Origin of the sequence: Pseudomonas sp. RIT411 (assembly GCF_003057735.2) — a bacterium.
Lineage (GTDB): Bacteria > Pseudomonadota > Gammaproteobacteria > Pseudomonadales > Pseudomonadaceae > Chryseomonas > Chryseomonas oryzihabitans.
Genome location: NZ_QBIZ02000001.1, coordinates 336,723 through 393,223, shown reverse-complemented (window position 1 = coordinate 393,223; position 56,501 = coordinate 336,723). Strand labels below are relative to the sequence as shown.

Genomic DNA, 56,501 nt, shown 5'->3' with positions numbered 1-56,501 from the left:
TCGACAATGGCGGCTATGGGCGCCTCGCCGCCCGGGCCTCGCACCGGGAGGCGGATTATCTATATGGGTTTTCCTCCTACAACACCCGGCAGCAGTCATATTTTTTACAGGCATCGAATCGAGACTTTGAGCAGGATGCCTATTCTTTGGATGCTAGCTACAGCCAGCCTTTCGAAGTGCTTGGACAAGTAAGCGAGTTTGTGATTGGTACGGACTTTAAGCATTACAACTCAAGTTATCGCAACGGTAATATGAGTTTAGGGGCTATGAATCTTTCCACTTACAGACCAACGCTATATGCCAAGCCCTCGAAAAGCTACACCACTAAGGTAGACAGTGACGATAAGGAGCTAGGTCTCTATTCAAAGGCCACTTTCCGCCCCATCGAGCGCCTGGCGCTGATCGGCGGTGCCCGCGTTTCCTGGTACAGGGGCGAGGCCTATACCACCACCCTGGCCAGTGGCGCCGAGGCGGGGGAGAGCCAGAAGCACAGCGGCTTCGTCACCCCCTATCTGGGTACCGTCTATGATCTCGACGACTACCATTCCCTCTATGCGAGCTATTCCAAGGTCTACAAGCCGCAGAGCGAGCTGGATGCCCAGGGCAAGGCCATCGATCCGCGCGAGGGTGACCAGTACGAGGTCGGTATCAAGGGCAGCTATTTCAACGGCGACATGAATGCGCGGCTGTCGATCTTCCAGCTGACCGATGAGAACCGCGCATCCACGCCCTTCGATGCCAATGGTCTTGCGATCACCACCTATTCCGAAGCGTCCGGCAAGACGCGGGTGAAAGGCGCCGAGATCGAGGTCAGCGGCAAGCTCACCGAGCAGTGGGAAATGCTCGCCGGCTACACCTACATGGATACCCAGAACCTCAGCGGCGATGGCAACACCCTTTTCGAAGCCATGCCCAAGCACATGGCCTCGCTGTGGACCAAGTACACCCTGGCGGGCGGTCCGCTGACCGGCCTGAGCATCGGTGGCGGGGTGACCGCCATGAGCGATTTCTCCCAGACCAACCAGACCTCCGGCGTCACCGTCTCCGCGCCGGGCTATGCCACGGTGGATGCCAAGTTCTCCTATCCGGTCACCAAGCAGCTGACCGCGACCCTGGACGTGAACAACCTCCTCGACAAGGAATACTGGTCGCGCGTAGGTTCGGTTTCCACCTTCAACTTCCAGGGCCCCTCGCGCAGCGTGATGGTCGGGGCGCGCTACGACTTCTGAGTCCCAGGCCGACCCGGGCAGGGCCCAGGTCGGCCAGCGCGATGCAGGCCATGACGATCCTTGCGACGATGTACCTTGATGCGATGAAAGATTCACTTTTCCAGCGGGACGACGTGGGCAGCGAGCCCTGGTGGCAGGCCGTGGCCTGTCGTGGCACGCCGCTGATCGAGCCCACTGCAGACGGACGCCATCGCCTGACCTTTGTCTGGCGCGATCCCGAAGGGCTGGCCGGGCGCTCCGGCACCCAGCGGGTCTGGCTCAACATCACCGGGGTCACCGACCATCATCAACCGGGCCTGCCGCAGAGTCTGCGGCGCCTGCCAGGCACCGATGTCTGGGCCTGGGAGACCGAACTGGATGGCCGCTGGCGCGGCAGCTACTGCCTGATCCCCAGCGGGGAGCCGGCGCCCTTCGAAGGCGAAGCCCAACCCGATCTCCAGGGCATCCGCCTCTGGTGGCGCAGCGTCTTTCCCCTGGCCCAGGCCGACCGGCTCAATCCGCGACGCGCCTGGCAGGGTGGGCGCGGGCTGGCGGTGTCGGGCGTGCACCTGCCGGAGGCGCCTGCCCAGCCGGCCTGGGCCGCCTTCGATGCCGACCGCAGCCTGGCGCCAGCGGCCTGGCCGAGTCTGCAACAGTACGAGTGGCAGAGTGCACGGCTGGGCAATAGCCGTCCGGTGTGGGTCTTCGCCACTGGTAATACCACCCCTCTGGAGCGGCCGCTGGCCATCCTGCTGGATGGGCAGTTCTGGGCGCAGACGATGCCCGTGGGCGCGCCACTGCAGCAGCTCACCGCAGCCGGGCAACTGCCGGAGGCGGTCTATCTGCTGATCGACAACAGCGACCGCGCCCTGCGCGGCAGCGAGTTGCCCTGCAATCCACAATTCTGGTTGGCGTTGCAGGAAGAACTGCTGCCCCAGGTGCGCGACTGGGCGCCCCATGCGCAGTCGTCGTCCACGACCGTGGTGGCCGGGCAGAGCTTTGGCGGGCTGGCGGCGCTCTATGCCGCGCTGCATTGGCCGGAGCGCTTCGGCTGCGCCCTGAGTCAGTCCGGGTCCTTCTGGTGGCCGCAGCGTGGCGCGCCGGGACGGCTGTTCGAGGCACTGGCGAGCGGGCAGGGGAGCACTCACTCCCTGCGGCTGTTCATCGAGGCCGGGTTGCGCGAGCCGGCCATCCTCGAAGCCTCCCGGGCCCTGGTCCCGCGCCTGCGCGAGCAGGGCCACGTGCTCGACTATCGCGAGATCGATGGGGGGCACGACGCCCTCTGGTGGCGCGGCGGGCTGCTCGATGGCCTGGTCCAGCTCTGGCGACCCCGGGTCGCCGCCGACGCCCAGCGTTAACCCCTATTTGCCAGGAGGTCCTATGGACGCTCTCAATCCCTTCGACGATCCCGCCCAGGTGCTGCTGATCCTGCGCAATGACCGGGGGCAGTGCAGCCTCTGGCCCGAGGCCATGACCGTTCCCGCCGGCTGGGAGCCGGTATTCGGACCGGCGCCGCGCGCGGCCTGCGACGACTGGCTCGCCAGCCACTGGCGCGATATCCGCCCGGTCGCCTCCCTGCTTTCCTGACTGGAGTTCCTGTGTCCTCTACGCCGCTTTCTCTTTCGCGCGAACTGCCCCTGGTCGCCGCCCAGCCCGGTATCTGGATGGCCGATCAGCTGTCGCCCCACGCCAATGCTTTTGCAGTGGCCCATCTGGTCGAGTTGCGCGGGCCGATCGATGGCCAGGCGCTGCAGGCGGCCATCGTCCAGGGCCTGGGCGAGCTGGACAGCCTGCAACTGAAGTTCGCCGAGCGCGAGGGCGAGCTGGTGCAGTGGATCGACGATGAGGCGGCCACGCCTGCCCCTGAGTGGCTGGACCTGCGCGGGGCCGCCGATCCGGAAGGCGCGGCGCGCGCGGCCATCCGCGCCGACCTCGACGGCGACCTGAGAGCCACCAGTGGCGGGCCGCTGTGGCTCAACCGGATCTACCAGCTGGGTGACGACCACCTGTTCTGGTATCAGCGCTATCACCACCTGCTGATCGATGGCTATGGCTTCGCCGCCCTGGCCAAGCGGGTAGCGGCCCTGTACAGCGCCGCGCTGCGCGGCGAGACGCCCGAGGCTTCGCCGTTCGTCTCCTTTGCCGAGGTGGTGCGCGAATACCAGGATTATCGGCAGTCGGCCGTGCGCGAGCGTGACGAAGCCTTCTGGCGTGAGCGCGGCGCGGCCTTGCCGCCGGCCGCCTCCCTGGCACCCGGTGGCCTGGCGGGGCAGGTGCCGACGCCGCAGGTGGTAGAGGCTCGCGCCCGGGTGCCCGCCGCGGTCTTCGCCAGGCTGGCCGAGCAGGGCAAGGCCCAGGGCGTGACGCCGGCGGATCTGGCCGTGGCCCTGGCCGCCACCTGGTTCGCCCGTCTCAGCGGTCAGCCGGCCTTCAGCGCCGGCTTTATCTTCATGAGGCGCATGGGATCGGTGGCGCTGAAATCCGGCGGCGCGACGCTCAATGTCCTGCCCCTGGGCGTGCGCACCGACTCGACCCAGACGCTGCCGCAACTCGCCGCCGTGCTGGCTGCCGAACTCAAGAAGGTGCGTCGCCACCAGCGCTACGACGCCGAGCAGATCGCCCGCGATCTCGGCCGGCCGGGCGATGCCGAGCCGCTGACCGGACCGGTGATCAACCTCAAGCTGTTCGATTTCGCCCTGGATTTCGCCGGGGTGCCCGGCATCACCCACGAACTGGCCTCGGGGCCGGTGCGCGACCTGGAGATCGCCCTCTACCTGGAAGCCGGCGGCGCCCTGGACATCAAGTTGCTGGGCAACGCCGAGCGCTATGTCGCCGAGCTGTTGCAGGGCCACGCCGAGCGCTTCGGCCTGCTGGCGCAGCAGTTTGCCACTCAACCTGGGCTCACCCTGGGCGAAGCCGATCTGCTGGCGCCCACGGACCAGCACTGGCTGGCCGCCATCAATGCCACCGAGCGCCCGCTGCCCGCCACCACCCTGGCCGCGCTGTTGGCCGAGCAGGCAGCGCGGACGCCCGCGGCACCGGCGCTGGCCGATCTGCAGCACGCCTTTACCTATGAGGAAACACGCAAGCAGGTCCTGGCCCTGGCACAGCGCCTGAGCGCAGCAGGGGTCGGTCGCGGCGACATCGTCGCGGTGGCCCTGCCACGCTCGGTGTTCCTGTCCCTGGCCTTGCTGGCGACGCTCGAGCTGGGCGCGGCCTACCTGCCGCTGGACAGCGGCTATCCCGACGAGCGCCTGCAACTGATGCTCGACGATGCCCGGCCCCGGGTGCTGGTGACCGATGCCAGTCAACGTGGACGTTTCCCGGGGCTGCGCGAGGAGCAGGTGCTGATTCTCGATGCGCCGCTGGAGGGGCTAGACCAGGCTCCCGTGTTCGAAGGACCGCGCCCCGGTGATCCGGCCTATCTGCTCTATACCTCCGGCTCGACCGGCCGGCCCAAGGGCGTGGTGGTCGGGCATGCGGCCATCGTCAATCGCCTGCTGTGGATGCAGGACAGCTACCCCCTCGGCGCCGGTGACACCGTCCTGCAGAAGACGCCGAGCAGCTTCGATGTCTCGGTCTGGGAATTCTTCTGGCCGCTGCTGGTGGGCGCCCGGCTGTACCTGGCGCCACCCGAGGCCCATCGCGATCCCCTGGCGCTGCAGGAGCTGTTCGCCCGCGAGCGGGTGACCACCGTACACTTCGTACCCTCGATGCTGGCGGCCTTCGTCGCCAGTCTGGACGAGCCGGCCGCGGTGGCCCGCTGCGCCAGCCTGCGCCAGGTGTTCTGCAGTGGCGAGGCGCTCCCCACCGAACTGGCTCGCACCTGGGAGCGCCGGGTCGGCGCGCCCCTGCACAATCTCTATGGCCCCACCGAGGCTGCGGTCGACGTCTCCTATCATCCGGCCCATGGCGCCGCCCTGGCGGCTGTCAGCGGCAGCAGCGTGCCCATCGGCAAGCCGGTGTGGAACACCGGGCTGCACATCCTCGACGAGCGTCTGCGCCCGGTACCGCCGGGTGTGGCGGGCGAGCTCTATCTGAGCGGGGTGCAACTCGCCGATGGCTACCTGGGCCGTCCCGAGCTGACCGCCGCACGCTTCATCGCCGCGCCGGACGGGCAGGGCGAGCGCCTCTATCGCACCGGTGACGTGGCGCGCTGGCTGCCCGAGGGCGTCGTCGAATACCTCGGCCGCAGCGACGACCAGGTCAAGTTGCGCGGGCAGCGCATCGAACTGGCGGAAATCGACCACGCCCTGCTGGCGCTGCCTGGCGTGGCCCAGGCGGTCACCCATGCCCGGGTGCTGGGCGAGGCGGCCACCGCCACCGGCGGCGATGCCCGCCAACTGGTGGGCTATCTAGTCGCCCAGCCCGGCGCCGCGCTGGACCTGGAGCGCCTGCGCGCGCGCCTGGGCGAAAGCCTGCCGCCGCACCTGGTGCCGGTGGCCCTGGTGGAGCTGGACGCCTTGCCCCTGGGCGCCACCGGCAAGCTCGATCGCAAGGCCCTGCCGGCGCCCCAGGGCGTGGCCAGGGCCGCCAGTCGCCCCCTGTCGCCGGGGCTGGAAAGCGATCTGGCCGCGGCGTTTTCCGAGGTGCTCGGCTGCGCCATCGTCGGTGCGGACGACGACTTCTTTGCCCTGGGCGGTCATTCGCTGCTGGCCATGACCCTGGCCGCCACGCTGCGTCGGCGCCTGGGGCGGCCGGTGTCCATCGGCCAGATCATGGTGGCCTCCAGTGTCGCCCGCCTGGCCCGGCAGCTGGAGCAGGATGCGGCCAGCGCGACCCGCGCCGGCTTCGAGACCCTGCTGCCGCTACGCCCGGGCGATGGCCCGACGCTGTTCTGCTTCCATCCGGCCTCGGGCTTCGCCTGGCAATTCAGCGTGCTGGCGCGCCACCTGGATCCGCGCTGGTCGCTACTCGGCATCCAGTCGCCGCGTCCGGACGGCCCCCTGGCCCAGGGCGCCGACCTGGAAGCCGTCATCCAGCGCCATCTGCGCACCCTGCGCGAGGTGCAGCCGCAGGGGCCCTATCATCTGCTCGGCTATTCCCTGGGTGGCACCCTGGCCCAGGGTCTGGCGGCGCGGCTGCAGGCGGCAGGAGAGCAGGTCGCCTTCCTCGGCCTGCTCGACACCTATCCGCCGGAAACCCAGAACTGGCAAGAACGCGAAGGCCAGCGCGAGCTGGACCCGGAGGTGCTGGCCGAGGTCAATCGCGAGCGCGAGGCCTTCCTGGCGGCCCAGCAGGGCCTCGCCGATCCGGCACTGGGGGAGGGGGCGGAGCTGTTCGCCACCATCGAAGGCAACTACGCCGACTCGGTGCGGCTGCTGGCCACAGCGCGCAGCGCGCGTTTCGAGGGCGAGGCGCTGATGTTCGTCGCCCGGCGCACCCTGCCGGCGGGAATGGACGTCAAGGCCACCTGGGCGCCCTGGATCACCCGCCTGCAGGCCCACGAGGTGGATTGCGCCCACGTCGACATCATCGCCCCGGCCCAGCTGACGCAGATCGGCCCGGTGCTGAATCGGGCGTTGAAGGCGCTGTGACGGCTCGCGGGTTCGGCTCGACGGCGACTCCCCGCTCAGGCAAGGTGTGAAGCCTGGGCGGGGCAGGAGAGATGATCGGCCAGGCCGCTCCTTCTCTCGTTGCAGGTGGACCCATGGCGAAAAGCGTGACCATTCAGGATGTCGCCCGGCAGGCAGGCTTGTCCAAGTCTGCCGTTTCGCGCTACCTGAATCACAGTCTGAGCCTGCCACCCGCCACGGCGCAGCGTATCGAAGGGGCCATCGAGGCCCTGGGCTTTCGGCGCAACAGCCTGGCCCAACGCCTGAGCAAGGGCGGCAGCGAGACCATCGGGCTGGTGCTGCCGGACATCGCCAACCCCTTTTTCGCCGAGCTGGCCGACGCCGCCGAGGCCACGGCCTTCGCCCATGGCTACAACCTGGTGCTCTGCCTGACGCGCAACGATCCGGCGCGGGAGATCCAGTACGTCCACTGGAAGGGATCGCGCCGCGTGGATGGTCTGCTGTTCATCACCAACCGCGCGGATGACGGGACGCTGGCGGCGCAACTGGGCGCCTACCGGGAGATCGTGTTGCTGGACGAGGATGTCCCGGGTACCTCGATGCCCAAGGTCTTCGCCGACAATGTCGCCGGCGGCCGACTGGCCACCGAGCATCTGATCCGCCAGGGGCATCGGCGCATCGCCCATGTCTCCGGACCGGCAGCGGTGATGAGCGTGAGGGAGCGGCGCGAGGGCTATGAGCAAGCCCTGGCCACGGCCGGAATACCCTTGCGTCCCGATTATCTGCTGCTGGGGGAGTACAGCCGCGACTTCGGGCGTCAGGCGGCCGCGACCCTGCTGGATCTGCCGGAGCCGCCTCAGGCGATCTTCGCCGCTAGCGACTTCATCGCGGTAGGGGTGCTCGATACGCTGCGCGAACGCGGCCTGGCGGTTCCCGGTGCCCTGTCCCTGGTCGGCTTCGACGACGCGCCCTACGCGGAATTGCTCACGCCGCCGCTCAGTACCGTACGCCAGTCGGCGCGGGACTTGGGTCGCCAGGGAATCGAAGCCCTGCTGGCGGTGCTTGCCGGGCAGTCGGTAGTCGGGGAGCAGCGGGTCGCCGTGACCCTGGTGGAACGCGGCTCGGTCGCCCCGGCGCCTGCCCCAAGGTAGCACTTGGCGTTTCCATTCTGCCCAGTCGTGGAGCACTCCGGTGGCTGTCCGGCCAGAGGCTCTGCGCAGGGGGTTTGAGTAACCATTTGAATTGGCAGTGGAAGAGGGTCCTCCAGTCGCTGCTGGCACGCCTTGTGCTGTTTCCTTTCCAGCAGAACCTTCCCGGTTCTATTTTTTGGCCCATTTAGTAAACCGGTTTACTAACCGCTGCCACATCCGTTGGCAGGGTAGAGGAGGATGGAGATGCTTCGATTCGGCAAGACGTTCGCTTCCATGCTGATGGTGTTCGGATTGGGCCTGGCCGGTAGTGCCCAGGCGGCACCGGCCAAGCGGCTGGCACTGGTCCAGGTGAATCAGCAGGCGCTCTATTTCACCCAGATCACCCAGGGTGCCCAGGCCGCCGCCAAGGCGGCGGGCGCCGAGTTGGTGGTGTTCAACGCCAACGACAACCCCTCCGCCCAGAACGACGCCATCGAGGCCTACATCCAGGACAAGGTGGACGCCATCCTGGTCTGTGCCATCGACGTCAACGGCATCAAGCCGGCGGTCTCGGCGGCGGTCCAGGCCGGTATCCCGGTGGTGGCCATCGACGCCGTGCTCAATGGCGACAACCAGGTGCAGGTCGGCGTCGACAACCGCGCCGCGGCTCGCCAGCTGGGGGAATACACCGGCAACTACATCACCCGAGAGCTGGGTGGCGAGGCCAAGGTCGGGGTGGTGGGAGCCCTGGGTTCCTACGTGCAGAACCTGCGTCTGGACGGCTTCCGCGAGGGGCTGGCCCAGCGCGCGCCCAAGGCGAAGATCGTCGGTACCGTGGATGGCAACAACGTGCAGGACACCGCGCAGAGCGCCGCGGAAAATCTGCTCACCGCCAATCCGGATCTGCAGATCGTCTATGCCACCGGCGAGCCGGCGTTGATTGGCACCGTGGCGGCCAGCGTCGCCCAGGGCAGCGGCGAGCGCACCCGGATCTTTGGCTGGGACCTGTCGCCCCAGGCCGTCCAGGGCCTGGATGACGGCTCCGTGGCAGTGGTGGTGCAGCAGAACACCCGTGGCATGGGCAAGGCGGCGGTGGAGGCGGCGCTGGTGCTGCTCGCCGGCCAGCAGGTCACTAAGCAGCAGGATATCCCGGTGACCCTGGTCACCCGGGAAAACCTGGATGCCTATCGCGCCGACTTCAAGTAGCGGAGACCGAGCATGGACACTGCGACGACGGTTCCCCGGGTCAGCATGACCGGCATCACCAAGAGCTATGGCTCCATCCAGTCCCTGCGCGGCGTCGACCTCGCCCTGCAGCCCGGCGAGGTCCTGGGGCTGGTCGGCGACAACGGCGCCGGCAAATCGACCCTGACCAAGATTCTTTCCGGCGCGGTGCTGCCCACCAGTGGCTGCATCCGCATCGACGGCCGCGAAGAGGTGTTCCAAGGCCCGGCGGATGCCCAGCGCTGTCGGATCCAGATGGTCTATCAGGATCTCTCCCTGTGCGACACCGTGGACGTGGCCGGCAACCTCTTCATGGGGCGGGAGCCCCGCCGCCGGCTGCTCGGGCTGCCGCTGCTGGACGAGCGCAAGATGCACGCCGATGCGCGCCGCATCCTCGAGGGGCTGGGCATCAGCCTGCCCGATACCCGCGCCCAGGTACGCCACCTCTCCGGCGGCCAGCGCCAGGCCGTGGCCATAGCCCGCGCCGCGGCCTTCGAACCCCGGGTACTGATCATGGACGAGCCGACCGCCGCCCTGGCGGTGGCCGAGGTCGAGGCGGTGCTGGAGCTGATCCGCACCATCAGCCGCCAGGGGGTGAGCGTCATCCTCATCACCCACCGGCTGCAGGATCTCTTCCTGGTCTGCGACCGCATCATGGTGATGTACGAGGGCCAGAACCTGGCCGAGCGCCGGGTGGCCGACACCAGTCTGGGCGAGATCGTCGAGCTGATCGTCGGCCACAAGTTCACCGCCCGTTCCGCCTGCGCCTGAATCGGAGGATTTCATGAATACCCTCGACCTGACCCGACAGCGCGTGGTGGTGCAGTCACCGCTGCGCCGCCTGCTGCACGACTATCCCGGCGTCGCCAGCATCGCGCTGTTCTTCGCCCTCTGCTGCCTGCTGTTCGCGCTGGTGACCGACAACTTCCTCAGCAGCGGCAACCTGCTCAACGTCATTCGCCAGAACGCGCCCTTGCTGATCGTGGCCGTGGCCATGACCCTGGTGGTGACCACCGGTGGCATAGACCTGTCGGTCGGTTCCACCCTGGCCCTGGTGGGCGCCCTGGCCGCCCTCGGCCTCAACACCTGGCAGCTGCCCTGGCCGGTGGTGCTGGCCGGCGGCCTGCTGGTGGGGGCGCTGATCGGTGCGCTGAACGGCTACTTCATCGCCTACGCGGGAATCCCGGCGTTCATCGTGACCCTGGCGACCCTGACCATCATTCGCGGCCTGGCGCTGCTCATCACCCAGGGCTATTCCATTCCGGTTCCCCGTGAATTCAGCGCCTTTCTCGCGCTCGGTCGCGGCTGGGTGCTCGGACTGCCGCTGGCGGTATGGCTCGCGCTCTTCGCGGTGCTGGGCGGCATGCTGCTGCTGGGCAGGATGCGCTTCGGGCGCTATCTCACGGGGATTGGCGCCAATGCCGAAAGCGTCCGCCGGGCAGGGGTGAATACCCGCGGCGTGCTGCTGCGCGTCTACGTCCTGAGCGGCATGGCGGCGGCGCTGGCCGGGATGATCGTAACGGCACGGCTGGGCAGTGGCTCCTCCAACCAGGGGGAGGGCTTCGAACTGGAGGTCATCGCGGCGGTGGTGCTGGGCAGCACCAGTCTGTTCGGCGGCTTCGGCACCATCCTTGGCACCCTGCTGGGCGTGCTGACCATGGCGGTGATCAAGAACGGCCTGATCCTCGCCCATGTGTCGCCCTTCTATACCCAGATCGCCACGGGGGCCATCGTGCTGCTGGCCATCTGGCTCAACACCCGCATCCTCAAGACCGGCCGCCCGCTGGGGAGGGTAGGCGGATGAGTCTGTTTCGCCATCCCGAGCCGCTTCCGGTCGGGGTCGACAGCGGCCATGCCATGACGGTGCTTGGCCCGCTGCCGGTGGACCGGTTGGGCGTGACCCTGATGCACGAGCACATTCTGCTCGACGCCTCCGGCAAATGGGTGCCACCCCGTTGCTGCGGCGAGCGACACCTGGCCGAGCAGCCGGTGAGCATCGAACTGCTCGGCGAGCTGCATATGAATCCGCTGGTCAGCCGCGACAACTGCCAGCTGTTCGACGTGGAGCTGGCCTGCGCCGAGTTGCTGAAATATCGCGCCCTGGGCGGGGAGACGGTGGTCGATCCCACCAACCTGGGCATCGGTCGCGATCCCCAGGCGCTGCAGCGCATCGCGCGGCTCACGGGTCTCAACATCATAATGGGCGCCGGTTTCTACCTGGAGCCCTCGCACCCGGCCTATGTCAGGGAGCGCTCGGTGGAGGAACTGACCGCCCAGATCGTCCACGACGTGGGCGGAGCGGCGGAAAAGCCGGAGGTCATCGCCGGCCTGATCGGCGAGATCGGGGTGTCGGCCGCCTTTACCGACAGCGAGGAAAAATCCCTGCGCGCCGCCGCCCGGGCCAGCGGCCTTACCGGGGTGCCCCTGGCGGTCCATCTGCCCGGCTGGGAACGTTTGGGTCACCGGGTGCTGGACATCGCCGCCGCCGAGGGCGCCGACCTGCACCACGTGGTGCTCTGCCACATGAATCCCAGTCATCGCGACCTCGATTACCAGCACGGACTCGCGGAGCGGGGTGCCTTCCTCGAATACGACATGATCGGCATGGGCTACTACTTCGCCGACGAGGCCGCCCAGTCGCCGTCCGACGAAGACAACGCCCGCGCCCTCGTCGGTCTGCTGGAGGCCGGCTACGGCGAGCGCCTGCTGCTGTCCCAGGACGTCTTTCTCAAGACCATGCTCACCCGCTACGGCGGCCACGGCTATGGCTACCTGCTCAAGCACTTCGTCCCGCGTCTGCGCCGCCACGGCGTCACGGGGGCGCAACTGGAAACCCTGCTGATCGACAACCCGCGCCGCGTCTTCCAGCGCGTTCGATCGGCCTAATGTCCGCAACCGGAGAACCTATGAAACAGTCCGTTCTGCTCGCTGGCGAATCCTGGGTCAGCACCGCGACCCATATCAAAGGCTTCGACCAGTTCGCCTCCGTCACCGCCCACAATGGCGCCCAGCGCCTGCTGACCGCACTGGCCGACAGCGACTATGCCATCACCCAGATGTGCGCCGACCAGGCGCAAACCGACTTTCCGGCGACGCTGGAGGCCCTGCGCGACTACCAGGTGATCATCCTGTCGGATATCGGTGCCAACAGCCTGTTGCTGCATCCGGATACCTGGCTGCGTAGCCGCCGCACACCGAATCGCCTGACGGCGCTGCGCGAGTATGTGCTGCAGGGTGGCGCGCTCATGATGGTCGGTGGCTACTACAGCTTCCAGGGCATCAACGGGGGGGCCCGTTATCGCGGCACGGCGGTGGAAGAGGTGCTGCCGGTGCGTTGCCTGCCCTATGACGACCGCATCGAGGTGCCCGAGGGCTTCACGCCAGAGGTGCACGGCGAGCATGAGTTGCTGCGTGGCCTGCCCCAGGACTGGTCCTATCTGCTGGGCTACAACGAGGTGGAATTGCATCCGGACGCCCAGCTCGTGGCGAGCGTCTCGGGCAGCGGTCATCCGCTGCTGGCGACCCGGGAAGTCGGCCAGGGGCGTACCCTGGTCTGGACCAGCGACATGTCGATGCACTGGATGCCCGACGACTTCCTGGCCGGCGATGCCTATCGCCGCTTCTGGCTCAACTGCCTGGACTGGCTCTCGCGGCGCGCCTGATCACCCGTAGTCCGACTGGAGATCCCCAATGCTCGACGATCCTTTGGCCCTGACCCGAGCGCTGCTGGGATTTCCCACGCTCAATCCGCCGGGCGATGAAGAAGCCTGTGCGCAGTTCCTGGTCACGACGCTCCGCGAGGCGGGCTTCCACTGCGAATTGCAGCATTTCGGCGAACGACGTTGCAACCTGGTGGCCTGGCTACCGGGGCGCGGGGCCGGCAAACCGCTGGGCTTTACCGGGCACCTGGACGTGGTACCCCTGGGCAATGGCACCTGGCGCCACGGGCCCTTCGCCGGTGAGGTGGCCGAAGGGCGCCTCTATGGCCGCGGCGCCAGCGACATGAAGGCGAGCATCGCCGCCTTCATCGTCGCCTGCCAGCGCAATCGCGAGGTCATCGCCCAGGGGCCTGGCGTCCGGCTGCTGCTCACCGGCGGTGAGGAAACCGGCTGCGACGGCGCCCGGGCGCTGTGCCGGGACGCGCCGCACCTGCTTGGCGAGCTGGGCGCGCTGCTGGTGGGCGAACCCACCGCCAATCGGCCGGTACTGGGGCACAAGGGCGCCTTCTGGCTCCGCTGCACCGCCCATGGCCGCACGGCCCACGGCGCCATGCCCGAGGAGGGGGAAAACGCCATCTACCGCCTGGCCGAGGCCATTGGCCAGGCGCGCACCTTCGCCGTCGGCCCGCCGCATCCGCTCATGCGCCAACCCACGCTCAACGTGGGGACCGTCACGGGTGGACTGAACATCAACTCGGTGCCGGATCGTGCCGCCTTCACCCTCGATCTGCGGACCGCACCGAACCTGGAGCATGCCGACATCCAGCGGCGTCTGGCCGAGCACCTGGGCAGCGATCTGGAGCTGGAGGTCCTGGTGGATCTGCCCGGGGTCTGTGCCGACAGGAGCGACGCCTGGGTGCGGCAGGTCTTCGACCGTTGCGCCACCCTGCACGGCGAGGCGCTGCCCGCCAGCGTGGTGCCTTATTTCACCGATGCCGCCGTGCTGCTGCCCGCGCTGAACGATCCGCCCACCCTGATCCTGGGGCCGGGAGAACCGAGCATGGCGCACAAGGTGGACGAATACTGCGAGGTGCAACGCCTGGAGGAGGGCACCGAGCTCTACGGGCAGTTGCTCCGGGACTGGATACTCGCCGGACGCTAGCGCCGCGCCAGGGGTACCACCATGGGGGTGCCGGCCACGGGGTCGTCGATGATCAGGCAGTCCAGGTCGTAGACCGCCTTGATCAGCGCGGGGGTGATGACGTCGCGCGGGCGGCCGGTGGCCAGCACCTTGCCGTCGCGCATGGCCACCAGGTGGGTGGCGTAGCGACAGGCGTGGTTGAGGTCGTGCAGCACCATCACCAGGGTGTGGCCCTGCTGGCGATTGAGATCTTCCAGCAATTCCAGCAGGTCGATCTGGTGGGTGATGTCGAGCCAGGTGGTGGGCTCGTCGAGCAGCAGCAGCGGGGTTTCCTGGGCCAGGGCCATGGCGATCCAGACCCGCTGGCGTTGGCCGCCGGAAAGGGTGTCCACCGCCCGGTCGGCCAGCTCGAAGACGCCGGTGGCCTGCATGGCGTGAGTGACCGCGCGCTCGTCGTCGGCGCGCACGCCGCCGAACAGCGTCTGGTGCGGATAGCGCCCACGGGCCACCAGGTCGCGCACCGAGATGTCGCCCGGGGCCTGGGAGCTCTGTGGCAGCAGGCCCAGGCGCCGGGCCACCTCCTTGGTGCGATAGCTCTGGATCGCCTGGCCGTCCAGCCAGACCTGGCCCTGGCTGGGCGCCAGCAGCCGGCTGAGGGTGCGCAGCAGGGTCGACTTGCCGCAGCCGTTGGGGCCGATGATGACCGTCAGCTCGCCATCGGGGATGGTCAGCGACAGGTCTTCGGCGATCAGCTTACGGCCGTAGCCCAGGGTCAGGCGCTCGGCGTGCAGGCGCGAAGTGGGGGCGTCGTTCATGAGCGGCGGGACTCCCAGATGAGCAGGCCGATCAGGTAGAGCCCACCCAGGCTCACCGTGACCAGGCCGACCGGCAGGACATAGGGCAGGAACAGGCGCTGGGCGATGAGATCCGCGCCCAGCAGCAGGACCGCGCCGGTGAGGGCGGCGGCGGGCAGCGCCAGGCGCTGGGTACCGGTCAGGCGGCGGGCGATCTGCGGCGCGGCCAGGGCGATGAAGGAGATGGGGCCGGCCACCGCGGTGCCGGCGGCGGTGAGCACCACGCCCAGGCCCAGCAGCGACAGCCGCGTGCGCTCCACCGGCACGCCGAGGGCGCAGGCGGTGTCGTCGCCCATCTCCAGCAGGAACAGCCGGCGACTCAGCGCCAGGCTGGCCGCACCCGCCAGCAGGATGAAGACCACCGCCGGCCAGGCCTTTGCCCAGGTGATACCGTTGAGGGAACCGGCGCTCCACAGGCCGGCGCTGAAGGCGGCTTCCAGGGAGGCATGGACGATCAGCCAGGTGTTGAGCGCCATCAACAGGGCGCGCACGCCGATGCCGACGATGATGAGTCTGAGGGTATCCACGCCGCTGCCGCGCCAGGTCAGGGCATAGACCAGGGCCGCGCTGAGCAGGCCGCCGATAAGGGCGGCGGTGGTGCTCCAGAGGATGCTGGCCTGGAACAGCACCAGGGCGACCAGCACGCCGCTGTAGGCGCCGGTGTTGAAACCCATGATGTCCGGGCTGCCGAGAGGGTTGCGCAGCAGTGACTGGAACAGCGCGCCGCTCAGGCCCAGGGCGGCGCCGATCAGCAGCGCCAGGGCCACCCGTGGCAGGCGCCATTGGGTGACCACCAGTTCGATGCCGCGGGGTGCCTCCCCGAGCAGGGCGGCCAGCACCTGGGCGGGACTCAGGGCCAGGCTGCCGCTGCCCAGGGCGAACAGGGCGAGCAACAGGGCGCCGCCGAGCAGGGCGAGCAGCACGCCGGGCAGGCGCAGGCGACCGGGACGGTTCATGCCCGACCTCCCTGGCGCTGACGGCGTGCCAGCCAGATCAGCAGCGGCGCGCCGAGGAAGGCGGTCACCACCGAGACGCGCAGCTCGTTGGTCACCAGCAGGCGGCCGACGATGTCGGCGGTCAGCAGCAGGCTGGGGGTGAACAGCAGGACGAAGGGCAGCAGCCAGCGATGGTCTTCGCCGATGGCCCAGCGACCCAGGTGCGGCACCATCAGGCCGACGAAGGCGATGGGGCCGACCGCCGCGGCAGCGGCGCCACAGAGCAGGGTGATGGCCAGCAGGCCGAGCAACTGGGTCTGGCGGACCCGGGTGCCGAGGGCCACGGCCAGATCGCTACCCAGGCTCAGGGCATTGAGCGCCGGGGCCAGCAGCAAGGCGATGACCACGCCACCCAGCAGCGGCAGACTGGCGCTGCGCAGCAGATCGAGCTGACGGACGTCCAGGGAGCCGAATTGCCAGAATCTCAGCTGATCGTAGACCTGGGGATCGAGCAGGGCGATGCCCGAGCTGACGCCTTCGAGCATGGCGCCCAGGGCCACCCCGACCAGCACCAGGCGCATCGGGTTGAAGCCGCCGCCACCGGCGATGCCGGCCAGCAGCACCACCAGGCTGGCCAGCAGGGCGCCGCCGAAGGCGAAGCCCAGGTATTGCTCGGGACCGCTGGCGCCGAACAGGGCGATGCCCAGCACCACGGCGAAACTGGCTCCGGCATTGACGCCGAGGATGCCCGGGTCGGCGAGGGGATTGCGCGTCAGCGCCTGCATCAGGGTGCCGGCCACGCCCAGCGCCGCCCCGGCGAGCAGCCCAGCGAGGGTGCGCGGCAGCCGCGCTTCGCGCACGATCAGGCAGGCCGGCTCGCTGCAGCCCTGGCCCAGTGCCTGCCAGACGTCGGCCAGCGGTATGGCAGTGGCGCCGAGCGCCAGGCTGGCAGCCATCACCAGGAGCAGCAGGACAGCGGCGCAGCCGAGGATGAGGAGGCGGCGCGGGGTCATCCGCGACGACCTACGGGGAGGGGAGTGGATGAGAACAAGGCGTATTAACACATGATAGTCTGTATTACATGCTAACAGCCTTGCCCCGGCGGCTCGATAGCGTCCCCTGTGTTTTTCCGGTGATTCATGTCCAAGACGTCCTTCCTGCTCGACTTCGGCCTGCTCAGGTCCCACGCCGCCTTTCGCACCCTGTTCATCGCCCGCCTGGTCTCCGTGCTGTCCCTCGGCCTCCTGGCCGTGGCCATCCCCATCCAGGTCCAGGCGCTGACCGACTCGCCGCTCAAGGTGGGCCTGGCGCTGAGCATGGCCGGTATCGGCATGTTCGTCGGCCTGCTCACCGGTGGGGTGCTGGCCGACCGCCTGGAGCGGCGCCGACTGATCCTGGCCGCGCGTTCCATCTGCGGCCTGGGCTTCATCGGCCTGGCGGTCAACGCCAGCCTGCCCGAGCCGTCGCTGACCGCCATCTACCTGCTGGCGCTGTGGGACGGCTTCTTTGGCGCCCTGGGCGTGACCGCGCTGCTGGCGGTCACGCCGATCCTGGTCGGCCGCGAATCCATGGTGCAGGCCGGCGCCCTGAACATGCTCAGCGTGCGGGTGGCGGCCATCGTCGCCCCGCCGCTTGGCACCCTGCTGATCGCCCAGAGTGGCGTGGCCTGGAACTACGGCCTGACCGCCGGCGGTACCCTCATCACCCTGCTGGTGCTGCTGCGCCTGCCGCCACTGCCCCCGCCGGAACAGCCACGCGAAACGCCCTGGCAGGCCCTGGGCGGCGGCATCGTCTTCCTGTTCGAGAATCGCCTGCTGGGCGCGGTCGCCCCGGTCGGCGCCCTGGTCACCATGGCCAATGCGGTGCGGGTGCTCTATCCGTCGCTGGGGGAGGACTGGGGGCTGGATACCGGGCACCTGGGCTGGCTCTATGCCGCCGCGCCTCTGGGTGCGGCCATCGGCGCCCTCACCAGCGGTCGACTGAACCAGGCGCCGCGCCCGGGACGTACCCTGCTGATGACCGCGGTGGCGACCTTTCTCGCGGTGGCGGTGTTCGCGCTGCTGCCCGGCTTCTGGCTGTCAGCGCTGTGCCTGGTGCTGTTCGGTTACCTGGGCGCGCTCAATTCCCTGGTGCAGTACGCGCTGATCCAGCGCCTGACCCCGGATCGCCTGCTGGGGCGCATCAATGCGCTGTGGACGGCGCAAAACATCGGCGGCGAGGCCATCGGCGCGGCGCTGTTCGGCGGTCTGGCCAGCCTGATGCTGCCGGCGCAGGCAGCCTGCGTCTTCGGTCTGGTCGCCACCGGGGTAGCTGCCCTCTGCTGGGCGCTGGCCCGTGGTCTGCGTCGAGCGGAAAGCCTCGGCGCCTAGCGTGTAAAACCGCCACGGCGTTTCTAACGGGTGCATACGGCGATCAGCAGTGGACAAGACCGATCGCGGCCATGGGCCGCTCCTACAGGCTAGCCGGCACCTGTAGGAGCGGCCCATGGCCGCGATCACCAAAACAACGATGTCTTGTAGGATCGGCCGCATCGGCGGACCGCCATGGCCGCTATCAGACTCCTCGCCTAGAAAACCTCACAGTAACTGTTCTGCTCAGGGCTTGGCGTAGCGCTCCTCCAGGCGATCCAGCAGCAGGTTGGCGCTGTAGGGGTCGAGGCGGAAGGTCTCGGCGCCCAGGGCTTCCACGCGGTTGTCCTTGACCGCCGGCAGGTGCGCCAGCAGCGGATTGCTGCGTACCGCCTCGGCTTCCTTGGCGTCCGCGGCGAACAGCAGAAAGGTCTGGCCCGTGAGACCGGTGGCGACGTTCTCGCCGGCGAGCTGGAGGATGTCGTGGCGCTGCCCCTGGCTATGGCCGGTCTCCAGCCCCGCCGGCAGTTTCGCCAGGGTGAAGCCCAGGCTTTCCAGCAACTGGCCCTGGGAGGAGGCGGCGGTCCAGAGATTGGCCTGGCGCGTCGCCGGGTTGTAGACGAAGGCCGACACCGGTTGCGGCGGCAGCTGCAGGCGCGCCTTGAGATCGGCGACGCGCCGGTCGAAGTCGCCGACCACCTTGCGGGCGGCGTCCTCGCGGCCGGTGGCCTGGCCGAGCAGTTCCACCACCTGTTGCCAGCTGCGATTGTCGTAACCCACCACCAGCACCGGGGCGATGGCCTTGAGTTGCTCGACCAGCCGCAGCGCCGAGTCGTTGCCGGCGGCGCTGACCAGGATCAGGTCCGGCGCCTCGGCGGCCACGGCTTCGGCATTGGCCTCGCCGATATACAGCCGCTTCACGTCGCGCTGCCTGGCGACCGCGCCCCACTGGCGCAGGAAGCCCTGGTCATCGGCGAATCTGTTGTTGGGCGAGGTGGCGCCGCTGGCCACCACCGGCGCGCCGATGGCGAGCAGGGAACCGGTAAGGGTGACGCTGGTGGAGACGATGCGTTGCGGCTTGGCGGGCAGGGTCACCTGGCTGCCGTCGGCGCTGATCTGCCGCGGCCAGTCCGCCGCCTGAGCGGGGCCGCCCAGGATCAGGGTGGCGACCGCCAGAGTGGTGAGAATGCGAAACACTGACAACAAGCTGAACATGGACGCCTTCCAGTTGTAAGATAATCACTCTCATTTTCAAAGAACCACCCCCTGGGCAGCAAGTCGTTCCTTTCCCGTAGCCGACAGGGCCAGGGCAGGAGCCGTGGATCCGGTACCCGCCGGCGCTCTGCCCAGTGGAGATTCACCAGAGATTTCAAAGGGTTGCTGGCCATTCGGCGAGATCGTTCGGTCCCTAACGAATTGACTTTCCGGCAGCCAACCTTTAGCTTCTGCTTATTGATAAGCATTATCATTCGTGTAGAGGTCCATCGAAATGACGAGCAAGAGGGCTGAGGTGGTCGGCGGAATCGCTGCCGATCGTCGGGAACAGGCCGCATTCCTGTTCCAGTCGGGTGATCGCGTCCTGCAGGGGCGGGGCATCTGTGCCCGGGTCGAGACACCGGCCAGTGGCGGCGCGCACCGGGATAGCCTGTTCCTGCACGCCGTGGATGAGGCCTTCGCCCGTGCCCGCCAGGCCGGCATCGCCGAGCCGGTGATCATGGGTGCCATTCCCTTCGATACCACCAGGCCCTCCTGCCTCTATGTGCCTCGGGAGCATGCCTGGACGGCGCGCCCGGCGCCGGTCAGCAGCGCAGGGGTTGCCCCGGCGCAGGTGCGCGAGGTGCGCAACCTGCCCAGCGCGGACGGCTTCTGCCTGGCGGTGGAGGAGGCCATCGAGGCCTTCCGCCGTGGCGAGCTGAGCAAGGCGGTGCTGTCGCGCATCCAGGAGATCCGCCTGGCCGAGCCTGCCGACGTGGAGACCATCCTCGCCAATCTGGCGCGGCAGAATCCCACCGGCTATCAATTCCGCATCCCCACCGCCGAGGGCGGCGAGCTGGTCGGGGTCAGCCCCGAGTTGCTGGTGCGCAAGCAGGGTGCCCAGGTCCATACCAATCCCCTGGCCGGTTCGGCCAGGCGCCGCGCCGATCCCGAGGAAGACCAGCGCGTCGCCCGCGAGCTGCTGGAGTCCAGCAAGGACCACTACGAGCACCGTCTGGTGATCGAGGACATCCGCGAGCAACTGGCGCCGCTGTGCAGCCGGCTGGACGTACCCGAAGGCCCCTCGCTGCTCAGCACCAACGCCATGTGGCACCTGTCCACCGCCATCGACGGCGAGCTGGCCGACAGCCGCACCTCGGCGCTGCAACTCGCCTGCCGCCTGCATCCGACTCCGGCGGTGTGCGGCTTTCCCACGGCCGCGGCGCGCCAGCTGATCCAGCGCATCGAGCCCTTCGACCGCGGCCTGTTCACCGGCATGGTCGGCTGGTGCGATGCCCAGGGCAACGGCGAGTGGGTGGTCACCATCCGCTGCGGCACGGTGCAGGGCGACTGGCTGCGGCTGTTCGCCGGCGCCGGCATCGTCGAAGCCTCCGACCCTGCGGCGGAGTGGGCCGAGGTCACCGCCAAACTGGGCACCATGCGTGCCGCCTGTGGTTTGCTCGACGAGGAGAACCCCACGTGAGTCTGGAATTCACCCCCTGGCCGGACGACCTGGCGGCGCGCTATCGCGCCCTGGGTTACTGGCTCGACCTGCCGATGACCGAGATCCTGGCGCGCAGCCGCGCGGCCCTGCCGGACGCGCCGGCGATCCTCTGCGGCGAGCGGCAGCTGAGCTATGCCGAGCTGGACGAGCGCTCCAGTCGCCTGGCCGCCCACCTGCAGGCCGCCGGGCTGCGCCGCCACGACACGGCCCTGGTGCAGCTGCCCAACGTGGCCGAGTTCTACGTGGTGTTCTTTGCCCTGCTCAAGGCCGGCATCGCCCCGGTCAATGCGCTGTTCAGCCACCAGAAGCTGGAGTTGCTCGCCTATGCGCAGCAGATCCAGCCCCGGTTGCTGATCGCCTCCAGCGAGCACAACCTGTTCCGCGACGACAACTTCCTCGCCGAGTTGCGCGACGTGGCGCCGGGCATCGGCGAGGTACTGCTGGACGGCGCCGACGACGCGCGCAGCCTCCAGCAGCGCCTGGATACCCCGCTGGACGGTTTTCAGCTGACGCCCACCGCCGGTGGCGAGGTGGCCTTCTTCCAGCTATCCGGGGGCAGCACCGGCACGCCCAAGCTGATCCCGCGCACCCACAACGACTACTACTACAGCCTCAGACGCAGCGTCGAGATCTGCCGCCTGAGCCCGGCGACGCGCTTTCTCTGCGCGCTGCCGGCGGGCCATAACTACACCCTCAGCTCGCCCGGCGCGCTGGGCGTCTTCATCGCCGGTGGCTGCGTGGTCATGGCCCGCGATCCCGAGCCGCTGCGCTGCTTCGCGCTGATCGAACGCCATCAGGTGGACTGGGTGGCCCTGGTACCCCCGGCGGTGGCGCTCTGGCTGCAGGCCGCGGCCGCACCCGAGCAGCGCGCGCGACTCGCCAGCCTGCGGGTGGTGCAGGTGGGCGGTGCCAGCTTCGCCGAGGCCCAGGCGCGCCGCGTGCCCGAGGAGCTGGGCTGCCAGTTGCAGCAGGTGTTCGGCATGGCCGAAGGCCTGGTCAACTACACCCGCCTCGACGACGAACCCGAGCGCATCTTCACCACCCAGGGCCGGCCCATGAGCCCGGATGACGAAGTGCGTATCACCGACGAGGACGGCAATCCCGTGCCCGACGGCGAGCCCGGCCTGCTGTCCACCCGTGGCCCCTACACCTTCCGCGGCTACTACCGCAGCCCCGAGCACAACGCCCAGGTGTTCGACGCCGAGGGCTTCTATTTCTCCGGCGACGTGGTCCAGCGCGATGCCGCCGGCTACCTCAAGGTGGTCGGGCGGGTGAAGGACCAGATCAACCGCGGCGGTGAAAAGATCGCCGCCGCCGAGATCGAGGGCCTGCTGCTGCGCCATCCCGGCATCACCCACGCGGCCCTGGTCGCCATCGCCGACGACTTGATGGGCGAAAAGAGCTGCGCCTGCCTGGTGGTGAGCGATCCGGCGCTCAAGCCGGTGGCGTTGCGCCGCTACCTGCGCGAGCAGGGCGTGGCCGAGTACAAGCTGCCCGACCGTTTCCAGTTCCTTGACCAGCTGCCGCTCACCGCCGTCGGCAAGATCGACAAGCGCCGCCTGCGCGAGCAGCTGCAGACCCCATCCACCGAGCGTCCCTAAGGTTTCCCATGGCTATTCCCCGTCTTGCCTCCTATCCCTTGCCCCAGCCCGACGGCTTTCCCGCCAACAAGGTGGACTGGACGCCCGTGGCCGATCGCGCCGTGCTGCTGATCCACGACATGCAGCGCTATTTCGTCGAGTTCTATGGCGACAACAGCCCGCTGATCGATCAGGTGGTGGCCAACATCGCCGCCCTGCGCGCCTGGGCCGATGCCCAGGGCGTGCCGGTGGTCTATACCGCCCAGCCCACCGACCAGCCGCCGGCCGATCGCGCCCTGCTCAACGACATGTGGGGCCCGGGCCTGACCCAGGCCGATCCCGCGCTGCAGCAGGTGGTGGACGCGCTGGCGCCCAAGGCTGACGACGTGGTGCTGACCAAGTGGCGCTACAGCGCCTTCCACCGTTCCAACCTGCAGGACCTGATGACCGAATGGCGGCGCGATCAGCTGATCGTCTGCGGCGTCTATGCCCATATCGGCTGCCTGACCACCTGCACCGATGCCTTCATGAGAGATATCCAGGCCTTCCTGATCGGCGACGCCGTGGCCGACTTCAGCGAAGAAGAGCACCGCATGGCGCTGCGCTACGTGGCCACCCGTTGCGGCAGCACCCTGAGCACCGCCCAGATCACCGGCGCGGGTGCGGCTGTGCTCGATGAAGTCTGGCTGCGCGCCCAGGTCCAGCCGCTGCTGGACGCCGATGATGAAGCACCGGCGCTGGACGATAACCTCACCGATTTCGGCCTGGACTCGGTGCAGGTCATGACCCTGGTGGGCGAGTGGCAGAAGCGCGGTCTGCCGGTGACCTTCGCCGATCTCGCCGCCCAGCCGACCCTGCAGGGCTGGCTGGACCTGCTGCGCGCGCGCGCCTGAGGAATCTGCTGATGACGCAACTGGATTTCACCGGCAAGCGCGTCTGGGTGACCGGCGCAGGGCAGGGCATCGGGCTGCAGGTAGCGCGGCGCTTCCAGGCGGCGGGCGCCGAGGTGATCGGCCTCGACCGGCAATTCGCCGAGGGCAGCTATCCGTTCCGCACCCAGCTGCTGGACGTCGCCGACGCGGCCCAGGTGGAGGACGTCTGCCAGGCGCTGCTGGCGGAAGAGCGCCGCCTGGACGTGCTGGTCAATGGCGCCGGCGTGCTGCGCCTGGGCACCAGCGACAGCCTGAGCCTGGACGACTGGCAGGCGCTGCTGGACGTCAACGTCTCTGGACCCTTCTACCTGTTCCGCCAGCTGGTGCCGCTGTTCAAGGCCCAGGGCCGGGGCGCCATCGTCAACATCGCCTCCAACGCCGCCCATGTGCCGCGCCTGCAGATGGCCGGCTACTGCACCTCCAAGGCGGCGCTGGTGTCCCTGAGCCACTGCGTGGCCCTGGAGCTGGCCGGGTCGGGCGTGCGCTGCAACGTGGTCTCGCCGGGCTCCACGGCGACCCCCATGCTGGCCGGCATGCTCGGCTCGCCCGAGGGTTATCAACGCCTGGTGGACGGCCTACCGGAAGACTTCAAGCTGGGCATCCCGCTGCGCAAGATCGCCCAGCCCGACGAGATCGCCAACACCGTGCTGTTCCTCGCCTCGGACCTAGCCAGCCATATCACCATGCAGGACATCGTGGTGGACGGCGGCGCGACCCTGGCGGCGTGAGAGGTTTTCGTCGGTTGGGTTGAGCGCCAGCGAAGCCCAACACGGCGGGTTCGACTCCGCCTGTTGGGCTTCGACGATGGGGCTGTCTCAACCCAACCTACGGCTTGCCTCGCGACCGATCCCGGGCTTGCCGGGGCAGAAGAAGCTGAACGCCTGCTCGGATAGCCCCCTCTCCCCTCGGGAGAGGGTTGGGGTGAGGGCGCCCCTCGCTAGGGAGCCCAGTGGAAAAGGCTGCGCCGTTTTCCACGCTACGTGGCCGAGCGGTGCCGTAGGTTGGGTTGAGCGCCAGCGAAGCCCAACGCGATGGGTTCGCCCCCGCCTGTTGGGCTTCGACGATGGGGCTGTCTAAACCCAACCTACGGCTTGCCTCGCGACCGATCCGAGCTTGCCGGGGCGGAAAATCCTGAACGCCTGCTCGGATAGCCCCCTCTCCCCTCGGGAGAGGGTTGGGGTGAGGGCTCTCCTCGCTAGGGAGTCATGCGGAAAAGGCTGCGCCGTTTTCCACGCTACGGACTCAAAGATACGACGGTGAACCGGGGCTCGACCGCTGGCGGCGGGAGAGTAGTCAGGTTGGTCTGAGTGATAGCGAAGCCCAGGGTATTGTCATGAAACGCATCGCGGCCATGGGCCGCTCCTACAGTCTGTGCTCAACCTGTAGGAGCGGCCGCATCGGCGGACCGCCATGGCCGCGATTGAAGTCGCCGGGGGCTTTTCAACCAACTCCCCGGCATAAACGCTCTTTAACCCGCCACCAGCACCCGGATCGCTTCCAGGCGCAGCGAGGCCTTGTCCAGGTAGGTCAGGCCTTCTTCGCGCTGCTGGCGCAGGCGGTCGATCTCGTCCTGGCGGACGCTGGAATTGACCGCGCGTAGGGCTTCCAGGCGGGCGATCTCTTCGTCCATCCCCGACAGGTAGTCCTGGCGGGCCTTGGCCACGCGCTCCTCGTGACGGGGCAGGGCCTTGCCTTCGCCGCCGCCGATCAGCTTGGCCAGGGAGTCGCGCTGGGCCTGGACGAACTTGTTGGCACTGGTGCGCGGCACGCTTTCCAGCTGATCGTTGAGGGTCTCGAAGGCCACCCGGGCGGCCAGGTCGTTGCCGTTGGCGTCCAGCAGGCAGCGGATCGCCAGGGGCGGCAGGTAGCGACCCAGTTGCAGGGCACGTGGCGCCACCGCCTCGCTAATGTAGATCAGCTCCAGCAGCACGGTGCCCGGCTTGAGCGCCTTGTTCTTGATCAGCGCCACGGCGGTGTTGCCCATGGAGCCCGACAGCACCAGGTCCATGCCGCCCTGGGCCATGGGATGCTCCCAGGTCAGGAATTGCATGTCTTCGCGGACCAGGGCCACGTTGCGGTCGTAGGTGATGGTCACGCCTTCGTCGTCGCCCAGGGGGAAGCCTGCGTCGAGCATCTTCTCGCTGGGCTTGAGGATCAGGGCGTTGTCGGAATGATCTTCGCTGTCGATGCCGAAGGCGTTGAACAGCTCTTCCATGTACATCGGCAGGGCGAATTGGTCGTCCTGCTCGAGGATGTCCTCGACCAGTTGCTCGCCGGCACCGGCGCCGGAGGAGTTGAGTTCCAGCAGGCGGTCACGGCCATTGTGCAGCTCGGCTTCCAGGGCAGCGCGCGCCTGGGCGCCCTGTTCCAGCAAGGCCTGCCAGGTGGCGTCGTCGCCACCGGCCAGCTGCTCGTCGAGCTCGCTGGCGAAGCGCGCCTGCAGGGCGCTGCCGGTCGGCGAGGTGGCCAGGAAGGCGTTCAGCGCCTGGTGGTACCACTGGAACTGACGCTCCTGGCGGCTGCCTTCGAGGTAGGGCACGTGCAACTGGATGGTGTGGCGCTGGCCGATCCGGTCGAGACGGCCGATGCGCTGCTCCAGCAGGTCCGGGTGGGCCGGCAGGTCGAACAGCACCAGGTGGTGGGCGAACTGGAAGTTGCGGCCTTCACTGCCGATCTCGGAGCAGATCAGCACCTGGGCGCCGAATTCCTCGTCGGCGAAGTAGGCGGCGGCGCGGTCGCGCTCGAGGATGCTCATGCCCTCGTGGAACACCGTGGCCGGGATGCCGGACTTCAGGCGCAGGGCGTCTTCCAGGTCCAGGGCGGTTTCCATGCGCGCGCAGATGACCAGCACCTTGTGCGGCTTGAGCGCCTTGAGGGTGTCGATCAGCCACTCGACGCGGCCGTCGTGGCGCCACCAGCGGTCGTTGTCGTCTTCCGGGGCGAATTCGGTTTCCGGCTGCAGCGACTGGCCGGGCATGACGCCCTCGTCCAGGTAGGCATCCGGGAAGGGCAGGGCGTGGGCGTGCAGCTCGCGCTCGGGGAAACCCTTGACCGCGGCGCGGGTGTTGCGGAACAGCACGCGGCCGGTGCCGTGGCGATCCAGCAGCTCGCGCACCAGGCGCGCGCGGGCCTCGGCATCGCCGGCGGCGGCAGCGTTCAGCAGGGTCTCGCCTTCCTGGCCGAGGAAACCGCCGATGGCGTCCTGGGCGGCCGGGCTGAGGGCGCCGGCGTCGAGCAGTTCCTGCACGGCTTCGGCCACCGGGCGATAGTGCTGGGACTCCTGCTGGAAGGCGGCGAAGTCGTGGAAGCGGCTGGGATCGAGCAGGCGCAGGCGGGCGAAGTGGCTGTCCTGGCCCAGTTGCTCGGGGGTCGCGGTCAGCAGCAGCACGCCGGGGATGACCTCGCCCAGTTGCTCGACCAGGCTGTATTCGCGGCTGGCGCCCTCGGGGTGCCAGACCAGGTGGTGGGCTTCATCGACCACCAGCAGGTCCCAGCCGGCGGCGAAGGCGGCATCCTGGGCCTTTTCGTCGCGCACCAGCCAGTCCAGGGAGACCAGGGCGAGCTGGGCGTCCTCGAAGGGGTTGCCCTCTTCGCTGGCCATGAAGCGCTCGGCGTCGAACAGCGCCACTTCCAGGTTGAAGCGGCGGCGCATCTCCACCAGCCACTGGTGCTGGAGATTTTCCGGGACCAGGATCAGCACGCGGCTGGCGCGACCGCTGAGCAGCTGGCGATGGATCACCAGGCCGGCTTCGATGGTCTTGCCCAGGCCCACTTCGTCGGCCAGCAGGACGCGCGGCGCGACCCGGTCGGCCACGCTGCGGGCGATGTGCAGCTGGTGCGGGATCGGCTGGGCGCGGGTACCGCCAAGGCCCCAGAGGCTGGACTGCAGGAGGCGGTTGCGGTGCTCGTGGGTGTGATAGCGCAGACCGAACCAGGGCAGGGGATCGATCTGCCCGGCGAACAGGCGGTCGCTGGCCAGGCGGAACTGGATGAAGTTCGACAGCTGGGCCTCGGGCACGCTGCGTGCCTCGCGCTCGGCGGTGAAGCCGTGGTACGTCAGCAGGCCGTCCTCTTCGGAGACCTCGCGCACGGTGAGCTTCCAGCCCTCGAAATGGGTCACCTCGTCGCCCGGGGCGAAGCGCACCCGGGTCAGCGGGGCGTTGCGCTGGGCATACTGGCGCGTCTCACCGGTGGCTGGATAGAGCACCGTGAGCAGGCGGCCGTCCAGGGCCAGGATGGTTCCCAGGCCCAGTTCGGCCTCACTGTCACTGATCCAGCGTTGTCCCGGTTGATGTGACGCCATGTGGAAGCTTCTCCCCAGCTATCAAAAAGCCGGCTATTTTAGCGAAAGCGGAGTCAGAAGCCTAACGCGCTCTTTGCCGCAGTCCGCGAATTCGAGGTCCCCGTCATGATCCCCATCGTTCCGCCCCTGGGCGTGACCCCACCCAACCAGCTGGATTCGGCGCCCGTGCGCCCCGTGGTCGCGCCGGTGACGGCACCTGCCGAAACGGCGCACGCCCCGCTGGAGGACGAAGCGACCCTGGATCGCGAGGCGCGCCGCCGCCGCCGGCAGCGCGAAGCCCTGCGCCAGGGCCTCGGCGCCGAACGTGCCCAGGCCCTGGAAGAGCCGGAGCAGGTGGGCGCCCAGGTGGATCTGCGGGTCTAGCCATGCTCGAGCGCCTGGAGCTGGACGACGCCGAGCTGGCCTTCCACCCGCACTGGCTATCCCCGGAACGAGCCGATGCCTGGCTGCAGCAGCTGGACGCCGAAACCCCCTGGAGCCAGCCGCAGGTGCGGGTGTTTGGCCGCTGGCACCCGGTGCCGCGACAGGTCGCCTGGTATGCCGACCCCGGGGTGGTCTACGGCTACGCCGGCCTGGATCACGCCGCCTTGCCCTGGACGCCGCTGTTGCAACTCATCCGTGAAGCCGTCGAGGCGGCCTGCGGCCAGGCCTTCAATGGCGTGCTGCTCAACCGTTACCGCGACGGCCAGGATTCCATGGGCTGGCACAGCGACGACGAGGCCAGTCTCGGCACCAATCCGCTGATCGCCTCGCTCAACCTGGGCGCCGCCCGGCGCTTCGACTTCCGCCGCAAAGGCACCAGCCGAATCGGCCATTCCCTGGAACTGGGTCACGGCAGCCTGCTGGTCATGGCCGGCGCGACCCAGCATCATTGGCAGCACCAGATCGCCAAGACCCGCAAAGCCAGCGGGTTGCGGCTGAATCTCACCTTTCGCCGGATAGCGACATGAGCGACGACAGCAATCTCATCGACTTCACCACCGAGCGCGGCAAGCGCATCCACGACCTCAAGGAGCGTCGGCTGCAGGAGGTGCGCTCGGCCTTCGAGCAGGCGCTGCCGCTGACCGCCGCCAAGAAGAAAAAGCGCAAGCCGAAGAAGAAATAGCGGGCACTACCGTTCGTCGGGATTCGCCCTTGAAATTTTGTGGGGGATTCCTATCTAGGTTCATGCGGGATGCCGAAGTCGGGTCCCGCAGGCAACACCGAAACTTGCTGAACCTATCAGGAGATTCACCATGAGCAACGTACTGTCCCTGGCCCCGCTGTTCCGTCATTCCGTCGGCTTCGACCGGTTCAACGACCTGTTCGAATCCGCTCTGCGCAACGACGCTGGCAGCTCCTATCCGCCCTACAACGTCGAGAAGCACGGTGACGACCAGTATCGCATCGTGATCGCCGCCGCCGGCCTCCAGGAAGATGACCTGGAGATCGAAGTCGAGCGTGGCGTGCTCACCGTCAAGGGTGGCCGGCGCGAAAACAGCGCCGAGAGCGTGACCTTCCTGCATCAGGGCATCGCCCAGCGCGCCTTCAAGCTGTCCTTCCGTCTCGCCGACCATATCGAGGTGAAGGGTGCCGATCTCAAGCACGGCCTGCTGAGCATCGAACTGGTGCGCGTGATCCCGGAAGAAGCCAAGCCCAAGCGCATCGCCATCGCCGGCCAGCGCCCGGCTCTGGACAACTGATCGTCCAGGCGTCCTGCCCAAAAGCCCCAGCCCCGTGCTGGGGCTTTTTCGTTTGCGGCCCCGGCGCTAGCGGCCCTGACCGAAGAGCTCCAGCAGCACCCCGCGCAACCAGCGGTTGCCGGCGTCCTGGTGATAGCGCGCGTGCCAGTGCTGCCTGACCGCGAAGCCTTCGATCGGTACCGGGCATTCGTGGACCCTGAGGCCATAGGTCTCCGCCAGGGTGGTGCCGATATGCCGCGGCAGGGTGACGATGAGGTCCGAGGTGCCGACCACCGCGCCGACGCCCAGAAAGCCCGGTAGCTCCAGCACGATGCGGCGCTGCACCCCGGCGCTGACCAGGCCCGCTTCCAGCAGCTTCTGCCCGGTGCCGGCACTGACCAGCACGTGGCCCTCCTCGGCATAGGCCGTGGCCGTCAGCTGCTCGCCGAGGCGCGGATGGCGGGCGCTGACCAGGCAGACCCAATCCTGGGGAAACAGCAATTGCTGATAGAGGCTGCCGCCCAGCCAGGGAATGAAGCCGATCGCCAGATCCGCCTCGCCGATCTCCAGGGCCTGCTCGGTGTTGCCGTCGATCCGCGCGATCTCCAGCCGCACCCCGGGCGCCACCTTGCGCAACTGCGCCAGGATCCGCGGCAGCAGGGTGATGTGGCTGGCATCGCTCAGGCAGAGGCGAAACAGCCGCTGGGCGGTGGCGGGCTCGAAGGCGACTTCCCAGGCCACCAGCCGGCGCAGGGACTCGAGCACCTCACGACAGGGGGTGATCAGGGCCTCGGCCTGGGGCGTGGGCTTCATGCCGCCAGGCGTGCGCACGAACAGCGGATCGCGCAGCTGCTGGCGCAACTTGCCCAGCCAGAGGCTGATGGTGGGCTGGCTCTGACCCAGCTGTTCGGCGGCCCGGGTCACGCTGCCGGTGCGATAGAGCACCTCGAACAGCATCAGCAGCTTGGGTTCGGGCAGGCCGTCCGTCGGCAGCATTATCAGCATTCCTGATGGGCGAATTGGACTCTTTGTATAGCTCAATAGCAGACGCGGGCCTAGGGTAGGGCGAAAACAAGGAGCCCGATCCATGAAAATCTGCATCCTCGGGGCCGGCGCCCTGGGCAGCACCTTTGGCGCCTGGCTGAGCGAGGCGGGGCACGAAGCCTGGCTGCTCAATCGGCCCAATGCCCATATCGCGGCGGTCGCCCGTGACGGCCTGGACATCGAGACCGCCAATGGCCGTCGCCGGGTCCATGTACGGGCGGCGATGAGCGCCGAGACGGTCGGGGTGGTCGACCTGGTGGTGGTGCTGGTCAAGTCCTTCGCCACGGCCGAGGCCATGCGCCAGGCGCTGGCGCTGGTCGGTCCCGAGACCCTGGTGCTGTCGCTGCAGAACGGCCTCGGCCACGAAGAGCTGCTGGCCGAGATCGTCGGCCCGGAGCGGGTGATCGCCGGCAAGACCTATGTCGGCGGGGTGCTGCTCGGCCCGGGGCGGATCCGCAGCGGGGTGGCCGGCAAGCAGACCCTCATCGGCGAACTCGACGGCCAGCTCACCCCGCGGGTGCAAGCGGTCGCCGAGTCCTTTGCCGGCGCGGGCCTCGCCACCACGGTCAGCGCCAACATCCGCGGCACCCTGTGGGACAAGCTGCAGGTCAACGTCGCCACCGGGGCCCTCACCGGCATCACCCAGCTCACCTACGGCCAGCTCTATAGCGAGCCGCTCTTGCGCGACACCGCCTTGCAGGCGGTCGCCGAGGCCATCGCGGTGGCCCGCGCCGCCGGGGTCGAGCTGGGGCTGCAGGAACCGGATGCCGCCTGGCAACTGGCCCGCGAAGGGCTGGCGCCGTCGTTCAAGACCTCCATGCTGCAGAGCCTGCAGAGGGGCTCCATCACCGAAATCGACTTCATCAACGGCGCGGTGGTGCGGCTCGGCCAGCAGTACCGCGTACCGACCCCGGTCAACGCCACGCTGGTCGCCTGCATCAAGGGCATCGAGCGCGCCCTGGCCGATCGACAAAAAGAGGACGCCACATCATGAGCATTCCCAAGGCCTACCTGGAACACGTGGCCATCTGGGTGAAAGACATCCACTGGCATATCCGCTTCTTCCACGAGGTGTTCGGCATGACCCTGCGCGAGGTGCAGGGCACGGTCGAGCAGCCCACCCAGTACTGGACCCTGGGCGGTATGCAATTCATGAGCAAGCCGGATTTCGCCGGCCCCGAGGGGCGCCTGGGCCACCTGGGGCTGATGTGCGAGGACCTCGACGCCGCCCTGGCCGCCGCCCGGCGTTTCGAGGGTGTGGAGCAACTGCCCCAGGGCTACAACTGGCTGCGGCTGCCCGATGGCCTGGCGCTGGAATTCATCCAGGCCGTGCCGGCCCGCGCCGTGCACGACGCCCTGGCCGTCAACGCCCGTCAAACCGAGTGACAGCGACCATGACCGTACAAGAAAAATATTTCGAGGACGCCCGCGAAGGCGACGAGGCGATCACCCCGAGCTACCTGGTCACCAAGGAACGCATCCTGGCCTATGCCGACCTGACCGGTGACCACACCCCGGTCCACGTCGACGAGGCCTATGCCAATGCCAGCCACTTCGGCGGCCTGGTCGCCCATGGCCTGATGGGGCTGTCCATCGCCGACGGTCTCAAGACCCAGTGCGACTATCGCTTCCTGCCGGGGATGTCGCTGGGCTGGACCTGGGACTTCCTCCTGCCGATCCGCGTCGGCGACGAATTGCACGTGAAAATGCGCGTCGGGTCCATGCGTCCGAGCAAGAGCAAGCCGGGCTGGGGCATCGTGGTGCTGCCGTCCGAGCTGATCAACCAGAAGGGCGAGGTGGTCCAGCGCGGCGAGCACCGCCTGATGGTGCCGCGGCGGGAGGGCGCCCTATGAGTCAGCCACTGCCGCTGCAAGGCCTGAGGGTCATCGACTACAGCCACTTCCTTGCCGGCCCCTACGTGGGGCGCTGCCTGGCGGCGCTGGGCGCCGAGGTCATCAAGGTGGAACGTCCCGGCAGCGGCGATGCCGGGCGCCAGCACGCCTTCGTCCTCGACGACCAGCAGAGCGGCTACTTCCTGCAACTCAACATGGGCAAGCAGGGCGTCAGCGTCAACATGAAGGACCCGCGCGGCAAGGCCTTCATGCAGCAGCTCTGCGACAGTGCCGACGTCTTCATCGAGAACTACCGGCCCGGCGCCCTGGACAGGCTCGGCCTGGGTTATCAGGAGTTGTCCGCGCGCAATCCGCGACTGGTGTACTGCTCGATTTCCGCCTACGGCCACACCGGGCCCGACGCCCATCGCGCCGGCTTCGGCCTGATCGCCGAGGCCAAGAGCGGCATCATGCAGATGGTCGGCACGCCGGGCGAGGCTCCACCATTGCTGCGCATCTCCCTGGGCGACATGTACACCGGCGCCCACGCGGTGGCCGCCATCAACGCGGCGCTGCTCGGCCGGGTCACCAGCGGCCGCGGCCAGCACATCGACATGGCGCTGTATGACACCCTGGTGTCCATGCACGAGTACGCCGTGCAGTGCTACACCCTGTCCGGCGGCGAGATCCTGCCGCAGCAGACCGGTCACGACATGCCCACCTCGACCCTCTATGGTGTCTTCCGCGCCCAGGACGGCGACCTGGTGATCGCCGCCCAGGTGGACGACTCCTGGAAGCGCTTCGCCGCCCTGGTCGAACAGGACGCGGGCCAGCCGGGTTTCGGCAGCGACCTGCGCTTCCACACCTCCACCGGCCGCAATGCCCATCGCGAAGTTATCCTGCCCATCGTCAAGGCCTGGGTGGCGGCCAATCCGGTCGCCCGGCTGCTGGCGCTGCTCGACGAGATCGACGTGCCCTGCGCCAAGGTGCAGCGCATCGACGAGGTGATCGAGGATCCGCAGATCAAGGCCCGCGGCATGATCCAGGAGCAGCAGCACCCACGCTTCGGCACCCTGCGCATGCCCAATCTGCCATTCCGCTTTTCCGACTGCGACACCACCATCCAGCAGGTGGCGCCGGATCTCGGTGAGCACAACGCCGCCGTGGCCCGGAGCCTGGGCTACAGCGCGGACGAGATCGCCCAGCTGCAGACCGACGGCGTGCTCTTCACCCAGGAGATGCCGGCATGACCGACCACTACGCGGTGATCGGCCGCCCGATCAATCACACCAAGTCCCCCCTCATCCATGGGCTGTTCGCCGCGACCAGCGGCCAGGACCTGGAGTACGGTGCCATCGAAGGCTCGCTGGAGGATTTTGCCGGTGACGTGGCGCGCTTTCGCGCCCAGGGCGGGCGGGGCATGAATGTCACGGCGCCCTTCAAGCTGCAGGCCTTCCAGCTGGCCACCGAGCCCAGCGAAAGGGCGCGCCTGGCCAAGGCGGCCAATGCGCTGAAGTTCGAGGGGGAGCGGGTGCTGGCGGAGAACTTCGACGGCATCGGCCTGCTGCGCGACATCGAGGTCAACCTCGGCCAGCCGCTGGCCGGCAAGAGTGTGCTGCTGCTGGGCGCCGGTGGCGCGGTACGGGGGGCGCTGTTGCCCTTCCTCGCGGCCGGGCCGGCGGCGCTGGTGATGGTCAATCGCGATAGGCAGAAGGCCGCCGGGCTCGCCCAAGAGATCGGGCATCCGCTGCTGAGCGTAAGCAGCTACGAGGCCCTGCAAGGGCAGAGATTCGACCTGGTGATCAACGCCACCTCGGCCAGCCTGGTCGGTGAGCTGCCACCGGTCCCGGCCGACGTCTTTGCCCAGGCGGCGCTGGCCTACGAACTGGCCTATGGCAAGGGGCTGACGCCCTTCCTGCGCCTGGCTAAGGAACAGGGCGTGGCGCAACTGGCCGACGGCGTGGGCATGCTGGTGGAGCAGGCGGCCGAAGCCTTCGCCTGGTGGCGCGGTGTGCGCCCCGAGACCCGGCCGGTCATCGACCGGCTGACCCTTCCCCTGACATGAGCGATCCCATGAAGATCCTGATGCTGCACGGTATCAACCACAACATGTTCGGCAAGCGCGATCCGGTGCAGTACGGCACCGTGACCCTGGCCGAGATCGACGCCAGGCTGGCGGCCCTCGGTGCGGAATTGGGGGTGGAAATAGAGTCCTTCCAGAGCAACCACGAAGGGGCGATGGTGGAGCGCATCCACCAGGGCTACGAGGAGGGCGTCGACGGGGTGCTGATCAACGCCGGCGCCTGGACCCACTACAGCTACGGCATCCGCGACGCCCTGGCGATCCTTACCGTCCCGGTGGTGGAATTGCACATGTCCAACATCCATGCGCGGGAGAGCTTTCGCCATCACTCGGTGTTCGCCGAGATCGTGCTGGGGCAGATCGCCGGCTTCGGCGTGGACAGCTACCTGCTGGCACTGCGCGCGGCGGTGAGCGCGGCCCAGGCGCGTAGGGCCTGAGCCGCCGACCCCCACCCCGAGGAAAAGGGAGCGCTCCCACAGATCCCGCGTAGGGTGGAAAACCGCGCAGCGTTTTCCTCGCACCAAGGTGTTGGCTGAGGCCCTGTGGGGTTGTGGCAGCTCCATCGCCGCAGCCCAACAGTAGGATAAGGAGCCGTGTGCAGGCTATCGCGGCCATGGGCCGCTCCTACACTGTAGGAGAGGCCCATGGCCGCGATAAAGCAGGGTAGGGAGGCACCGCTTCTCTCGGCATGAGACTCAAGCTGATGCTCGCTATAGCCGAGGCAGGTATCGGGCGCCAATTGCAACTGGTTGAGAAGTCCCGCGTTGGCGCGGATGGAGGCGGGGAGTCGCAACGGATTCAAGGGCACTCGTCGTCCTTTTTGCGCGATATCGCCTCACCCGTATGCGGCCCCAGTTCCCGCTTGGGACAGTCCTGCCACTGCTTGTCCCCCAGACCGGCGGTGTATTCCGGATGCAGCGGATAGTGCAGGCGGTTGTCCGCCCGGCTGGTGTCGCCCACTACCAGCAACTCCACCGGCTCGTCGGTCTCGTTGATGAAGGTGTGGGCGACGCCATCCCCCGCCTTGAAACCCACCCCGTCGCCCGGCTTGAGGCGCTGGAGGTGACCGTCGATCCAGGCGGTGGGGTGGCCCGAGATCACATAGATGAATTCGTCTTCGGTGGCCTCGGCATGGGGCCGCGAGGTGCGGCGACCGGGTGGCAGCCATTCGTGGTGGATGCCCAGGCGGGCGAAGCCGAAGTGGCGGCCGAAGGCGGCACCCAGGGAAAAGCGCTCGTCACTGTCGGCATAGCCGGGGCCGTCGGGCGCCTGGAGCTGGGACCAGTGGACGATCTTTTCGAAATCTTTCCGGGATTGCATGGGGTGCTGCGCCTCGCGGGAAAATAGCTCAAGCTTAGCCGGTTAGGCGGACGCTGCCGCCTCAGGTCCCTTTCGGTGCAGGAACGCAATGCCCAGACTGTCCAGACAACTCCTCGCACTGCTGACCCTGGCGCTGCTCGGTGGCTGTTCACCCGATACGCCGATCAACAGCCCCTACCGCGCCGGAGCCGAAGGTCAGAATACCCTCTATACCGCCTTCACCACCCGCTCGCCGAAGTACCTCGATCCGGCCAGTTCCTATTCCGGCGACGAGACCAACTTCACCTACAACATCTATGAACCCCTCTACGGCTACCACTACTTCAAGCGGCCCTACGAGCTGATCCCCCGCGGCGCCGAGCGGGTGGTCACGCCTTACTACCTGGATGCCCAAGGCCGGCGCCTGCCGGACGACGCACCGGCCGCGCAGATCGCCGAGAGCGTCTACGACATCCCCATCCGCCGCGACGCCCGTTATGCGCCCCATCCGGCCTTCGCCCGCGATGCCCAGGGCCATTACCGCTACTTCCCGATCCAGCCCGCCGACCTGGCCGATCGCTACCAGATCCCCGACTTTCCCGAGACCGGCAGCCGCGCCCTGACCGCCGCCGACTACGCCTACGGCCTGCGTCGCCTGGCCAGTCCGCGGCTGGTCTCGCCCAGCTACGCCATCTTCGCCGAGCATCTGGTCGGCATGCAGGCCTTCGGGGACGGCCTGCGCGCCGCCGACAAGTCCCTGCGCGCCGGCCTGCCCAGGGGCGCGCCGCTGCCCTGGCTGGACCTGCGCCAGGGCGAGCTGCCCGGGGTCGAGGTGCTGGACGACCACACCCTGCGGCTGCGGGTGATCGGCAAGTACCCCCAGTTCAACTACTGGCTGGCCATGACCTTCGCCGCGCCGGTGCCCTGGGAGGCGGATCGCTTCTACAGCCAGCCGGGGATGGCCGAGCACAACCTCGGCTTCAACAACTGGCCGGTGGGCACCGGACCCTATCGCCTGGCCGAGTCCATCCCCAATCGCCGCCATGTGCTGGAGCGCAATCCCAACTACCACGCCGATCCCTATCCCTGCGAAAGGGAGCCCGGGGATCGCGAACAGGGCCGGCTGGACGACTGCGGCAAGCCCATGCCGCTGATCGACCGCGCGGTGTTCAGCCTGGAAAAGGAAGGGGTGCCGCTGATGGGCAAGTTCATCCAGGGCTACTACGACACCCCCCAGGTCGAGCGCGGCGAATATGGCGTGGCGCTGCGCACCAAGGCCGGTGATTCGGCCGATTCCGCCGAGCTCTACCGCGAGCGTGGCCTCAAGTTGCCCACCGCGGTGGAGGCGTCCAACTGGTACCTGGGTTTCAACTGGCTGGATCCGGTGGTGGGGCAGGGCGTAACGCCCGAGCAGCAGGTGCGCAATCGCAAGCTGCGCCAGGCACTGTCGATCGCCTTCGACTGGGAGAGCTACATCACCGTCTTTCTAAACGGCAACGGCCTGGTCGCCAATGGCCCGCTGCCGCCGGGCGTGCTGGGCTATGAAGCGCCGCCGGCCGGCAGCAACCCGGTGGTCTATCGAATGGTGGATGGCAAGCCCGAGCGGCGACCCATCGAAGAGGCCCGACAGTTGCTGGCCGAAGCCGGCTATCCCGATGGCCGCGACGCCAGCAGCGGGCGGCCGCTGATCCTGCAATACGACGCCCAGACCAGCGGCGACAGCGCCATGTTCGACTGGATGCGCCAGCAGACCGCCAAGCTGGGCATCCAGCTGGAACTGCGCGGCTCGGACTACAACAGATTCCAGGACAAGATGCGCAAGGGCGCGGCGCAGATCTTCTTCTGGGGCTGGAACGCCGACTATCCCGATGCCGAGAACTTCCTGTTCCTCTTCTACGGTCCCCAGGGCAAGGCCAAGCACGGTGGCGAGAATGCCGGCAACTACAGCAATGCCGAATACGACCGGCTGTTCGAGCAGATGAAGAGTCTCGATGACGGACCGGAAAAGGTCGCCCTGATCCGGCGCATGGTCGCCCTCGTGCAGCAGGACGCGCCCTGGCTGTTCGGCTGGAATCCCCTGTCGGCCGGGGCCTATCAGCAGTGGGTCTACAACGCCAAGCCGACCCAGATGGTGCGCGATCAGCTGCGCTATCTGCGCCTGGACCCGGCGCTGCGCGAGCGCAAGGTGCTGGAATGGAACCGGCCGGTGCTCTGGCCGCTGTGGCTGCTGCTGGGGCTGGGGCTGCTGCTGATCTGGCCGGCCTGGCGCAGCCTCCGGCGGCGTGAGCGCCAGACCGCCTTTGGCGACGGCCACGGGGAGGGGCGGCCATGATCGGCTATCTGCTGCGACGCCTGGCCTATGGCGTGCTCATCCTGATCGGCGTGAATCTGCTGACCTTTCTGCTGTTCTTTACCGTCAACACCCCGGACGACATGGCGCGCCTGGCCATCGGCGGCAAGTACGTCACCGCCGAAGCCATCGAGGACTGGAAGGCGGAGCACGGCTACGACAAGCCGCTGCTCATTAATACCACCCGTGAAGGAATGGAGCAGCTGACCGATACGCTCTTCTTCGAACGGTCGGCCAGTCTGCTGGTGTTCGACTTCGGCACCTCCGACAGCGGCCGCGACATCGGCCGGGAGATCGCCGAGCGCGCCGGCCCGAGTCTGGCGCTGGCGCTGCCGACCTTCGTGCTCGGCCTAGCGGCCAGCGTCGGCTTCGCCCTGCTGCTGGTGTTCTTTAGCGCCAGCCGGCTGGACTTCTGGGGCGTGGTGCTCTGCGTGGTGCTGCTGTCGATCTCCTCGCTGTTCTACATCATCGCCGGCCAGTGGCTGTTCGCGAAGACCCTGCGCCTGGTGCCCTTCTCGGGCTATGAAGAGGGCTGGAATCTGTTGCGCTTCCTGGCCCTGCCGGTGCTGGTGGCGGTGATATCCGGTCTCGGCAGCCAGGCACGCTTCTATCGCGCGCTGTTTCTCGAAGAGATCGGCAAGGACTATGTGCGCACCGCCCGCGCCAAGGGCCTGGCCGAGCGCCAGGTGCTCCTGCGCCATGTGCTGCGCAATGCGGCGCTGCCAATCCTCACCGGGGTGGTCTCAGCCATTCCGCTGTTGATCATGGGCAGCCTGATCGCCGAATCCTTCTTTGGCATTCCTGGCCTGGGCAGCTACACCATCGACGCCATCAACGGCCAGGACTTCGCCGTGGTCCGCACCATGGTGTTCCTGGGTTCGGTGCTCTACATCGTCGGCCTGATCCTGGCGGACCTGTCCTACACCCTCGCCGATCCGCGCGTTCGCTTCAGGTAGCCGCCATGCCGAAATTCGTCTTGCTCTGGACCGACCTCTCCCTCTATCTGCTGGTGGCCGGTAGCCTGATCTACGCCTGGCGCGCGCGTCGCCAGCCGGCCCTGCGCGCCAGTTGGCGTCGGGTATTGCAGGATGCCCCGGCGATGAGCGCGGCCGTGGTGCTGGCTAGCTTCGTCGCCATCGCCCTGCTGGATTCACTGCACTACCGGCCCCAGTTGCCCGGCACGCCTGGCGCCACGGCGCCGATCTACTCGCCCACGGTGCTCTCGGCCCTCGATGGCCTGCTGGCCGAGACCAGCCTGACCCAGCGCGAGAAGACCTATTCGGCGCCGCTCGCCACCCACCAGTTCACCAAGGAAACCCTGGGCACCAGCGCCGAGGGCGCGCCGCTGCGGGACTTCCCCCGCCTCAAGCATGCCGGCACCACGTTGCGCGATCCCGCTACCGAGTGGCGGGGCGATGTCCTCAAGCGGTTGACGTTGGGCCTGCTCGGCGGTCTGGCGCTGGCCCTGGCGACTGCCGCCCTGGCCGCGGCGCGGCTGCGCGAGCCGGCGAGCTTCGCTAGCCGCTGCGGACTCATCCTGCGTGGGCAGACCGCCACGCCCTGGCGCGCCATCCTGCTGACCTGGCTGGGCGTCTGCCTGGTGGCCGGCAGCGTGATCGCCCTGGCCAGCGGTTACCACGTGCTGGGCACCGACGGCACCGGCAACGACGTCCTCTACCAGTCGCTCAAGAGCATCCGCACCGCCTTCGTCATCGGCAGCCTGACCACCCTGGCCATGCTGCCTCCGGCCATCGTCTTCGGCCTGGCCGCCGGTTACTTCAAGGGCCGGGTGGACGACGTCATCACCTACCTCTACACCACCCTGACCTCCATTCCCGGGGTACTGCTGGTGGCGGCCTGCGTGCTGATGATGCAGGTGTTCATCGACCGCCATCCGGAGCTGTTCGACACCGGCGCGGCGCGCGCCGACCTGCGTCTCTTCATGCTCTGCCTGATCCTCGGCCTCACCGGCTGGGCCGGCCTCTGCCGCCTGCTGCGCGCCGAGGCGCTCAAGCTGCGCGAGCTGGAATACGTGCAGGCGGCGCGGGCCTTCGGCGTTTCCCACTTCACCATCCTGCGCCGGCACCTGCTGCCCAACGTCTTCTACCTGGTGCTCATCACCCTGACCCTGGAATTTTCCAGCCTGGTGCTCTACGAGGCGGTGCTCTCCTACCTGGGCATCGGTGTCGATCCGACCATGAATTCCTTCGGCTCCATGATCAACGACGCCCGCACCGAGATGTCCCGCAGCCCCATGATCTGGTGGAACCTGTTCAGCGCCTTCGCCTTCATGCTGGCCCTGGTGCTGGCGGCCAACCTGTTCGCCGACGCCGTGCGCGACGCCTTCGATCCGCGCAGTCGCCGGCTGAGATCCGCCTGGCTCAGGCGCCTTCCCGGCCAGGGCGAGGTGCAGCCATGACCCCGGTGCTGGAGATCCGCGACCTGGAGATCCTGGTCGACGGCGAGGAGGGCACGCGCCAGGCGGTGCGCGGCCTGAGCCTGGCCATCGCCCGCGGCGAGACCTTTGCCCTGGTCGGGGAATCGGGCAGCGGCAAGAGCGTCACCGCGCTCTCGCTGTTGCGCCTGCTGCCGCCTTCGCTGGGTATCGCCCGGGGCGCGGCGCTGCTGACCGGCACCGACCTGCATCGACTGCCGGAAGGCCGCCTGCGCGAATTGCGCGGCGGGCGCGTCGGCACCATCTTCCAGGAGCCCGCCACCAGCCTGAATCCGGTCATGCGCATCGGCGAGCAGATCGAGGAAACCCTGCGCGCCCATACCGCGCTGCGCGGCGCCGCCGCCCGCGCCCGGGTGGTGGAATGGCTGCGGCGGGTGGGCATTTCCGAGCCGGAGCGACGGATCGACGACTACCCCTTCCAGTTCTCCGGTGGCCAGAAACAGCGCATCATGATCGCCCTGGCGCTGGCCGCCGAGCCGGATCTGCTGATCGCCGACGAGCCCACCACGGCGCTGGACGTCACCGTCCAGGCGCAGATCCTCGCGCTGCTGGCCGACATCCAGCGCGAACTGGGCATGGCCATCCTGCTGATCACCCACGACCTGGCGGTGGTGCGCCAGGTGGCCCATCACGTGGCCCTGATGCGCCACGGCGAGATCGTCGAGAGCGCGCCGGCGGCGGAATTCTTCCAGGCGCCCCGGCATCCCTATGCCCGCGAGTTGTTCGCCGCCATTCCCACCTTCGCCAAGCGCGGCCAGACCCTGGCAGGAGTACCCCGCACCTTGCCCGCGCGAATGCCGGGCGAGTGCTTGCTGGAGGTGCGCGACCTGGCCGTGCACTATCCGCTCCGCCGCGGGGCCTGGGGTCGGACGCGGGACTGGGTCAGGGCGGTGGACGGGGTGAGCTTCGATCTGCACGCCGGCGAGACCCTGGCCTTGCTGGGCGAATCCGGGTGCGGCAAGACCACCACCGGCAAGGCCCTGCTGCGGCTGCTCGACGGACCGCGCATCGGCGGCAGTGCCCGCCTGGGCGGCGCGGAGCTGCTCACTGCCGATGGACGCACCCTGCAACGGCTGCGCCGGCAGATCCAGATCGTCTTCCAGGATCCCTTCGCCTCCCTGGATCCGCGCATGCGCATCGCTGCCACCCTGGAGCAGGGGCTGCTGGCCCTGCGCCCGGAACTGGACGCCGCCGAGCGCCAGAGACGGGCCGCCGCCCTGGTGGAGCGGGTCGGGCTGCCGGGTGACACCCTGCAGCGCTTTCCCCACGAATTCTCCGGCGGCCAGCGGCAGCGCATCGCCATCGCCCGGGCGCTGATCGTCGAGCCGCGGGTGCTGGTATGCGACGAACCCACCTCGGCGCTGGACGTCTCGGTGCAGGCGCAGATCCTCGATCTCCTGCGCGAACTTCAGGCGGAGCGCGGCCTGGCCTATCTGTTCATCACCCACAACTTTGGCGTGGTCGAGTACCTGGCCGATCGCATCGCGGTCATGGACGGCGGTCGCATCGTCGAACAGGGCAGCGCCGAACGGGTGCTGCGCGCGCCCGCTCACGCCATGACCCAGCGCCTGCTGGCCGCCGTGCCGCGCCTGGAATTCGGGACCTCGCCATGAATTTTCCACCGCGCATCGCCCTGGCCGACTTCGAGCTGGTGTGGCCGCAACCGCGCCTGGCCGCGGCCTTCGCCGACGCCCTGAACTGGAGCTATGCCGAGCACCGCCGCTTCCTTGGCTGGGCGCGCGAACAGACCAGCGTCGCCCAGGCCCGCGACAGCCTGCTCGCGGCTCGCGGCGCCTTTACCCTGGCCCAGGGCGAGAAACGCTACTTCCTGGTGCGCGGTGACGAACTGCTCGGCTGCCTTGGGCTCACGCCACTGGACGGCGGGCGGCGCTTCGAGATCGGCTACTGGCTGCACAGCCTGCATACCGGGCAGGGCCTGATGACCGCCGCACTGCGCTACTTCGTCGAGCAGCGGGGTACGGCCGGGTTCTTTCTCACCACCTCGGCCGCCAACGACGCCAGCCAGCGCCTTGCCGAACGGGTCGGTTTCCGGCGCGTCCGGGTGCTGGAAAACGATCGGGAAGGTCCGGACGGACAGCGCTGCGCCACCTGGGTCTATGAATTGCCGCCGCAGGTGCGGCCATGACCGCCCTGAGCGTTCCGCTGCAGTATCCACCGCGCTTCGCCGTGACCGAGGCGGTGGAACTGATCGACCTGACCCTGGCCGATCCCGCCGCGGTGGCCGACTACTACCGACGCAATCGCCAGCACCTGGCGCTGTCGATGCCGCGGCGCTCCGACGCCTTCTATACCCTGGCGCAATGGCAGGGGCAGGCGGCCGCCTACCGCGCCGGAGGACCGGGTCTGAGCGAGTTGCGCCTGGTGCTGCGAGCGGGCCCGCTGGTCATAGGCACGGTGAATTTCAGCCAGATAGTTCGAGGGGGTTTCCAGGCCTGCTACCTGGGCTACGGCCTGGATGCGGCCTGGCAGGGGCGGGGGCTGATGCGCCAGGCCGTACGCCTGGGGCGGGACTTCGTCATCGCCGAGCTGGGCCTGAATCGGATCATGGCCAACCATCTGCCGGAGAACGTCCGCAGCGCCCATCTGCTGACCCAGCTCGGCTTCGAGCGCGAGGGCCTGGCACGGCGCTATCTGGAGATCGACGGGGTCTGGCGGGATCACGTGCTGACCAGCTATGTGCGTTCCGCCCCCTGAATGAAAACCGGCGGCCCCTGGCCGCCGGACTTCCCTCAGACCCGCGCTGCGGTAACGGCAGCCGAGCCCCAGGTGGTGCGCCAGCGGCGCTTGACGCTGAGCAGGCCGAACCAGGCGAGCACGCCGAGGGCGGCGAACAGCCAGAGGCCCAGTTGATAGTCGCCGGTAGCCTGCTTGACCGCGCCCAGGCCGGCGGTGAGGGCGAAGCCGCCGATGCCGCCCGCCATGCCGATCAGCCCGGTCATGACGCCGATTTCCTTGCGGAAGCGCTGGGGCACCAGCTGGAACACCGCGCCGTTGCCGGCGCCCAGGCTGAGCATGGCCACCACGAACAGCGCCAGGGCCGCCATGGCGCTGGGCAGGTGGAAGCCCACGGCGGCGATGCAGATGGCCGCCACGGTATACATGCCGAGCAGCGCGCGGATCCCGCCGATGCGGTCGGCCAGGGCACCGCCCAGGGGCCGCATCAGGCTGCCGCCGAAGACGCAGGCGGCGGTGTAGTAGCCGGCCACCACCGGCTCCAGGCTGTACTGGTCATGGAAGTAGCCGGGCAGGGTGCTGGCAAGGCCGAGGAAGCCGCCAAAGGTCACGCTGTAGAAGAACATGAACCACCAGCTGTCCTTGTCGTTCAGCGCACGACCGTAGTCCACCAGCTTCTTGGGCGCCGGCCGTTCCGGGGCGTTGCGGGCGCAGAGCACGAAGACCACCAGGGTCAGGATCAACGGGATCAGCGCGAAGCCGAATACGTTGGTCCAGCCAAAGGCCTTGGCCAGCGCCGGGGCGAAGAGGGCGGCGAACACCGTGCCGGAGTTGCCGGCGCCGGCGATGCCCAGGGCCTTGCCCTGGTGCTGCGGCGGATACCACTGGGAGGCCAGCGGCAGGGCGACGGCGAAGGAAGCACCGGCGAAGCCGAGGAACAGGCCCAGCACCAGGGTCTGCTCATAACTGTGCACACCGTGCTGCCAGGCCACCAGCAGCGCCAGGATCACCACCACCTGGCCGATGATGCCGGCGGTCTTGGGTGACAGCCGATCGGCGACGAAGCCCAGGATCAGACGCAGGACGGCACCGGCGAGAATGGGCGTGGCCACCATCATGCTGCGCTGCTGGGTGGTCAGCTGCAGGTCGGTGGCGATCTGCACGGCCATGGGACCGAGCACGTACCAGACCATGAAGCTCAGGTCGAAGTAGAGGAAGGCGGCGAACAGGGTCGGCGCATGGCCGGCTTTCCAGAAACTGGGACTCATGGAGGCACCTCGGGCACGTCACGGGCATGAAAAAGGCGCCAGTCACCCTTGCCCGTTGCCGGGAGGTGAACTGACGCCTTTGTCGGTTGGGTGACCGCCGTTGGCCACCCCTGCCGAGGTCTTTGCAAGAGCGAAGCCAAGTTGAGTGAGCCCAGTGTTAGCTGGGGATCGCGATATTGGTAGCGTCTGAATCGGTCAAGGCGCTGCACAAGAATTGAGCGCCGTCACGGCGGGTTGCCCCTTGTTGGCGCTTACGAAGTAGTGCGGGCCGGGTTCGGATCGCGGCCATGGGCCGCTCCTACAGGTACGGTAGCGGCCCATGGCCGCGATAGGCTGCAAGAAAAGGCCGTGACGATCACTCGCCACGGCCTTTTCTATTGGGATGACGCTATTGCTTCGCGTACTTGGTCTGCAGCGCCTTGGCTTCCTGGAGGTGGTGCTCCAGCTTCGGCAGGGTCTTCTCGGCGAAGGCCTTGAGCGCGGCGTCATCGCCGGTCTTGGCTTCGTTGCGGAAGATCTCGATGGTCTGCTCGTGGGCCACGACCTGGTTGTTGGCATAGGAGCGGTCGAAGGAGTCGTCACGCACCTGCAGGATCATGGCCTTGGCCTTGTCCATCAGCTCGGCGTCGGTGGAGACTTTCAGCTTCTTCTCCTGGGCCAGGCTCTTGAGCTGCTCGTTGGCCTTGGTGTGGTCGTCGATCATGCTCTGGGCGAAGGTCTTGATGTCCTGGGACTTGCTCTTGTCCAGGGCCAGTTTGGCCGCTTCGATCTCGGCGATGCCCTTGGCCGAGGCGTCGTCGACGAATTCGGCCGGAGACAGCTTGTCGGCGGCCTGGGCCAGGCCGGCACCGGCAGCCAGCAGGATGGCGAGGGACAGGCTGGAGGCTTTCTTCAGCATGGGCGTCATGGACGTGCTCCTGATTTTCTTGGGCAGTAAGGGAAGGGGCTCACCGCTGTGCGGTGAACGCGCCTGCAAATGGGACCTGCCCAAAAAGTCATACGTTCCCTGAAGAAAGTGCGCGAAGCCAGATCAGGCGCGGCTTACGCTTGAGCGAAACGCTTCATAGGCGTCGAAATCGAAGCGTGTTGCCGAGACGATCTGGCTCTGTTTCAGGGTCAGGTAGATGTCCTTGCCCTTGTCCGCATAGTGGGTGGTGAAGGTCACCCAGAGTTTGTCCTTGTCCCGGTAGCCGCTCATGATCGGCTTGATGCAGACGTCCTGGTCGGCGCCTTCCGTTTCGCTCGGTTCGCCCAGGGTGGTGATGCGGCCGACGTACACCTTGCGCTCCTCCAGGGTCAGCATCAGCGTCTCCTTGTTGATGGAGGCGGTCATCAGCAGATCGTCCAGCGGACTGTCCTTGAGGATGCCGGCGAGGATGAAGGTGCGGTAATTGTCCTCGCTCAGGCCGTACTTGCGCTTGATGGTCCAGCGCGCCAGCGTGGCCCAGGCCGTGGGAATCAGCAGGGCGGTCACCGTCACCAGCAGGATCCAGGCGGCCTGCAGCGGATCTTCCAGGGTGCCGGTGCGGCGCAGCAGCTCGGCGAGACCGGCGAAGTAGTCGAGGGAAAAAGTCCGCTCACCCCAGGACCAGCTGCGCCCCTGCACGATTTGGGCGACGCCCAGGTGCAGGATCACGGCGAGCAGGGTGCAGAACAGGCCGAAGCGCGCGCTCTGCAGATAGAGGTACTGGCCCTCGTAGCGATGCAGGCGGTAGAAGTACAGCGGATGCTTGTGGCAGACGAGAAAACCGCTGACCAGGATCGGCAGGAGCAGCAGCAGGAACATCAGCGGTTGATGAGCCGCCGGGCGCGGTCCAGGTCTTCCTTGAATTCGGGGGAGTCGAAGATCTCCGCCGGATCGATGCGCAGGGTACCGCGACCGACCACGCGCATGGACTTGTAGGAGTTGTTGATGCTCGCGGCCAGCTTGAGATCGTCCGCGGAGGGCGATTTGAGCAGATTGAACAGGCCTTTCAGCATGGCGATATCCCGGGAGGTCACTAGCGGCTTATAGCTTGGAACGCCCGGACTGACAAGAATTCGCCGCGCCGCCGGTCGAAGGCGCGGCGAAGACTCAGGCCGGCTCGACGCCGGATTTGCGCGCGGCCGCCTTGGGCAGCAGGCCGTCGGCGCGGAACATCTGCTTGATGCCGCGCACCGCCTGGCGGATGCGGTCCTGGTTCTCGATCAGGGCGAAGCGCACATGATCGTCGCCATAGTCACCGAAGCCCAGTCCCGGCGAGACGCAGACCTTGGCCTCGGCCAGCAGCTTCTTGGCGAATTCCAGCGAACCCAGGTGGGCATAGGGCTCGGGAATCTTGGCCCAGACGTACATCGATGCCTTGGGGTTCTCCACCATCCAGCCGGCTTCGTGCAGGCCGCGCACCAGCACGTCGCGGCGCTGCTGGTATTGCTGGGCGATGTCGCGCACGCACTGCTGGTCGCCTTCCAGGGCGGCGATGGCCGCCACCTGCAGCGGGGTGAAGGTGCCGTAGTCGTGATAGCTCTTGATCCGCGCCAGGGCGGCGACCAGCTCGGGATTGCCGACCATGAAGCCGATCCGCCAGCCGGCCATGTTGTAGCTCTTGGATAGGGTGAAGAATTCCACCGCGATGTCCTTGGCGCCGGGCACCTGCATGATGGAGGGCGCCTGCCAGCCGTCGAAGACGATGTCGGCATAGGCTAGGTCGTGCACCACCAACACGTTGTAGCGCTTGGCCAGTTCCACCACGCGCTCGAAGAAATCCAGCTCCACGCACTGGGCGGTGGGGTTGGAGGGGAAGCCGAGGATCATCATCTTCGGCTTGGGAATGCTTTCGCGGATGGCCCGCTCCAGTTCGGCGAAGAAGTCCATGCCCTGCACCAGGGGTACCGAGCGCACCTGGGCGCCGGCGATCACCGCGCCGTAGATGTGGATCGGATAACTCGGATTGGGCACCAGCACGGTGTCGCCGGCATCCAGGGTGGCCAGCATCAGGTGCGCCAGGCCTTCCTTGGAGCCGATGGTGACGATGGCTTCGCTGTCGGCATCGATCTCCACCTGGTAGCGATCGCGGTACCAGTGGGAGATGGCGCGTCTCAGGCGCGGAATGCCCTTGGAGCTGGAGTAGCCGTGGGTGTCTTCGCGCTGGGCGACCTGGCAGAGCTTCTCGACGATGTGCGGCGGAGTCGCCCCGTCGGGATTGCCCATGGACAGGTCGATGATGTCCTCACCGCGACGGCGCGCGGCCATCTTGAGTTCGGCGGTGATGTTGAAGACGTAGGGGGGCAGGCGATCGATGCGCGCAAAGCGGCGCACGGGACTGGAATCAGTCATGCGTTCCTCGAAGTACGTAAGCGCCCGGAACCGTCCGAGCGACGTGGGTCACAGGAGGTGACCTGCAGCGGACAGTAGCCGCAGGTCGCTGCGCTTGTCGAGGAAAAAATCAGCGGGGCGCCGCCGGCGAGGCGCTCCGGTGCGGATCAGAGCGCGTGACCGGCCTGCAGCGCCGCCACTTCCAGTCGCGCCTGCTGGCGCGCCTTGTCCTGGTGCTGCTGAATCATGCCGGGGATGAGGAAGGCATCGATCAGGCACCAGATCCCCAGGATGATCCAGGGAATGAAGAAGGTGACCCAGCCGAGCAGCGAGAGCACCAGCATGATGGCGGCGGTACCGGTGCGGCCGAGGTAGAAGCGATGACCGCCGAGCATGCCGAGAAAGAACCAGATCAGGTAGGCGGCGCCGGTGGATTTGCGCGCGTTGGCGACCTTTTGTTCGACCAGCATTTCGGCTTGCAATGAGCTCATGACAGACGTCCTTTTCGAGGGTGAATATCCAGGGGGCGCGGATAGTGCCACACAAAGCGGAGCCAGACCATTTCCCGTGGCAGGCTCCTGGCGCCGGTTCAGCCGAGCAATTCGCTCATGGCGATGATCTGGTCGGCCACCTGGATCAGCTTCTGCTGCTTGCTCATGGCCTGGCGGCGCATCAGGGTATAGGCCTCGTCTTCGCTGCAGCCCCGCATCTTCATCAGCAGCCCCTTGGCCTGGTCGACCTTCTTGCGCTCCAACAGCTGCTGCTCGCGGGCCTGGAGTTCGGCGCGCAGGGCCTGGTCGGTCTCGAAACGGGCGCGGGCCACATCGATGATGGCCTGTAGGCGACTGGTCTGGATGCCTTCGACGATATAGGCGCTGACGCCGGACTGGATGGCCCGGCGCATCACCGCCGGGTCGTGCTCGTCGGTGAACATGACGATGGGGCGCGGCCGGTCGCGGGTGACCAGGCAGACCTGTTCCATGACGTCGCGCCCGGGTGACTGGGTGTCGAACAGGATGACGTCCGGCCGCAGGGCCTCGATGCGCGCGGGCAGGTCGATGGTCAGGCCGGATTCCTCGATGACCTCGAAACCGGCTTCGATCAGCGCGGCCTTGAGACGGCCGACCTGCTTGGGGGTGTCGTCGATGAGCAGGATGCGCAAGGTCGTTCTCCCTAGCAGTCGCTGAGCGCGTGGATGGCGAAGCTGCGGGCATACCCGGCCGGGTCGCTGCCGTCCCAGGTGCGACCGTCGAACAGGGTGCTGCTGCGCCGGGTCGGCGGTACCGCCAGCCCCAGGTCGGTGGCGGCCTGCCGGTACAACTCGGTGCACTGCACGGCCTCGGCGATGGCCAGGTAGTCCGGCTCCTCGCGCAACAGGCCCCAGCGGCGGAACTGGGTCAGAAACCAGAGGCCATCGGAGAGATAGGGTGGATTGACCGCGCCCTGGCGATGGAAGGCCAGGGGGTGCTGGTCTTCCCAGTGGCCATCGAGGCCGTCCTCGTAGTGACCGAGAAAGCGCTGGGTGAGCAGCGCCGCGTCGGTGTCCACGTAGTCGGCGCCACTGATCAGCTGGGCGGTGCCCAGGCGATTCTCGCGACTTTCCTCGATGAAGCGACTGGCGTCGAGCAGGGTGCGGATCAGCGCCCGCGCGGTATTGGGATAGCGCTCGGCGAAGTGGCCGGTGCAGGCCAGCACCTTTTCCGGGTGGTCCGGCCAGATCGCCTGGGTGGTGGTCAGGGTGAAGCCCTGGCCGCGCGCCACGGCGGCGGCGCCCCAGGGTTCGCCGACGCAGAAGCCGTCGACCCGGCCGGCGGCCAGGTGCTCGGGCATCTGCGGTGGCGGCACCAGCGCGGTGCGCACGTCCTGCAGGGGATGGATGCCCTGGGCCGCCAGCCAGTAGTAGAGCCAGAAGATATGGGTGCCGGTGGGAAAGGTGTGCGCCAGGGTCAGCGGTCTGGCGTCTGGCTGGCGGATCCGCTCCACCAGGGAGGCCGTGTCCCGGACGCCTTCCCGGGTGAGGCTACGCGCCAGATTGAGGCTCTGACCGTTCTGCGCCAGGCTCATGAGCACTGCCATCGGCGTGGCGGGCGCGCCGCCCAGGCCGAGATGGGCGCCATAGACCAGGCCGTAGAGGCAGTGCGCGGCGTCGAGCTGGCCGTTGAGCAGGTTGTCGCGCAGCGCCGACCAGGAGGGCTGGCGGTGCAGATTGAGCGTCAGGCCATGGGGTTCGCCAAAGCCCTGGGTCGCCGCCACGATCATCGAGGCGGCATCGCTCAGGGGCAGGAAGCCCAGGTTGAGCTCCGGCTTTTCCGGGGCATCCGAACCCGCGACCCAGAGGTGCGCGGCGTGGGGGGAAGGCTGGGCAGGCATGGTGTCTCCGGCAACTGACAAACGCCAGGGCGCCTCTCTGTGCACCGCTATGGGCGTCTCGACTAGGGCCTGCACCATTATGGTGACAGACGCGGCACCATCAACGGGCGCTTTCATTGCCAGGGCGCCTGCGGGACAGCGCCTTTGCAGCGGTCCGCGGCGCGGCGAACGAGGGCGACGCCGGCTGAGGTCTGGCAGAAACGGGGCAAAACCCGCGCCAAGTCGCGGGTTGCCGGCGGTGGGACTACTTCTGCGGAATCAGCAGCAGGCGGTCGCGCCCATAGACGCGCTCCAGATTCTGCGGCTGCAGCGGCAGGCTCTGGTAGTGCCCGTGGGTCCAGCCCTTGCCCGGGGTGCCGAGCTGGCTCGCCTGCAGCGGTTCGGCCAGGCCGAAGTCCACCACCAGGCGCAGCGCCGGCGCCAGCCAGACCCGGTCATTGCTGCCCCAGTGACTGGCGGTCAGGTCCAGGGTCGAGCCGTCGCCACCATAGGCGTTGCCATCCTGGCGGTGCAGGCGGCCCCATTGCCAGCTGGTGCGATCGCTACCCAGCCGGGTTTCGCAGGTGGCGACGGCCGCGGCCAGGGCGCGGGCGAAGATCGCCGGCTTGTCTTCGTGGGCGGCGGTGCTGACGTCATCCCAGTAGGGACTGTCGTCACGCGCCAGAAGATGATCGACGATGGCGTTGTAGCCGGTGTCGCTGAGGGTGGTGAAGGCCTGCCAGGCCGGACTCCTGGTGCCACCCAGCTCGTCGGCGAAGGTCTGTTCGGCCAGGGCCTGGAGAAAGGCTTCGTAGAGCGCCGCGTCACCGGAGCCGGCGGCCAGGCGGCCGTCGAAGCCCTGCAGACGCCGCAGGGCCTCTTCCGCCTGCGGGCGCTGGCCCGCCGAGAGGGCGGCGATGGCCTGGCGCAGCGGCGCGGCGAAGCCGGGGGAGTCGAGCTGGGTCTTGAGTTTGGCGGCCAGGGTGGTGGTCTGGTCCTGCTGCAGGGCCATGGCGTCGCGGCCATCGAGGCGCGCCGAGCGGCCGGCGAGTTGCGCCAGGCGCTCCTGACGCTCGGGGCCCGACCAGTTGCTGGACAGCTGCATGCCGTAGCCACGCGGTACCACGCGCTGGTTGGCGGCGCCCAGCCAGCCCTGGGCCGGATCCTGGTCATAGGGGTGCAGCATGGGATCGGCGTAGCCATCCCAGGCGTAGCGCTCGTCCCAGCCGGGCGAGGGCAGTAGACCCAGGCCGCTGCGGCGGTTGGGATAGCGCCCGGTCACCTGCCAGCCGATGTGCTCGGCATCGGCGAACACCAGATTCCAGTCGCTGGCGCGCAGGTCGCGAGCCAGTTCGAAGGCGCGCTCCACATCCTTGCCGCGGGAGAGGTCGAAAAGGGCGTCCAGGCTCTTGTCGGCTTCCAGGCGACTGCTGCGCAGGGCCAGGCCGTAGCCGTAGCCGTTGGCGTCCGGCGCCAGGGCCAGATTCAGCAGCGGACCGCGGGGACTGGTATAGAGGGTCTCGCGCCGCGGCTTTTCACCGCGGACGAAAAAGGTCTCCACCCGCTCGCCGGCCGGCTGCCACTGACCGCCGCTCTGCACCTGCAGGCGACCGCCCTGGCGTTGCAGGCGTTCGAGGTAGAGGTCCTGGCTGTCGCCCATCAGGGTCGCGGCGCCCCAGGCCAGTTTGCCGTTGTAGCCGTCGAGCAGCAGCGGCAGGCCGGGCAGGGTGGTACCCACGGCCTCGAAGCGTGGCGCCCTCAGGGTCACCAGGGTAAAGGGCGACCGGCCGACGGCACTGACCTTGTCCACCGCGAGCAGGCTGCGGCCGCTGCGGGTATGCCCCGGGGTGGCCGCCCAGGCTGTACCGGTAGGGCCGCCGAAGGGCGCCTGCTCCGCCAGTTGCCGCTGGACCTGCAGCAGGGCTTCGAGCCCTGGCAGCTGGCCGCGCAGATTCAGGCCGCGCAGCTTGGCGGTCTCCTCGTCCGGCAGGGGTTCGTCCGGGTAGGTGGGCAGGAGCCATGCCAGGCGCTCGGGACCGACCTGGGCGGCTAGGGCCAGCGCCGCGGTTTCCTTGCGCAGGTCCACCGCCTGGGCGAAGTTGAGCAGTTCGAAGAGCAGGGCGCTGTCTTCGGCTTTCCAGTATTCGGCGCGGTAGTCGTGGCCATCCAGCTGGACCCGTTCGCCAGCGCGATAGAGATAGGCGTTGACCCCCCGGGCATAGACCTCGAAGAAGGCCTTCATCCGTGGCGAGGCGTTGCCGTAGGCCACCTGGGCGGCCTTGCGCAGGTCCACCGCGCGCATGAACCTGTCGCTGTCCAGGCGGCTTTCGCCGTAGGCCTCGGCCAGCCGACCCTGGGCCAGCAGGCGCAGCTCGACCATCTGCGCCAGGCGTTCGCTGGCATGGACGTAGCCGAGGGCGAACAGGGCATCGTGAAAGGTGGTGGTCTCGATCAGCGGCTGGCCGTCGGCATTGCGGCGCACCGAGGCGGTCTGCGCCAGGCCGCGCAGCGGCAGGCTGCCCTTGAGTTGCGGCTGGCTGCGGGTCGGCTGCTCTTCGCCGAGGTACTGGCAGCCGGCGAGGGCGGTCAGCAGGCCGAGGGTAGCGAGACGCAGGGGCGCGCGCGGGCGAAACAGGAGAGGCGAGACCATGAACAGCGGACACTCCGGGCGGATGGATGCGAACGGGTGGCTACGTTAGCAGGGTCCGGCGGGGGAGCAAGCCTCGGGCGAGGGGTGGCGCCTGGGCGCTGCCGACAGGTCGTCGGCAAGGGTGCCTGGCGCGGCACCAGACCGCTCAGCGCAGCGCCATCCAGATCAGCAGCGCGGCCTGGAACAGGCAGAACACCGCCAGGCAGCCGATGGCGAAGCGCAGCGAGATGTCATCGCGGCGATAGAGGGCGATGCGGTCCTCCAGCTGGCGCAGACTGGCATCGCGCTCGTCGATCACCCGGTCGCACTGCTCCAGCAGGGTGGCACCGTCCAGCAGCGACAGCAGCTGCACCTTGTCGGCATTCCAGTCCTCGCGCAGCTGGCTGACCCGGGCGGCCCGGCAGAGCTGCTGACGCTCGTCATCCGCCGCCGTCTCGACGGTGAAGCCCTGGGCGCCGAGCACGTGGTCGCGGCGCTTGCGGCTGTCTTCGTCGAGGGCGTCGCGGCGCGCCAGGGGCAGGTCCTGCACCCGGTAGTGGCTCCAGCGCAGGCGTGCCCAGGCGGCCGCCCGCGCCAGTAGAAAGCGTCCCAGGCCGCGTTCTTCCGGCTCGATCTGCAGACCGCGCTCCGGGCCGAGGCGGATTTCGCCTTGGCGATGGTCGACCCAGACCTCCAGCACGTTCACCTCGCGGTGCAGCAGCTGACCGGGAATCTGCACCGTCAGCCGCAGCAGGCTTTCCTCGTCGCCATGGCGCTCGACCAGGCCGAGTTGCACGAAGCGCAGTGGGCGCGCGCCGACCCGGCGATCCGCCGGCTGCGGCATCAGCCGCAGCAGCTGAAAGCGCTCCGGCGGCAGGCTGGCCCAGGGGTGGGGCTCGTTGGGTGCGGCCTCGACGGCCGGTGATGCGTGATCGGGGGTGTCCACGGACGGGCTCCAGCGGGTGCGCCGCCTGGGCGCCTTTGCTGGCTTATCGGCCGGCGCGCGAGGAACCTGAGCGCGCGACGAAGGCGGTCACGCGCTCGACCAGCGCGCGGGCCAGGGGCAGGTTGGGATTGTCGTAGCTGGGCAGTTGCGCCTGGAAGTCCGCCGGGGTGATGCGCAGCATATGGTTCATGCCGGCAATGATGGCCAGTTCCGCATCCGGTTTGGCGCGCTGCAGGGCGCGGGCATCGTCGACCTCCACCTGGACGTCATGGGTACCCTGGACGATCAGCGCCGGCGCGTGGATGCCGGCGAAGGCCCTGGCCGGATCCTGGCGGAACAGCGAGATCAGATAGGGCTGGACGCTGGGGCGGAACAGCACCAGCAACTCCTTCGGCACCTCGGGCACCGGGGTGCCGCGCAGCAACTGGTCGATGATCCACTGGGCGCTGGCCAGGCCGACCGGCGACAGCTTGCCCGCCAACTGCTCGCGCAGCACCACGTCGATGGGCCGGCCGCTGCCGGCCAGGGTCACTACCCCGGCGACCGGCACCTGGTCGGCGGCCAGACTGGCGATCAGGGCGCCTTCGCTGTGGCCGAGCAGGATCACCGCGGAAAAGCGCGGATCGGCGCGCAGCAGCCGGATCCAGCCGACCAGGTCGTCGACATAGCGCTCCACGCTGAGGCGACTCTCGTCCGGCTCGGCGCTGCGACTCTCGGCCACGCCGCGCTTGTCGAAGCGCACGCTGGCGATCCGCTGCCGGCCCAGGGCCTCGGCCAGCCGCTGCAGGGCCGCGTTGCGCGCGCCGGGGGCGTTGCCGTTGCGATCGATGGGCCCCGAGCCGGAAACGAAGAGCACCACCGGTTGCGGCCTGTCGCTACGGGGCAGGATCAGACTGCCCTTGAGTACACCGCTGCCGGTTTCGAGCTGGAGGGGACGATAGAGCACGGGATCGGCCGCCGTGGCGAGGGCGGGCAGGGCGAGGCACAGCAGCAGGGAGAACAGCAGACGCATGGCGGGAAGGGCACCGGAGAGCTGGGGTGTGGGGGCCTATCCCGCACACAATCCGTGTAAAAGACCACGGCGCGTGTAAAATCGCCCATTCCCAATTTGAATCTATACCTTTCACCCGTAGCGCGGAGCCCTCGCATGTCCGGCAATACCCTCGGCACGCTGTTTACCGTCACCACCGCCGGCGAAAGCCATGGCCCGGCGCTGGTCGCCATCGTCGACGGTTGCCCACCCGGCCTGCCCCTGGACATCGCCGACCTGCAGCGTGACCTGGATCGGCGCAAGCCCGGCACCAGCCGCCACACCACCCAGCGTCAGGAAGCGGATGAAGTGGAGATCCTTTCCGGGGTCTTCGAGGGCGTGACCACCGGTACCCCCATCGGCCTGCTGATCCGCAACACCGACCAGAAGTCCAAGGATTACTCGGCGATCAAGGACCTGTTCCGCCCGGCCCATGCCGACTACGCCTACCACCACAAGTACGGCCTGCGCGACTACCGCGGCGGCGGTCGCAGCTCGGCGCGGGAGACCGCCATGCGCGTGGCGGCCGGCGCCATCGCCAAGAAGTACCTGGCCACCCAGGGCATCCGGGTGCGCGGCTACATGAGCCAGCTGGGCCCCATCGAGATCCCCTTCAAGACCTGGGACAGCGTGGAAGAGAACGCCTTCTTCAGCCCCGATCCGGACCGGGTTCCGGAGCTGGAGGCCTACATGGACCAGCTGCGCCGTGATCAGGACTCGGTGGGTGCGCGCATCACCGTGGTCGCCGACGGCGTGCCGCCGGGGCTGGGCGAGCCGATCTTCGATCGCCTCGACGCCGAACTGGCCTATGCGCTGATGAGCGTCAACGCGGTGAAGGGCGTCGAGATCGGTGCCGGTTTCGCCAGCGTCGCCCAGCGCGGCACCGAGCACCGGGACGAACTGACCCCGGAAGGCTTCCTGTCCAACAACGCCGGTGGCGTACTCGGCGGCATCTCCTCCGGCCAGCCCATCGTCGCCCACCTGGCGCTGAAGGCCACCTCCAGCATCACCACCCCGGGGCGTTCCATCGACGTACACGGCCAACCGGTGGATATCATCACCAAGGGTCGCCACGATCCCTGCGTGGGCATCCGCGCCACGCCCATCGCCGAGGCGATGATGGCCCTGGTGCTGATGGATCACCTCTTGCGTCACCGCGCCCAGAACGCCGAGGTGCGGGTGGGCACGCCCGTCCTACCGCAACTCTGATCAGCGGACGGACGATGCCGGTTCCCTATTGGCGGCTGTCGGGCTTCTATTTCGCCTACTTCGCGCTGCTGGGGGCCACGGCGCCCTACCTGGGGCTGTACTTCCACCACCTGGGCTTTTCCGGCACCGCCATCGGCCAACTGGTGGCCATCCCCATGTTGATGCGGGTGCTGGCGCCCAATCTCTGGGGCTGGCTGGCCGATCGCACCGGCCGCCGGCTGAGCATCGTCCGCCTGGGCGCCGCCTGCACCCTGCTGTGCTTTTCCGGCATCTACCTGGGCCAGGGCTTCGCCTGGCTGGCGCTGATCATGGCCGGACATGCCTTCTTCTGGCATGCGGTGCTGCCGCAGTTCGAAGCCATCACCCTGGCCCACCTGCGCGACCAGCCACAGCGCTATGGGCGTATCCGCCTCTGGGGCTCCATCGGCTTCATTGCCGCGGTGGCGGGACTCGGCTGGGCCTTCGAATACGTCAGTCTGGATCTCTACCCGGCCTATCTGCTGCTGGTGATGGCGATCATCCTGCTCGCCTCGCTGGCGGTGCCGGGGGTCAAGGTCGATCCGGGCCAGCGCCCCGAGGCGCCGGCCGAGCCCTTCCTGACCACCCTGCGCCAGCCACGGGTGCTGGCCTTCTTCCTCGCCGCGGCGCTGATGCAGCTGTCCCACGGTCCTTATTACACGGTCTTCACCCTGCACCTGGAAGACCTCGGCTATGGCCGCGGCGTCATCGGCCAGCTCTGGTCGCTGGGGGTGGTCGCCGAGGTGCTGATCTTCCTGGTGATGCCGCAGCTGCTGGCGCGGCTGGCGCTCAACACCCTGCTGGTAGCCGC

General features: G+C 68.1%; 52 protein-coding genes (2 of these 52 cut by a window edge). 34 read left to right on the top strand and 18 right to left on the bottom strand.

Features of this window, described 5'->3' with window-relative positions:
- The 11 genes from DBY63_RS01790 to DBY63_RS01740 form a co-directional block, all read left to right on the top strand.
- Positions 1-1,229, top strand: partial view of a TonB-dependent siderophore receptor gene (locus DBY63_RS01790; RefSeq protein ID WP_108581139.1) — the 3' portion only. Its footprint begins 958 nt before the window's first position; the window shows 1,229 of its 2,187 coding nt (coding positions 959-2,187); the start codon falls outside the window, past its left edge; its stop codon occupies positions 1,227-1,229.
- Between the two features lie 83 nt (positions 1,230-1,312).
- Entirely contained in the window at positions 1,313-2,566 is a 1,254-nt protein-coding gene (gene fes / locus DBY63_RS01785) for an enterochelin esterase (protein ID WP_108581138.1), read from the top strand.
- Between the two features lie 22 nt (positions 2,567-2,588).
- Complete coding sequence (locus tag DBY63_RS01780) at positions 2,589-2,795, top strand: MbtH family protein (RefSeq protein WP_027599925.1); 207 nt, start codon at positions 2,589-2,591, stop codon at positions 2,793-2,795.
- A gap of 11 nt (positions 2,796-2,806) precedes the next feature.
- On the top strand, positions 2,807-6,745 hold the full coding sequence (locus DBY63_RS01775; RefSeq protein WP_108581137.1) for an enterobactin synthase subunit F: 3,939 nt from the start codon (positions 2,807-2,809) through the stop codon (positions 6,743-6,745).
- A gap of 113 nt (positions 6,746-6,858) precedes the next feature.
- On the top strand, positions 6,859-7,875 hold the full coding sequence (locus DBY63_RS01770; RefSeq protein WP_108581136.1) for a LacI family DNA-binding transcriptional regulator: 1,017 nt from the start codon (positions 6,859-6,861) through the stop codon (positions 7,873-7,875).
- A gap of 243 nt (positions 7,876-8,118) precedes the next feature.
- A complete protein-coding gene (locus DBY63_RS01765) occupies positions 8,119-9,060 on the top strand; it encodes a substrate-binding domain-containing protein (protein ID WP_108581135.1) in 942 nt (313 codons plus the stop codon).
- A 12-nt stretch (positions 9,061-9,072) separates the two neighbouring features.
- On the top strand, positions 9,073-9,849 hold the full coding sequence (locus tag DBY63_RS01760; RefSeq protein WP_027599921.1) for an ATP-binding cassette domain-containing protein: 777 nt from the start codon (positions 9,073-9,075) through the stop codon (positions 9,847-9,849).
- Between the two features lie 13 nt (positions 9,850-9,862).
- Entirely contained in the window at positions 9,863-10,882 is a 1,020-nt protein-coding gene (locus DBY63_RS01755) for an ABC transporter permease (protein WP_027599920.1), read from the top strand.
- A complete protein-coding gene (locus DBY63_RS01750; RefSeq protein ID WP_027599919.1) occupies positions 10,879-11,964 on the top strand; it encodes a phosphotriesterase-related protein in 1,086 nt (361 codons plus the stop codon). Before DBY63_RS01755 ends, DBY63_RS01750 begins: the two co-directional genes overlap by 4 nt.
- Positions 11,965-11,984: 20 nt before the next feature.
- Positions 11,985-12,740, top strand: coding sequence for a glutamine amidotransferase (locus DBY63_RS01745; RefSeq protein WP_108581134.1), 756 nt, complete (start codon positions 11,985-11,987; stop codon positions 12,738-12,740).
- A gap of 28 nt (positions 12,741-12,768) precedes the next feature.
- Complete coding sequence (locus DBY63_RS01740; protein WP_108581133.1) at positions 12,769-13,899, top strand: M20 family metallopeptidase; 1,131 nt, start codon at positions 12,769-12,771, stop codon at positions 13,897-13,899.
- On the opposite strand, the gene DBY63_RS01735 is transcribed toward DBY63_RS01740, so the two are convergent.
- From DBY63_RS01735 to fepD, 3 genes are read right to left on the bottom strand one after another with little or no spacing between them, the layout of a single operon-like run.
- Positions 13,896-14,693, bottom strand: a complete 798-nt coding sequence (locus DBY63_RS01735; RefSeq protein WP_108581132.1) for an ATP-binding cassette domain-containing protein — start codon at positions 14,691-14,693, stop codon at positions 13,896-13,898. The genes DBY63_RS01740 and DBY63_RS01735 overlap by 4 nt on opposite strands.
- Entirely contained in the window at positions 14,690-15,688 is a 999-nt protein-coding gene (fepG, locus tag DBY63_RS01730) for an iron-enterobactin ABC transporter permease (protein WP_108581131.1), read from the bottom strand. The genes DBY63_RS01735 and fepG overlap by 4 nt, the downstream gene beginning before the upstream one ends.
- Positions 15,685-16,680 (bottom strand): Fe(3+)-siderophore ABC transporter permease, encoded by a 996-nt coding sequence (gene fepD, locus DBY63_RS01725; protein ID WP_108581130.1) that lies wholly within the window; start codon positions 16,678-16,680, stop codon positions 15,685-15,687. Before fepD ends, fepG begins: the two co-directional genes overlap by 4 nt.
- Before the next feature lie 126 nt (positions 16,681-16,806).
- Between fepD and entS the strand changes: the two genes are divergently transcribed.
- A complete protein-coding gene (gene entS, locus DBY63_RS01720) occupies positions 16,807-18,036 on the top strand; it encodes an enterobactin transporter EntS (protein WP_108581129.1) in 1,230 nt (409 codons plus the stop codon).
- 225 nt (positions 18,037-18,261) lie between these two features.
- On the opposite strand, the gene fepB is transcribed toward entS, so the two are convergent.
- Positions 18,262-19,230 (bottom strand): Fe2+-enterobactin ABC transporter substrate-binding protein, encoded by a 969-nt coding sequence (gene fepB / locus DBY63_RS01715; protein WP_108581128.1) that lies wholly within the window; start codon positions 19,228-19,230, stop codon positions 18,262-18,264.
- A 274-nt stretch (positions 19,231-19,504) separates the two neighbouring features.
- On the opposite strand from fepB, the gene DBY63_RS01710 reads away from it, so the two are divergent.
- The 4 genes from DBY63_RS01710 to dhbA are packed head-to-tail and all read left to right on the top strand — an operon-like array spanning position 19,505 to position 23,953.
- Positions 19,505-20,692 (top strand): isochorismate synthase MenF, encoded by a 1,188-nt coding sequence (locus DBY63_RS01710; protein ID WP_256594333.1) that lies wholly within the window; start codon positions 19,505-19,507, stop codon positions 20,690-20,692.
- On the top strand, positions 20,689-22,314 hold the full coding sequence (locus tag DBY63_RS01705; protein WP_108581126.1) for a (2,3-dihydroxybenzoyl)adenylate synthase: 1,626 nt from the start codon (positions 20,689-20,691) through the stop codon (positions 22,312-22,314). The genes DBY63_RS01710 and DBY63_RS01705 overlap by 4 nt, the downstream gene beginning before the upstream one ends.
- Before the next feature lie 8 nt (positions 22,315-22,322).
- Entirely contained in the window at positions 22,323-23,186 is an 864-nt protein-coding gene (locus DBY63_RS01700; protein ID WP_108581125.1) for an isochorismatase family protein, read from the top strand.
- 11 nt (positions 23,187-23,197) lie between these two features.
- Entirely contained in the window at positions 23,198-23,953 is a 756-nt protein-coding gene (gene dhbA / locus DBY63_RS01695; RefSeq protein WP_058791613.1) for a 2,3-dihydro-2,3-dihydroxybenzoate dehydrogenase, read from the top strand.
- Positions 23,954-24,693: 740 nt separating this feature from the next.
- Here the strand turns inward: dhbA and rapA are convergent.
- The gene (gene rapA / locus DBY63_RS01690; RefSeq protein ID WP_108581124.1) at positions 24,694-27,528 is read right to left on the bottom strand and encodes an RNA polymerase-associated protein RapA; all 2,835 of its coding nucleotides are present in this window, start codon (positions 27,526-27,528) and stop codon (positions 24,694-24,696) included.
- 105 nt (positions 27,529-27,633) lie between these two features.
- On the opposite strand from rapA, the gene DBY63_RS01685 reads away from it, so the two are divergent.
- The 4 genes from DBY63_RS01685 to DBY63_RS01675 all read left to right on the top strand — a co-directional run bounded on the left by DBY63_RS01685 (position 27,634) and on the right by DBY63_RS01675 (position 29,210).
- Positions 27,634-27,891, top strand: coding sequence for a hypothetical protein (locus DBY63_RS01685; RefSeq protein WP_108581123.1), 258 nt, complete (start codon positions 27,634-27,636; stop codon positions 27,889-27,891).
- 2 nt (positions 27,892-27,893) lie between these two features.
- On the top strand, positions 27,894-28,478 hold the full coding sequence (locus tag DBY63_RS01680) for an alpha-ketoglutarate-dependent dioxygenase AlkB (RefSeq protein WP_042133312.1): 585 nt from the start codon (positions 27,894-27,896) through the stop codon (positions 28,476-28,478).
- A complete protein-coding gene (locus DBY63_RS24950) occupies positions 28,475-28,633 on the top strand; it encodes a hypothetical protein (protein WP_007160293.1) in 159 nt (52 codons plus the stop codon). The genes DBY63_RS01680 and DBY63_RS24950 overlap by 4 nt, the downstream gene beginning before the upstream one ends.
- Positions 28,634-28,763: 130 nt before the next feature.
- Positions 28,764-29,210, top strand: a complete 447-nt coding sequence (locus DBY63_RS01675; RefSeq protein ID WP_007160292.1) for an Hsp20 family protein — start codon at positions 28,764-28,766, stop codon at positions 29,208-29,210.
- A gap of 66 nt (positions 29,211-29,276) precedes the next feature.
- On the opposite strand, the gene DBY63_RS01670 is transcribed toward DBY63_RS01675, so the two are convergent.
- Positions 29,277-30,185, bottom strand: a complete 909-nt coding sequence (locus DBY63_RS01670; protein WP_108581122.1) for a LysR family transcriptional regulator — start codon at positions 30,183-30,185, stop codon at positions 29,277-29,279.
- A 91-nt stretch (positions 30,186-30,276) separates the two neighbouring features.
- Between DBY63_RS01670 and DBY63_RS01665 the strand changes: the two genes are divergently transcribed.
- Genes DBY63_RS01665 through aroQ form a run of 6 tightly spaced genes read left to right on the top strand, consistent with a single transcriptional unit; the run spans position 30,277 to position 34,585 of the window.
- Positions 30,277-31,227 (top strand): 2-dehydropantoate 2-reductase, encoded by a 951-nt coding sequence (locus DBY63_RS01665; protein ID WP_108581121.1) that lies wholly within the window; start codon positions 30,277-30,279, stop codon positions 31,225-31,227.
- Positions 31,224-31,619, top strand: coding sequence for a VOC family protein (locus tag DBY63_RS01660; protein WP_044340777.1), 396 nt, complete (start codon positions 31,224-31,226; stop codon positions 31,617-31,619). Before DBY63_RS01665 ends, DBY63_RS01660 begins: the two co-directional genes overlap by 4 nt.
- 8 nt (positions 31,620-31,627) lie before the next feature.
- Positions 31,628-32,086 (top strand): MaoC family dehydratase, encoded by a 459-nt coding sequence (locus DBY63_RS01655; protein ID WP_027601849.1) that lies wholly within the window; start codon positions 31,628-31,630, stop codon positions 32,084-32,086.
- Complete coding sequence (locus DBY63_RS01650) at positions 32,083-33,315, top strand: CaiB/BaiF CoA-transferase family protein (protein WP_108581120.1); 1,233 nt, start codon at positions 32,083-32,085, stop codon at positions 33,313-33,315. Before DBY63_RS01655 ends, DBY63_RS01650 begins: the two co-directional genes overlap by 4 nt.
- On the top strand, positions 33,312-34,130 hold the full coding sequence (gene aroE, locus DBY63_RS01645) for a shikimate dehydrogenase (RefSeq protein WP_044340775.1): 819 nt from the start codon (positions 33,312-33,314) through the stop codon (positions 34,128-34,130). The genes DBY63_RS01650 and aroE overlap by 4 nt, the downstream gene beginning before the upstream one ends.
- An 8-nt stretch (positions 34,131-34,138) precedes the next feature.
- Positions 34,139-34,585 (top strand): type II 3-dehydroquinate dehydratase, encoded by a 447-nt coding sequence (gene aroQ / locus DBY63_RS01640; protein ID WP_027599901.1) that lies wholly within the window; start codon positions 34,139-34,141, stop codon positions 34,583-34,585.
- Between the two features lie 361 nt (positions 34,586-34,946).
- Here aroQ and DBY63_RS01635 read toward each other — a convergent pair whose 3' ends face one another.
- Positions 34,947-35,468: a cupin domain-containing protein gene (locus tag DBY63_RS01635; protein WP_108581119.1), complete on the bottom strand. Its 522-nt coding sequence runs from the start codon at positions 35,466-35,468 to the stop codon at positions 34,947-34,949.
- Positions 35,469-35,556: 88 nt separating this feature from the next.
- Here DBY63_RS01635 and DBY63_RS01630 point away from each other — a divergent pair, with 88 nt between their 5' ends.
- Genes DBY63_RS01630 through DBY63_RS01605 form a run of 6 tightly spaced genes read left to right on the top strand, consistent with a single transcriptional unit; the run spans position 35,557 to position 42,967 of the window.
- On the top strand, positions 35,557-37,779 hold the full coding sequence (locus DBY63_RS01630; RefSeq protein WP_108581118.1) for an ABC transporter substrate-binding protein: 2,223 nt from the start codon (positions 35,557-35,559) through the stop codon (positions 37,777-37,779).
- Positions 37,776-38,753, top strand: a complete 978-nt coding sequence (locus DBY63_RS01625) for an ABC transporter permease (RefSeq protein ID WP_108581117.1) — start codon at positions 37,776-37,778, stop codon at positions 38,751-38,753. Before DBY63_RS01630 ends, DBY63_RS01625 begins: the two co-directional genes overlap by 4 nt.
- Positions 38,754-38,758: 5 nt before the next feature.
- Positions 38,759-40,216 carry an ABC transporter permease gene (locus DBY63_RS01620; RefSeq protein ID WP_108581116.1) on the top strand — a complete coding sequence of 486 codons (1,458 nt, stop codon included), beginning with the start codon at positions 38,759-38,761 and terminating at the stop codon, positions 40,214-40,216.
- Positions 40,213-41,865 carry a dipeptide ABC transporter ATP-binding protein gene (locus tag DBY63_RS01615; RefSeq protein ID WP_108581115.1) on the top strand — a complete coding sequence of 551 codons (1,653 nt, stop codon included), beginning with the start codon at positions 40,213-40,215 and terminating at the stop codon, positions 41,863-41,865. The genes DBY63_RS01620 and DBY63_RS01615 overlap by 4 nt, the downstream gene beginning before the upstream one ends.
- Complete coding sequence (locus tag DBY63_RS01610) at positions 41,862-42,398, top strand: GNAT family N-acetyltransferase (RefSeq protein ID WP_077172466.1); 537 nt, start codon at positions 41,862-41,864, stop codon at positions 42,396-42,398. Before DBY63_RS01615 ends, DBY63_RS01610 begins: the two co-directional genes overlap by 4 nt.
- A complete protein-coding gene (locus DBY63_RS01605; protein ID WP_081347956.1) occupies positions 42,395-42,967 on the top strand; it encodes a GNAT family N-acetyltransferase in 573 nt (190 codons plus the stop codon). Before DBY63_RS01610 ends, DBY63_RS01605 begins: the two co-directional genes overlap by 4 nt.
- A 35-nt stretch (positions 42,968-43,002) precedes the next feature.
- Here DBY63_RS01605 and DBY63_RS01600 read toward each other — a convergent pair whose 3' ends face one another.
- From DBY63_RS01600 to DBY63_RS01550, 11 genes are all read right to left on the bottom strand, one after another.
- Complete coding sequence (locus DBY63_RS01600; RefSeq protein WP_027599894.1) at positions 43,003-44,214, bottom strand: nitrate/nitrite transporter; 1,212 nt, start codon at positions 44,212-44,214, stop codon at positions 43,003-43,005.
- Positions 44,215-44,602: 388 nt separating this feature from the next.
- Positions 44,603-45,121 carry a DUF4142 domain-containing protein gene (locus DBY63_RS01595; RefSeq protein WP_108581114.1) on the bottom strand — a complete coding sequence of 173 codons (519 nt, stop codon included), beginning with the start codon at positions 45,119-45,121 and terminating at the stop codon, positions 44,603-44,605.
- Positions 45,122-45,244: 123 nt separating this feature from the next.
- Positions 45,245-46,000 carry a hypothetical protein gene (locus DBY63_RS01590; protein WP_027599892.1) on the bottom strand — a complete coding sequence of 252 codons (756 nt, stop codon included), beginning with the start codon at positions 45,998-46,000 and terminating at the stop codon, positions 45,245-45,247.
- A complete protein-coding gene (locus DBY63_RS01585) occupies positions 46,000-46,194 on the bottom strand; it encodes a hypothetical protein (RefSeq protein ID WP_007159025.1) in 195 nt (64 codons plus the stop codon). The genes DBY63_RS01590 and DBY63_RS01585 overlap by 1 nt, the downstream gene beginning before the upstream one ends.
- Positions 46,195-46,288: 94 nt before the next feature.
- Positions 46,289-47,530: an alanine transaminase gene (gene alaC, locus DBY63_RS01580; protein ID WP_007159024.1), complete on the bottom strand. Its 1,242-nt coding sequence runs from the start codon at positions 47,528-47,530 to the stop codon at positions 46,289-46,291.
- Between the two features lie 146 nt (positions 47,531-47,676).
- Positions 47,677-48,000 carry a TM2 domain-containing protein gene (locus DBY63_RS01575; protein ID WP_037006984.1) on the bottom strand — a complete coding sequence of 108 codons (324 nt, stop codon included), beginning with the start codon at positions 47,998-48,000 and terminating at the stop codon, positions 47,677-47,679.
- 98 nt (positions 48,001-48,098) lie between these two features.
- Positions 48,099-48,671: an ANTAR domain-containing protein gene (locus DBY63_RS01570; RefSeq protein WP_027599890.1), complete on the bottom strand. Its 573-nt coding sequence runs from the start codon at positions 48,669-48,671 to the stop codon at positions 48,099-48,101.
- An 11-nt stretch (positions 48,672-48,682) separates the two neighbouring features.
- A complete protein-coding gene (locus tag DBY63_RS01565; protein ID WP_108581113.1) occupies positions 48,683-49,879 on the bottom strand; it encodes a CmpA/NrtA family ABC transporter substrate-binding protein in 1,197 nt (398 codons plus the stop codon).
- Positions 49,880-50,123: 244 nt separating this feature from the next.
- Positions 50,124-52,508 carry a penicillin acylase family protein gene (locus DBY63_RS01560; protein WP_108581112.1) on the bottom strand — a complete coding sequence of 795 codons (2,385 nt, stop codon included), beginning with the start codon at positions 52,506-52,508 and terminating at the stop codon, positions 50,124-50,126.
- A 145-nt stretch (positions 52,509-52,653) separates the two neighbouring features.
- The gene (locus DBY63_RS01555) at positions 52,654-53,433 is read right to left on the bottom strand and encodes a hypothetical protein (RefSeq protein WP_007159020.1); all 780 of its coding nucleotides are present in this window, start codon (positions 53,431-53,433) and stop codon (positions 52,654-52,656) included.
- A gap of 43 nt (positions 53,434-53,476) precedes the next feature.
- Positions 53,477-54,445 (bottom strand): alpha/beta fold hydrolase, encoded by a 969-nt coding sequence (locus tag DBY63_RS01550; protein ID WP_108581111.1) that lies wholly within the window; start codon positions 54,443-54,445, stop codon positions 53,477-53,479.
- Positions 54,446-54,580: 135 nt separating this feature from the next.
- On the opposite strand from DBY63_RS01550, the gene aroC reads away from it, so the two are divergent.
- Both aroC and DBY63_RS01540 read left to right on the top strand, forming a co-directional pair.
- Positions 54,581-55,672: a chorismate synthase gene (aroC, locus tag DBY63_RS01545; protein WP_108581110.1), complete on the top strand. Its 1,092-nt coding sequence runs from the start codon at positions 54,581-54,583 to the stop codon at positions 55,670-55,672.
- Positions 55,673-55,686: 14 nt separating this feature from the next.
- Positions 55,687-56,501 carry the 5' portion of an MFS transporter gene (locus tag DBY63_RS01540; protein WP_027599884.1) on the top strand. Its footprint extends 349 nt past the window's final position, so 815 of the gene's 1,164 nt are visible here — the first part of the coding sequence; its start codon is at positions 55,687-55,689; its stop codon lies beyond the right edge, outside the window.

Coding starts and splice junctions, on each gene's coding strand:
- fes (WP_108581138.1), top strand. CDS start 1,313: ATGAAAGATTCACTTTTCCAGCGGGACGACGTGGGCAGCGAGCCCTGG.
- DBY63_RS01780 (WP_027599925.1), top strand. CDS start 2,589: ATGGACGCTCTCAATCCCTTCGACGATCCCGCCCAGGTGCTGCTGATC.
- DBY63_RS01770 (WP_108581136.1), top strand. CDS start 6,859: ATGGCGAAAAGCGTGACCATTCAGGATGTCGCCCGGCAGGCAGGCTTG.
- DBY63_RS01765 (WP_108581135.1), top strand. CDS start 8,119: ATGCTTCGATTCGGCAAGACGTTCGCTTCCATGCTGATGGTGTTCGGA.
- DBY63_RS01760 (WP_027599921.1), top strand. CDS start 9,073: ATGGACACTGCGACGACGGTTCCCCGGGTCAGCATGACCGGCATCACC.
- DBY63_RS01755 (WP_027599920.1), top strand. CDS start 9,863: ATGAATACCCTCGACCTGACCCGACAGCGCGTGGTGGTGCAGTCACCG.
- DBY63_RS01750 (WP_027599919.1), top strand. CDS start 10,879: ATGAGTCTGTTTCGCCATCCCGAGCCGCTTCCGGTCGGGGTCGACAGC.
- DBY63_RS01745 (WP_108581134.1), top strand. CDS start 11,985: ATGAAACAGTCCGTTCTGCTCGCTGGCGAATCCTGGGTCAGCACCGCG.
- DBY63_RS01740 (WP_108581133.1), top strand. CDS start 12,769: ATGCTCGACGATCCTTTGGCCCTGACCCGAGCGCTGCTGGGATTTCCC.
- DBY63_RS01735 (WP_108581132.1), bottom strand. CDS start 14,693: ATGAACGACGCCCCCACTTCGCGCCTGCACGCCGAGCGCCTGACCCTG.
- fepG (WP_108581131.1), bottom strand. CDS start 15,688: ATGAACCGTCCCGGTCGCCTGCGCCTGCCCGGCGTGCTGCTCGCCCTG.
- fepD (WP_108581130.1), bottom strand. CDS start 16,680: ATGACCCCGCGCCGCCTCCTCATCCTCGGCTGCGCCGCTGTCCTGCTG.
- entS (WP_108581129.1), top strand. CDS start 16,807: ATGTCCAAGACGTCCTTCCTGCTCGACTTCGGCCTGCTCAGGTCCCAC.
- fepB (WP_108581128.1), bottom strand. CDS start 19,230: ATGTTCAGCTTGTTGTCAGTGTTTCGCATTCTCACCACTCTGGCGGTC.
- DBY63_RS01710 (WP_256594333.1), top strand. CDS start 19,505: ATGACGAGCAAGAGGGCTGAGGTGGTCGGCGGAATCGCTGCCGATCGT.
- DBY63_RS01700 (WP_108581125.1), top strand. CDS start 22,323: ATGGCTATTCCCCGTCTTGCCTCCTATCCCTTGCCCCAGCCCGACGGC.
- dhbA (WP_058791613.1), top strand. CDS start 23,198: ATGACGCAACTGGATTTCACCGGCAAGCGCGTCTGGGTGACCGGCGCA.
- rapA (WP_108581124.1), bottom strand. CDS start 27,528: ATGGCGTCACATCAACCGGGACAACGCTGGATCAGTGACAGTGAGGCC.
- DBY63_RS01685 (WP_108581123.1), top strand. CDS start 27,634: ATGATCCCCATCGTTCCGCCCCTGGGCGTGACCCCACCCAACCAGCTG.
- DBY63_RS01680 (WP_042133312.1), top strand. CDS start 27,894: ATGCTCGAGCGCCTGGAGCTGGACGACGCCGAGCTGGCCTTCCACCCG.
- DBY63_RS24950 (WP_007160293.1), top strand. CDS start 28,475: ATGAGCGACGACAGCAATCTCATCGACTTCACCACCGAGCGCGGCAAG.
- DBY63_RS01675 (WP_007160292.1), top strand. CDS start 28,764: ATGAGCAACGTACTGTCCCTGGCCCCGCTGTTCCGTCATTCCGTCGGC.
- DBY63_RS01670 (WP_108581122.1), bottom strand. CDS start 30,185: ATGCTGCCGACGGACGGCCTGCCCGAACCCAAGCTGCTGATGCTGTTC.
- DBY63_RS01665 (WP_108581121.1), top strand. CDS start 30,277: ATGAAAATCTGCATCCTCGGGGCCGGCGCCCTGGGCAGCACCTTTGGC.
- DBY63_RS01660 (WP_044340777.1), top strand. CDS start 31,224: ATGAGCATTCCCAAGGCCTACCTGGAACACGTGGCCATCTGGGTGAAA.
- DBY63_RS01655 (WP_027601849.1), top strand. CDS start 31,628: ATGACCGTACAAGAAAAATATTTCGAGGACGCCCGCGAAGGCGACGAG.
- DBY63_RS01650 (WP_108581120.1), top strand. CDS start 32,083: ATGAGTCAGCCACTGCCGCTGCAAGGCCTGAGGGTCATCGACTACAGC.
- aroE (WP_044340775.1), top strand. CDS start 33,312: ATGACCGACCACTACGCGGTGATCGGCCGCCCGATCAATCACACCAAG.
- aroQ (WP_027599901.1), top strand. CDS start 34,139: ATGAAGATCCTGATGCTGCACGGTATCAACCACAACATGTTCGGCAAG.
- DBY63_RS01635 (WP_108581119.1), bottom strand. CDS start 35,468: ATGCAATCCCGGAAAGATTTCGAAAAGATCGTCCACTGGTCCCAGCTC.
- DBY63_RS01630 (WP_108581118.1), top strand. CDS start 35,557: ATGCCCAGACTGTCCAGACAACTCCTCGCACTGCTGACCCTGGCGCTG.
- DBY63_RS01625 (WP_108581117.1), top strand. CDS start 37,776: ATGATCGGCTATCTGCTGCGACGCCTGGCCTATGGCGTGCTCATCCTG.
- DBY63_RS01620 (WP_108581116.1), top strand. CDS start 38,759: ATGCCGAAATTCGTCTTGCTCTGGACCGACCTCTCCCTCTATCTGCTG.
- DBY63_RS01615 (WP_108581115.1), top strand. CDS start 40,213: ATGACCCCGGTGCTGGAGATCCGCGACCTGGAGATCCTGGTCGACGGC.
- DBY63_RS01610 (WP_077172466.1), top strand. CDS start 41,862: ATGAATTTTCCACCGCGCATCGCCCTGGCCGACTTCGAGCTGGTGTGG.
- DBY63_RS01605 (WP_081347956.1), top strand. CDS start 42,395: ATGACCGCCCTGAGCGTTCCGCTGCAGTATCCACCGCGCTTCGCCGTG.
- DBY63_RS01600 (WP_027599894.1), bottom strand. CDS start 44,214: ATGAGTCCCAGTTTCTGGAAAGCCGGCCATGCGCCGACCCTGTTCGCC.
- DBY63_RS01595 (WP_108581114.1), bottom strand. CDS start 45,121: ATGACGCCCATGCTGAAGAAAGCCTCCAGCCTGTCCCTCGCCATCCTG.
- DBY63_RS01590 (WP_027599892.1), bottom strand. CDS start 46,000: ATGTTCCTGCTGCTGCTCCTGCCGATCCTGGTCAGCGGTTTTCTCGTC.
- DBY63_RS01585 (WP_007159025.1), bottom strand. CDS start 46,194: ATGCTGAAAGGCCTGTTCAATCTGCTCAAATCGCCCTCCGCGGACGAT.
- alaC (WP_007159024.1), bottom strand. CDS start 47,530: ATGACTGATTCCAGTCCCGTGCGCCGCTTTGCGCGCATCGATCGCCTG.
- DBY63_RS01575 (WP_037006984.1), bottom strand. CDS start 48,000: ATGAGCTCATTGCAAGCCGAAATGCTGGTCGAACAAAAGGTCGCCAAC.
- DBY63_RS01565 (WP_108581113.1), bottom strand. CDS start 49,879: ATGCCTGCCCAGCCTTCCCCCCACGCCGCGCACCTCTGGGTCGCGGGT.
- DBY63_RS01560 (WP_108581112.1), bottom strand. CDS start 52,508: ATGGTCTCGCCTCTCCTGTTTCGCCCGCGCGCGCCCCTGCGTCTCGCT.
- DBY63_RS01550 (WP_108581111.1), bottom strand. CDS start 54,445: ATGCGTCTGCTGTTCTCCCTGCTGCTGTGCCTCGCCCTGCCCGCCCTC.
- aroC (WP_108581110.1), top strand. CDS start 54,581: ATGTCCGGCAATACCCTCGGCACGCTGTTTACCGTCACCACCGCCGGC.